We start from the raw sequence: 57,671 nt of genomic DNA, 5'->3' as shown, positions 1-57,671 counted from the left end.
ATTGAAGATGGGCATTCTCACATTAACGCTTTCCGTAGCCACTTGAAAGAGCATGTGGAAGACGCTATCATCGTACTTCATCCGCCCAATCCACTTCATGCGGCCACTTATTACCCAACGCAAGTAACTGCACTTCAATTGTATGCTGAAACGGAAAGCATTCCCTATGTGAACCACTGGGAAGGATGGCCAGATCAGACGAATGAAGAACTGTTAACCTATTTGGAGGACAAGAGTCGGCCGAATAGTGATGGTGCAGAAGTTTGGGCGAATGCATTACGTAGTTATTTCATAGCTAACTAAATGGAGGATCAGACAATGAGTCGCATTGATAAAAAAAAGAAAAAGATATGGCCATGGATTCTAGGGTTTATCGGGGTTTTGCTGTTAGGGGTTGTTGTCTACGGTTTTACAGTTTACAAAGGGTTGACCGATACAGCGAAAGAGATGCACGAACCGCTTGACCGTGAACTATCTGACAAACGTGACGCACCAGTTACTTTCGAAAAGAAAGAACCGTTTTCTGTCCTTGTTCTTGGCGTGGATGAACGTCAAGGCGATAAGGGCCGTTCGGATACGATGATTGTCCTAACTGTGAATCCCGATTCGAAATCTACTAAGATGGTCAGTATTCCGCGCGACACTTACACGGAAATGGTTGGAAGAGGCGTCCAAGATAAGATTAACCATGCCTACGCATTCGGTGGCATTGAAATGTCCATGAACAGTATGGAAGGTTTACTCGACATTCCCATTGACTATGTTGTGCAAGTCAATATGGATAGCTTTAAAGACATTGTCGATGCTGTTGGCGGCATCCAAGTAAATAATACGCTGGACTTTAAAGTCGGCGCAGATTCATTCCCGAAAGGTCAATTGTCGCTGAATGGCGAAGAAGCGCTGGCCTTCGTGCGGATGCGTTATGAAGATCCACGAGGCGACTTTGGACGTCAAGATCGACAGAAGCAAGTTATTCAAGCCGTTATCCGTGAAGGCGCATCTGTTAATAGTTTAGTCAACTACAAAAGCATTTTTGGCGCAATTGGTAAGAACATCCGGACGAATATGACGTTCGACGAAATGGTTGACGTGCAATCGAAATACCGAGACGCTTTCGGAAAAGTTGACCAGCTTTACATTAAAGAAGGTCAAGGTAAAACGATGAATGGCATTTGGTATTACATCATGAATGACACGGAGCTCCAGAATATACAAGGTGAGTTGCAAGCACATTTAGAGTTGTAGACCTGTTCGCTATTTGTACAGCATGATTATTATCCCCCGATCGCAGTAGCGGTCGGGGGATTTTTGTGTTTTCAATATTATTTATCTGTGAAGTTTCAGGTAACAGCGTCTAACACGAATTGCTATAAACCTTTAGCTGATTTGGTGGTCACTTCTTTCAAGACAAATTCTGCGAGCCCCCCTTACAATCTAATTGCAATCATTAGATATATTGCCTATTGCCTATTTCCTTCTTACTGGCTAGAATAGAGACTAACTTGTATTCTATGTACCTACTAATAAAACTATTAAAAAAAGCGCAAAATGAAGGAGAGAATTCATGAAGAAAATCGTTTTTTCAGCATTCGCTACAGGCTCATTGGCACTTTTCGTTGGTGCTGTAGATTCAGAAGCAAGTTCGTATACCGTGCAACCTGGTGACAGTCTTTGGAAAATCGCTTCAACAAACACAGTTTCTTTGGCGGATCTTAAACAATGGAATAATTTAACGTCGGATGTGATTTACCCTAATCAGTCATTGAAGCTTGTGGCTTCCGCAGTAAATGTACCTACGAAGATTAGTAAGAATCCCGTTCAAAGCGTACCTGTATCACAAACAGTTCCTGTTACATCTACAAATACATACTTGGTGACGTCTGGTGATACGTTATCTCGAATTGCTAACCAACATAAAACGACCGTAAGCGCTATCCAACAACTGAATGGGCTAGTCGGTGATATTATCTACACTGGACAAGTGTTGAAGGTAACTGGCAAAATTCAAGCGGTAAAACCGGTAACAACGGTTAAAAAGTCAGAATCAGTTGCTACAACGCCGCCTCCATCGGATATATCTACTTCCCCTAGTGCGGTTTCGACAGATGGAACAGTCCGCATTGCAGCTGGCGATACTTTATCGAGCATTGCATACCGCCAAGGGATTTCGGTTACACAACTTATGAACTGGAATAATTTGACGTCCAGTCTCATCCGTGTTGGACAAGTATTGAAGGTTGAAAATTCACTTGTTGCGACTGTTCCGAATACAAAACCCGTATCGGCACCTGTCGTAGATCCGTCTGTTTCAACTACTCCAAGTACAGTCGGCACGATTGTTTCAACAGCTACCTCATTCCTCGGTACCCCTTACATATGGGGTGGTGCTACTGCTCGTGGGTTCGACTGTAGTGGATATATTTACTACGTATATAATGCGGCAGGCATTAGCGTACCCCGGACAAACACAATAGGGTTTGATGCACGTTCGTATGAAGTGAGCAATCCTCAAATCGGCGATCTGGTGTTTTTCAAGAATACGTACCGATCAGGAATCTCCCATGTAGGCATCTATATCGGCGAAAACAAATTTATCCATGCCGGTGGCGACCGTGTCCAGATTTCAAGCGTGAACGACAGCTATTGGAGTAAACACTTTGACAGTTTTAAACGGCTTTACTCTATGAATTGAGCTTTTAAAGGTCTGCTACCATGAATGATGGTGCAGGCCTTTTTTATATAAACCTCCATTAGGAACGTATCATTAGGCAGGAAAGTAAATTCTAGTTACAGTAAAAAAACGAAAAATCAGCCGGTTCCTTATTGGCTAATTTTTCGTTTTTGTTTTTATATAGTTTATCTAATTATCGATCATTCATGAAAAATTATTGAGCAACTACGATACTAGTAGGAATGGACAGTTTATTACCTGCTTCATCCTTCACATCAAGTGTAGATAGTGCTTTTAATGAAATGCCTTTTGCTAGTTCCGCAACTGTAATCGCTGTTACTTTAATTTCTACAGTTTTAGTAGCAGTTGAACCGATTGCTGCATTCACTTCATTTTTGACTGCTCTTGACTCCCCGTCAACTAGAACTTCGAAGTCAATTTTATCAGCATCAGTAACATTTTCAGAGAATGTTAGCTTGATTGTGTCATCGGCAGTCAATTGTGCTGATGTCACAGTCGGTGCGATGTTCTCCTTCAGAGAAATAGCATTCGTCATGTAAGACAACATTGTTTTTGTAGATCCGATTGCTTTGATATTTTTAATAGCAATATTACGAACACCTGTGTATGTGTTTGAGCCTGCTTTAAGTGTAAGCTCTGCTACTTGTTTGCCATCTTTTTCAGCGTTCAAAAGGATAGATTCAACTTCAGCACCATCGATTGTATAGTTCGAAAGAGTTGTTGCAGTTGCACCATCAACTTTTTGATCGAATGTAACGTTTACTTTGTTATTGTCTTCAGCGTCTTGTGCGATGCTTGTTACTTTAACAACGTTGGTATTTTCTGGCGCACTGTCTTCACCGCGTGTAAATGTAGCCTTTGCAGTTTCTGTAGCTACGTCTGTTGCTGTTTTAACACCGGCAAGTGTGAAGTCCAATGTGTAAACTGCATCTTTCACGTCTTTGCCTTTGAGTAAATCAGCAAGTGATACGCGAACAACTTTTTTATCAGTTGCGTCTTTATATGTTACTGGTGTAGAAGCGATTGTTAGATTAGCTGTTACGAAGTCTAACACATGTTTCCCAGTTGCTGATACAGCTGCGTCAGTCGCAAGAACGACGTCTTTGTCGAATGTGAATTCAAGATATTCTTTTTTATCCATAGTGTCTGTGACGACTGTTGATGAAACTACTTTCGCGGCTACAGTGTCTTTCACAAAAGTGACGACTTTACTATATGCAGCACCTTCTTCTCCACTTAAATCTGTTGTTTTGTCAACAGCCACAGTAACTACACCATTAAGTAAAGATTTTGAAGTAACAATATATCGAGTTGGATTAGATGCATCTTTTTCTACAGTTAAATCTGGATGTCCAGTTGCACTAACTGTTGGCGCTTCAGAAAGTTCTTCAGAAAAAGCTACGACAAATTGTTTTGCACCTTTTTGAGTGATTGAAGAAACTGTAGGAGCGACACCATCTTTAGCTCCTTTTTGGAATGAAACAGTTGATGGGTTAGGTGAAATCAAGTTGCCTGCTATATCTTTCGCGCCGATGAATGTTGCTGTAATTTCTTTTTCAGCAGCTACAGTATTGTCCATCGCAAATACGGCTTCAGTTGCGCCTTTTTCGACATTACCTGTAACTCCAGTCACAGCCTTACCATCTGCCGATTTAAATGTGACAGCCGAGAATGCTTGCATTGGCTCAGAGAATTTCACTTTTACTTTTGAAACACTTACTTGTTCAGTTCCGACGATTGTCGGTGCTATGCTATCAGCTGGAACAGTAAGGAAAGCTTCGTATTTCGCAACGCTTTTACCATTTTTCGTCATTACGTTATCAATAATAACGGCATAACTTTTTTCAAGAAGGTTTGTTGACGTAATGAGTAATGTCTTGCCATCCTTGGATAATTCACCTGAAAGGGCCCCAGTTGGATTGTTATTGTTAGATGTTACTTTTACTGCGCCTGTTTTGAATGCGCCGCTAACCCCATCTTCAAAGACAGATGCAGGATCGATAGCTTGTGTGAATTTAGCTTCAAGTTGTACACCGTTCGCTGCTACTACAGAAGAAACTTTAGCTTCTTGCACATTCAAATTCTCTAGTTTGTACAAGAAAATCGCAAGTTCTCCGCGTTTAATAGAATCAGTTGTGCCAAATTTATTGCCTAGTTTACCTGTAGTAATTTCCTTGTCTACCAATGCTGCAACAGCTTCTTTGTAGCGTGGTGCCACATCAGAAAACGTTACACTAGCCGTATTTCCTGTGATGCTATACGCTTCTGCGAGCATAAGCGCTGCTTCTCCACGTGTAATTGACGCATCCGAACCAAATTTCGTTGTTGTTTTGCCATTAATGATCCCTTTTGCTTTCAATGCATCGACAGCGTCTTTCGCACGAGCAGGAACGTCAGAAAAACCGGAATCGGGAGCATCTGCCAACTCTTTATCACTTAATACGGCATTTGCTATTAGAACTGCAACGTCAACACGTTTGATCGCTTGTTCTGTTCCGAATTTTGTCGGGGAAACGCCTTTTGTGATTTTATGGTCTACTAAATATGTAACTGCCTCTTTATATCTATCGCTAACGTCTGAGAATGTGGATGCAGTTTTAACATCTGCGGATACCACAGGGACAATGGCTGATGCTACAAGTGCTGCTGTTGCAGCAGTTGTGATGAACTTTTGATATGATTTGTTTTGTATAGACATAAGATGTTTTCCTCCTAAAATGATGAATCTTCTATTCTCAATACAGTAGAATAGGATTTTAGTATATCAATATATCCACGAACACTCCACTGGAACATTTTAACTGTTCCACAAAACATTTCAACCATCATTTTACTTATACAATGGACTCCACAACAGACATAACTTCTATTTCTAATCTCTCAAGTGATTGTGCTGCCTCTAGTCGTGACTCCTTCCTAACACCAAAGTAGAATTTACATTTCGGTTCCGTCCCAGACGGACGTATGCAAATCCACGAACCATCCTCCAAATGGAGTTTAATGACATCTGCAATAGGTAAATCGATTTCAGATTGACGTCCATCTGCAGTTTTCACTGTACGAGAATAATAGTCTTCTACGGAAGATACATGGATGCCTCCTACGACTTTTGGCGGGTTATTTCTGAACGTCGCCATGATACGAATGATTCTCTCATTCCCGTCTTTCCCGGAAGCTGTTAGTGATTTCAACGACTCACGGTAATGGCCGACCTGTTCATACAATGCCAACAACGCTTCATATAACGATGAACCCAGCACTTTGTAATAAGCCGCCGCCTCTGCCGTTATAAGGGCAGCTTGAACAGCGTCTTTGTCTCTAACGAAATCGCCAATGAGGTAGCCGTAACTCTCTTCGTAACCGAAAAGGAATGTGTATTCACCTGTTTTCGAAAATGCCTCGATTTTTTCTGAGATGTACTTAAAGCCTGTTAACGTGTCTATTGTAGGTATACCGAATTCGGCCGCAACTGCCCTTCCCATTTCAGATGTCACAATTGTTTTCATTACGACTCCATTTTGGGGTAGGTTACTCTGCGCTTTTCTCTTCATGAGGATGAAATGAAGGAGCACTGCGCCTAACTGGTTGCCACTTAGCAGTTCATATTCTCCTGCAGTCGTACGTACCGCCACTCCTAATCGGTCTGCATCAGGATCTGTCGCCATGAGTAGGTCTGCATTCATTTTTTCCCCGACTTCAATTGCTAGCTCAAATGCTTCTTTCTCTTCAGGGTTCGGGTACAGAACAGTTGAAAAATCAGAATCTGGTAGTTCCTGCTCTGCTACGATATGGACATTTGCAAACCCAAACGCCTGTAACCCTTGCCGGACAGGGATGTTACCCGTTCCGTGGAGAGGTGAATAGACAATAGTCAACGCATCGCGAGATAGATCAGAAGAGCGCAATGTCAGAAGTTGTTTTTGGTAAGCTGCATCAACTTCTTCAAGTACATAGGTTAATAGACCGCTCGCAACAAGCGTTTCCTCGGTAGCTACATCGATCGTGAGGATGTCGTCGATTGTCTTCATATAAGTAAGAATGCCGGCTGCCGCGTCCGGAGGCAATTGCCCACCATCTTTGCCATATACTTTGAATCCATTATATTCTTTTGGATTGTGGCTCGCCGTGATGACTATGCCCGCAAACGCATTAAAATGCCGAATTGCAAACGACAGCTCAGGCGTTGGTCGACTCTCCTTGAACAAGTAGATATGTATGCCGTACTTCCCAAACGTCTTGGCAACTTCCATTGCAAATTCGAATGAATAATGCCGTGTATCATAAGCGATCGCGACACCGCGACGCATTGCATCTATCCCGTTTTCCTTGATATGTAACGCAAGTCCTTCTGCAGCATGCCTAATCGTAAAGATGTTCATTCTATTTGTCCCCGCGCCCAGCAAGCCCCGCATCCCGCCGGTACCAAATTCCAAATAGCGATAAAACCGGTCCTCGATTTCACTGCTGTCGAATTTGATTGTTTGCAATTCTGCGCGTAGCTCTTCGGGGACTAATCCCGAATCAAACCATTTCTTATATTCCACAGTCGTCGTATCCATCTTCATTCCTCCAATTTCCTACACTACGTTTAGTATACCCAACTAGACGCTTGAAGAACAAAAGCGAAAGCGCTTGTTCAATCTAAAGTGTACCCTTTGTAAAGGACATTTTTTAAAAACCTTATATAAGTTGAACCGAAGAATTTAACCAACCGCTGATTTCCGTTCCGAGCGGACGCTTTCCGCGGGCACGGCCTCAGCCTCCTCGTCACTGCGTTCCTGCGGGGTCTTCGGCTCGCGCTGTTCCCGCTGGAGTCGCCGCTCTCCACTTCAATCAGCTGAAGTGAGTAAGAATCATACATTCAACATATTTAGGAAACTTGAAGAAGGTGATGTCTGTATTGTGCAGGCGTCAACTTCTTTAAATTCCACTGACCTTGATAATGATTGTAATAAGTCATATAACTATTTATCTCTCGTTTTTCATAAGGATGTTTCTTCAGTATTCTTTGTTCTTGATTAGTAAATGATATCTTTGACATAAGTTCTGCTGTTGGACTTGTATTTTCCTTGTAATCTCCAGCGAAGGCGCCTTACTGGGGTAGCCGAAGCAATAAGACTGACAGTGGTCTTCTGTCTGGCTTATTGCGGGAGGCATCCCCAAGCGCCAAGCGTTGTTGGTAGGATTCTTTATGTCAACATATAATCGTTGTTATTTTCATTAGAAATAAAAGTACCCCATAAGAGAGATTTTTTTAAAGTGTCTATCTTATAGGGTACATTTTAATCCCTCCCTGCTGGAGTCTAAGACGATAAAAAAACTCCCGCAGTGTTTCTCGGGAGAAGTAATCGTACAATTGACTTAAACCTTATAAATAGCCAGGTTTTTCAAGTAACTCAAACATTTTATTTTTGTATGCTTCGACTCCGGGTTGATCAAACGGATTAACACCTGACAAATAGGCACTCATTGCACATGCTTTCATGAAGAAGTAAATCAGATACCCAAGATTGAATTCATCAAGCTTCGCTAATTCAATCTTGATAACAGGCACGCCGCCTTCCGCGTGTGCAAGTGCGGTACCTTCTTTCGACAGTGCATTAATTTCGTTCAATGATTTGGCCGCTAGATAGTTCAATTCATCCCGGTCATCCCCTTCAAAGGGAATCGCTTGATCATTTCCTACATCATGGAAATGGAGCAATGTCTCAAAAAGGACCCGTCTGCCGTCTTGTATATATTGGCCGATTGCGTGTAAATCTGTTGAATAGGATACGGCTGATGGAAAGATCCCTTGCCTTCCTTTCCCTTCACTTTCTCCAAATAGTTGCTTCCACCATTCATGGAAATATTTCAACGAAGGTTCGAACGAGGCGAGCAGTTCAATGTCATATCCCTTCGAATGAAGCAACTGACGGATTGCCGCGTAACGATAGGCAGCATTCGTTTCAACATCATCATCCTGCAACTCAAGTGCCGCGTAACGCGCACCTTCCAATAATGCTCGAACATCGTGGCCCGATGCAGCAAGTGGCAGCAAGCCGACGGGGGTCAAAACGGAATATCTGCCGCCTATATCGTCTTCGATAATGAATGTACGGTACCCATTCTCATCGGCGAGTTCTTTTAATGTCCCGTGCTTCTTGTCTGTCGTAACAATAATTCGGCGCGAAGCCTCGTCTGCGTAACGCTCTTCCATGTAATTACGCAAGATACGAAAAGCAATCGCCGGTTCAGTTGTCGTCCCCGATTTGGAAATGACATTTATATATACATCATTTTTATCTAGATAGCGTATGAGTCCGTTCAAATATGCCCCGCTCATGTTTTGCCCGGCAAAAACGACTTCCGTTCCATTATCCATATTAAAATACGGGTCTAGTGCATCTTTGACAGCTTTGGCGCCTAGGAAAGAGCCTCCAACACCGATGACCACAAGAACCGTGGCATTTTCTCGAATCTCTTTCGCAGTTTCTTCGATAGTAGTGAGAAGTGTCTCATGATTTCGAAGTGGAAAGTCGAGCCAACCGAGGAATTCCGAACCTCGCCCTATTTTAGTGTGCATCCGACTATGGATTTGTCTTATTTCTTCGCGGTACACATCAAGTTCGTCCTTCTTTGCAAAGTTGTCTAGCAATGTCGTATCTAGGGACAGGGTAGTGTTCTTCTTCAACGTACGTAGCAGAGCTGTTTCCTCCCAGAAATTCAGTTATTTTATTATGCCCAGTCAATATAGCAAACATGCAGTGTATTATACGCTGTTCGTTAATAGAGGGCAATATTTATCCTCCGATATTCATGTCGGTTTACACCGTTCTAATTGTACCAAAAGCTAGTAACGTGGTAATATCAATGTTGTATGAAAAAATACTTGTATAGTAAGTTGTGTTAGATAGTTGGTAGGTTAACCACTTCGACTCGTTCGAGGACAAGCCACACCTTCATTACTTATCAAACACTCAATCTTTACAGTTGCAAAGAGGAGTATTCAAATGGAAATCGCTATTTTAGTACCATGTTATAACGAAGAACAAACGATTGGTACAGTCATTGATGACTTCAAAAGGGAATTACCTGACGCAACAATTTATGTCTATGATAACAACTCTTCCGACCGGACATCAGAAGTTGCACGCGCACATGGTGCAATCGTTCGTTTCGAGCCCCGCCAAGGGAAAGGGAATGTTGTACGCTCGATGTTCCGTGAAATTGAAGCGGATATATATGTAATGGTGGACGGAGACGACACGTATCCAGCAGAGTTTGTCCATACAATCATGGAGCCTGTTCGCACGGGGCAAGCAAATCTTGTCATCGGCGATCGTCTATCGAACGGAACTTACTTCAACGAAAACAAACGTAAATTTCATGGCATTGGAAATAACCTCGTCAAAGGACTTATCAACAAACTTTACAAAAGTAATTTAACAGACATTATGACCGGTTATCGTGCATTCGACCGATTGTTCGTCAAATCGATGCCTATCACAAGCCCAGGGTTTGAAATTGAGACGGAAATGTCTATCCACGCACTTGATAATAAATTTCTTATCAAAGAAGTCGCCATCGATTACCGGGACCGTCCGGAAGGCAGCGAGTCGAAATTGAATACAATTACGGACGGTATCAAGGTGCTTCGCATGATTTTCACGCTTTTCAAAGACTACAAACCAATGCTGTTCTTTACGTCATGGTCTATCCTTTTCCTACTACTCGGTCTTGGTGCCGGTACACCGGTCATCATTGAGTTCTTCCAAACGAACTTCATTACGAAAGTTCCATCCGCAATTTTAGCAGTCGGTTTTGTCCTTCTTGCGATGCTGTCTTTCTCTTGCGCACTCATTCTAGATACAGTCGCGGGCACACACCGGAAACGATATGAACTGGAGTTGAATAGGATAAGAGAACGCACTTCAGGAGGTCGTTGAACCAATGAAATCAATAAGTTTACGGATCGCCGGATTACTGGGAATTAGTCTTTTTCTCAGTTTTTCGGTTTTGTTCTTTTTCACACCTATACGAAATGTACCCGTTTATATCATTTTACTTTTAGCAATTCCCTTGGGATTTTTAGTACATTATGCAATTGGATTCATTGGAATCGCAAAAGGGATGACTCGAGCAAAAAAAGTGAGTTTATGCATCTTCGGTATTTTGTATCCGTTGCTGCTTACAGTGAGCATTCGAGGCGAACAAGCCTTTTTAATGGATAATCACATTGTCCTAATTCTTGGCGTTTGGTTTGGCGTCTTTTCTACCGTTCTAATCGGAACAATGGCAATCCTACGCTTCTTCCTGTCCTTCAATCTCGACAAGGAAGAGAAATCGGTCCCCATATGGAAAATCGCACTCTATGCATTGCCATTTTTAGCTGTGTCTCTCTTCTTCCTCATAGCCTTCTATCCGGGTACGATGACTCCGGATTCGCTTGCTCAATGGGGACAGGCGAAATCGAAGCAATATACAGATTGGCATCCGGTTGTGCACACGTGGCTCATCGGTCTTTTATTGAAAATCCGAGATACGCCCGCCATTATTGCATTGTTCCAGATTTTCATGTTCAGTTTCACAACTGGACTTTTAGGCTACGTCTTAGAACGCGCGCGTATTCCGAAGGCCTTTATCTGGTTAGGTCTAATCATTTTTGCACTTAGCCCAATCCATGCCATCACTTCAATTACCATTTGGAAAGACGTTTCGTTTAGTGTGGTGTTGTTCCTTTTCACTATTCTCATCTTCCTAATTGTGAAATCGGCGGGTAAAGTCCTAAACAGTTGGCCTTTCATCACTTTATTTGTCCTTGCAAGTCTAGGTGTTGTTTTTTTCCGGCATAACGGCTTCCCTGTTTTCGTCGTTACGATGGTATTCGTCCTAATTATGTACAGAACGCAATGGAAAAGAGTTCTCCCAATCACCGTCATGCTCATTTTGACACATCAAATCGTGACAGGCCCAATCTATACAGCACTGAAGGTCCACCCTTCAGATCCGCAAGAAATGCTTAGTATTCCTACACAACAAATCGCAACGATTGTTACTGAAGAAGGGTATATGACGGATGAACAGACGGAATATATTAATCGATTGTTCCCAATCCCACTTTGGACAGAAAAATTCAATCCCTATAGCGTGGATCCCATCAAATTCTCATGGGGCGATTACGATAGATTCGTCATTTATGATGACCCCAAATTGTATGCAAAAATGTGGGGTGAATTAGTCACTCAGAACCCCTATCTCGCAGCAAAAGGATTGTTCAAACAGACTTCCCTTGTGTGGCAAATCAATGAACCCGCTGACGGCTATACGAGTCGATACGTGACAAATATCTATTTGAACAATGAATATGGATTAGTAAACAGTGTACTGAATCCGCAAGTAACAAAAACGGCTTTGAACTATATGAAGACGACTGACAAGGCGAAAGATATTATTTGGCGCCCCGCATTTTATACGTTACTTGCTCTTCTTTTCACGTATATCAGTTATTTGCGAAATAATTGGCGTTCATGGCTGATTCTATTGCCTGTTGCACTCAATACGGGTGCCGTCTTTGTCGGAATCCCCGCACAGGATTTCAGGTACTTACTATCGAACTCCTTTGTCATGTACGCACTGCTGTTCTTTAGCTTCATCAAATTCGATGAGATAGGTAAAGTGAAATGACAGAGCCTCTAAAGAAAACGTCATCCATCGGTATTGGTCTTATGTTGACCGCTGCACTCAGCACCGCACTCGGTCAACTCTTCTGGAAAATGGCCGATGGACTGTTTGACTGGCATTTATGGCTTGGTTTCTTCCTTTATGGTTGTGGCGCGGTGTTCATGACAATCGCTTTTCGATTTGGCCGATTATCGGTCTTGCATCCCCTGTTAACCGTGGGCTATGTATTCGCGATTATTTTTGGTTCTTTTTTTCTCGGAGAAGAGATTACGCGAAATATCTTGATTGGGACAACGTCTATTTTGATCGGTGTTCTGCTAATCGGGGGTGATCGCAATTAGTATGTTATTCGTTACATTGCTCATTACAATGACCTGGTGCGGTGCACTGGGCGGCTATTTCTTGAAAAAGGCTTCTGCACAAGATTTCAAAAAAAATCGACCCGCTTTGATAAAATGGCTATTTATCGGTTTGGTAAGTTACGGAACTGGCGCGATTCTTAATATCATTGCACTCCGTTTCTTGCCCTACACGGTCGTCTTTCCGCTTACGTCCATTACGTATATATGGACGATGTGTTTGTCGGCATGGCTTTTAAAAGAACCGATATCCACACGAAAAATCGCTGGTGTGGCCTTCATTTTGACTGGAACCGTGTTTTTGGTTATTTAAAAACACATAAAGAATGCCTTCGGAATTTAAAATTCCGAAGGCATTCTTTCAGGTTGTACAATATATGACGTTGGTGAAAGAAAATCCCCTTCTCCATGGAACAGGAGAAAGGGATGGAATTTCACTAATGTCATTTTTTTATAAATATCTATGAAACTAAAAAAATCCTGCTACACGCTGATTTCCGTTCCGAGCGGACGCGTTCCGTGGGGCGTGCGGTGAGCCTCCTCGTCGCGAAAACCACGCTCCTGCGGGGTCTCACCTGTCACGCTAATCCCACAGGAGTCGCCGCTCTGCACTCCAATCAGCTAAGAGAATGTAGGAAACATAAGTTTAACACAAATAGAAAAAAAGTGAGATTACCTGTAGAATAAAAGTCGGCCAACGCTTAGCGACAAGTATTGTAGATGAAATGTAAGCGTATGATCCAGTATTAAAAGCGAATTATAGGCTCTATCAAGAACTTCTAAAAGCTATTTCTGATAAGGATTTCAAGGCATTAGAGACTTGTTTAACTAGACCTGTTTCACCTTTAATTTCAAGTTATATGAGAACAAGCTTAAAAACGTTAAAAAAACATCTTCCGTAAAACAGCTTTATTTACCCTAACAATAACGGAAGAATTGAAGTATTGAATCGTATCGCTTATGGATATAGAAATTTCCAGAATTACAAAAACCGTATTATTTTACACTTTAAATTAAAACCATCTGATAAACAAAGCGAACAAAAACAATTACGCTCAAAAGCAGCATAATCCTACTTTTAAGCATTTCACCGGATCAGGCAATTTATATATTCTTATCCAACTTTAACGTGCAATATTAGTTGCTTGTAGTGGAAGATGGCGACTCCAGCGGGAACAGCTAGGAAGAGAAAGAAGTTCACTCTTCCCTAGCTGAAGACCCCGCAGGAAAAGCCGTCACGCAGAACGGCTTTTGCGACCAAAAGCGTTAGCGTTGGGAGCACGGGGCTAGAATGCCTTAATTTCTGCAAATAACGCAGAAATACGGCAAATCGAACCCTTTGCTGTTCGATTGGCTGAAGCCGTGCCCGCGGAAAGCGTCCATCTGAAACGGAAAGCAACGGGATATTTGGAAAACTACATAAAAAGGACTGCCACAAAAAATCAGTTTTACTGATTTTCTAGACAGCCCCGTGACGATTAAATAAACCAATTATAGTCAGCTAAAACTCTTCACCAACGTCATTTGACAAAGAATCTTTTTTTATGTGTTTTTGTTAGCGTCTACAAGTTTCTCCATAATAGCGAGAAGATCATCACGTAAATCTTCACGTTCGAGCGCAAACTCCAACGTCGTTTCTATAAAACCTAGCTTTTCCCCAACATCGTAACGTCTACCCTCGAACTGATAACCGTATACATCTTGAATGGTATTCAACTTTTCAATGGCATCTGTCAGTTGAATTTCTCCACCCTTGCCAATGTTTTTCTCTCCTAGAAACGAGAAAATTTCAGGCGTGAGGACATAGCGACCGACAATCGCAAAATTAGATGGCGCTTCCTCTTGAGTCGGTTTCTCGACGAAGTTTTTCACTTTCATCAAATTCGAATCCGTTGCCACAGGATCGATTACGCCATAACGATGAATCTGATCCAGTGGAACTTCTTGAACACCAATAATACTCGTGCCGGTTTCCTCATACTTGTCCATCAATTGCTTAAGTGCAGGTACTTCACTACTAATGATATCATCGCCAAGCAGGACACCGAACGGTTCATCACCGATAAAGTTCCTCGCACACCAAATGGCATGACCCAATCCAAGTGGTTCTTTTTGACGAATATAATGGATATCTACATTTGAAGAGGCATTCACTTTTTCAAGAAGTTCATATTTCTCTTTTTGAATCAAATTCTCTTCCAACTCAAATGCATGGTCGAAATGGTCTTCGATAGAGCGCTTTCCTTTTCCTGTAACAATAATAATATCCTCGATACCTGCCGCAATTGCTTCATCTACAATGTATTGAATTGTTGGCTTATCAACGATTGGCAACATTTCTTTTGGCATCGCTTTCGTAGCCGGCAAAAACCGTGTCCCTAATCCTGCCGCAGGTATGATAACTTTTTTAACTTTTTTCATAGTGACCTCCAATTAAAGCTGTGTATTCCTCCATTATAGCATATTTACGCTTTACAGCTTTATTACACCTTTATGCATAGGCTAAAATCCTTTTGCTACGACAATCGTAAACGTGTAGACTAATAAATTAGAAGGAGGCTTTCATTTTGAAAAAAACTATATCTCTACTACTCTCTATTCTCTTATTGTCTTTCGTCATTCAAGGGCCGACAACGTCCGCCGCCTTTAGTGACGTTGGTGACCGTTACAAAACTGAAGTCGACTACATCGTCGCAAATAACTATGCCAAAGGAATATCACCTACCCAGTTTGGGACACAAGTATCCATCAAAAGAATTGACGCGGCTGTCATGGTTGCGCGTGCTATGGGGTTCAATGAAAATTCAAAATCCCCAAACGCTGGTTTTACGGATGTCCCTACTAACCGTTTATGGGCTGTCAATGCACTCGCTGCAAAAGGTGTCGTTAGCGGGAAATCCCCTGGTAAATACGGTTCCAACGATACGATGACACGGTCTGAAATGGCCAAGGTGATCTCTTCTGCATATGAACTGAAGGCAAGTCAAGATCGTATTCCATTCACAGATGTCAGCCCAAGATTCCTATCATCTGTTGCGGCACTCGTGGAAAATAACATAACGCAAGGTAAATCGGCCACAAAATTTGGCGGATCCGATGATATTTTGCGCGGTGAATTCGCGATATTCATATACAAAGCTGACGGTCTATCAAAAATTGAGCCACCCGAGGTTGTAGATGTCTCTTAAAATGCTTTAGATGTAGGATATTGTTATTGTATTTTTAAAAAAATATGTTAAAATGAAGTAGTAGGAACAATCCTGTTTTATTTAATATAGTTTACCCGGTTGAAGCCGAAAAAGAACCAAAGAGACACTTCTGTCTCTTTGGTTCTTTTTTTGTTATCCCCTACCAATAGACTCGCCACCCTTCGGTATGCCCAATTTGCCTATGGTAGATTCTAGTATATTTTCGTATACTAGAGTCATTGAAATCCAAAGGAGTTTTTAAATGTACAAGAAAATCATTTTCCCGTTTACTGTTGCGTTAATGTTCCTTTTTCAAGTCAGTGTACTAGACGTTTCTGCGGCTAATGTTTCACCCGGTGTCTATCATACAAAGGAATCTATAACCACCGGTGGCTATAAACAGACCGTCAACCAGCTATCTATCAATCTTAATCAGCCCTACACTACGATTGACGTTGGTGTCTCAAATCCAATAAACAAGCTCGCCTATGTTAGAAATCTAGCAAAACTACATACCCAAAACCAGAACCATGTAGTTGGCGCGATCAATGCTTCGTTCTTCCATTTTACGAATAAGTTTCCAAGCTATTTGTTGGTGAAAGATGGCATTATACAACATCTTGGGTCTGTATCCACAAATTATAACGACTTCATGCATACGCCGGCCGCATTCGGAATGACTTCCGACAACACAGCGAAAATAGGTACGTATGATTTGTCAGTCCAAGTTGAACATGCAGGTAAAACAGCTCGGTTAACTTCTCTAAACAAGGAACGAAATGTAGATGAAAGCATCCTGTTCACATCGAGTTGGTCATATGACAGAACAAGAACGAACGGTACAGGATTAGAAGTTGTTGTCGAAACCGCAACTTCTGTCGAACAGAATATTGCACTAGGTGAAAAAGTTACCGGTAAAGTCATTGGGATTCGTCCGAATGGACAAGCGACAAGCGCTTCTATCCCTGCAAATGGCCGTGGTTTCGTACTCTCCGCACATGGAAAAGAAGTCGATAAAATTCGTAATATGAAAATTGGCGACAGCGTTTCCGTTGCATACAACGTCGATGCCAGTTGGAAAGATTCGAAGTTCATGTTGGCTTCGGGCCCGCTTCTCGTACAAAATGGTAAAGTCGCCATGACGATTGACCCTAACAGCGGACGCGCAAAAGAACGTACTGCACGCACAGCTGTAGCTACAGATGCTACCGGCAAACGCGCATTTTTTGTCACAGCAGACTCAGGTCTTAAAGGAGTCAGTACTGGCATGACGCTACAAGAATTTGCGAACCATCTCGTTAAGGTAGGCGCTTATAACGCCATCAATTTAGACGGTGGCGGATCGACAACAATGGTGACACGGAAATACGGCGATGTCTATCCTACTCTTGCAAACCGTCCAACTAGCGGCAGCGAGCGTTCAGTGAATGCCATACTTGAGGCAGTGAGTACAGCACCTTATAGTGACCCGCACTTTATAAAAGCGAGTCAAGCACAACAAAGTCCGGTCATGGTTGGTGCTGCCGCTGACTTTGTAGTAAATTCCGTTCTGGACCAATATTACAACGTTCTCCCCATCGATCAGAAAAAATTGAAACTGGTGTCCGTAACGAATGGCATCGGAAAAATTGTAAACAATCAATTTCTAGGTACGAAAGCCGGTTCGGGAGCAGTCGTTGCTTCTTACGGGGATGCATCCGTAACAATACCCGTTACTGTAACAGATTCAATCGATGATTTACTGATCACCCCTTCCGACATTCGCATAGGTGCGGGTGAAAAAATAACTGTAAACGTCCAGGGCGTTCTAAAAGGCAACAAAGTGACCCTCAATCCGGATGCAGTTACATTTTCTGTCCCCTCAAATGTGGGTACAATTGAAGGTAACTTATTCACCGCAAATGCCAACGAAGCGACAGGCTTGATGACCGCAACAGTCGGCAAGGTAAGCAAAACCATACCTGTAACCGTTTCGGACAAACCCCTCACTTTGGGCTCGTTCGAATCAGTCAACGGACTAGAGGCAACGACAGCGCGCGCTACAGCATCACTTGCGCTTGAGAATAAGATCCAAGCTCATGACCAAAACGCTTCCGTACGGCTAAATTATGATTTTACAGGATATAAAGAAGGAACTTCAGCGGCTTACATGACATGGACAAACGGCTTAAAACTAGCCTCACAGCCGAAAAAACTCGGTGTTTGGGTATACGGTGACGGCAACAACCATTGGCTCCGCGGTTCCCTGAAGGATACTAACGGAAAAGAAATCGTGGTAGACTTCACGAAAGAAAATGGTTTGAACTGGACAGGTTGGAAATACGTCGAAGCGGTTATTCCTCATACCGCCGCTGCACCACTCACGTTGAACAAAATTTATATTGCCGAACAATCATCAGCGAAAAAAGACAAAGGGTTCTTGCTGTTCGATAAACTTCAAGTACTCTATTCCGATAAATCTTACGTAGAGCAAGCTTTTGTTCCCTCCCCGTCTGCACGGGAAGTAGCAACAAATAAAAAGTTCACTGTCACATTTTCACAAGCTATGAAAAAAGATTTTTTCACAAATAAGTATATCTATGTAGAAGATCGTAACGGTGTTCGTCAACCTGTTACGGTTTCAGCAAATGCAGATTCACGCAAAGTCGATATTTCCGCTCCAGAGGGTGGTTATACATCAGGCAGTAACTACCGACTGGTTGTTACGCATTTTGCCCAAAATTCTAAAGGTACCCCTATGGTAAAAGATAACGTAACAGAATTTAAAGTGAAATAAAAAAAGGATCATGGCTGACAATTGAGTCCAGTCATGGTCCTTTTTTTTACCTAAAAAAACGATGTCTCCGCTTATACAAGAAGCCCAAGTGTTGGTTGCTCATTTCAGGGGTATTGTAAACTCGTTTCCAGAACTCATTCGTGTTAAACTGGATTATTGATGATAATACTTTTACGATTGAGGTGATTAGTTGAAATTACGTGTAAACTATAGAGCTCTTGTAACATTACTCCTGACAATCGTCTATTTCTACTTTCTACTAATCGGTATCGAAACCTTATTGAGTGGAAGTTATGAGGAAACACTCATTTGGCGCAATGAAAAAACCGAAGCTTTCTTTTTCAACTTAATGATCATCTATTTTCTTTTCATTCTATTTTTAGGGTTGTTCAATCGCTATGTAATCAGCTTTATCCTTACAAATGGAATTGTACTCTTTCTTGCAATGATGAGTTATTTTAAGTTTAGTTTTTTAAGTGAATTTTTATATCCATGGGATTTGCTGCTTTATAATAATGTTTTAAATCTGTTGCCCAACATCTATCAACAAGCTAATATAACAAAAGTCGTTCTTGTTATTATAGGCGTAGTCGTTCTTATCTCCGCGATATTCACCTATATCCTAGTAAAAAAACCGGTACGGGTCATTCGTTTAAATTGGTGGATACGTTTACTGTTTGTCGGAATGAGTGTTGTGTACATAAGTACCTTCATCTTTTACCGTTCAGTCCCGCAAGTTGAATCGTCACTCAAGCTAGCTGGGGTGACCAATCTAACCTTCGACCAAAATCGAAACTATAAAACGAACGGTTTTTTTGTAACCTTCTTATTAAATATGCAAAGTGCAATCGTATTGCCACCAAAAGGCTATAACGAAGAGAATATAAACAAAATCGTGGATAACCTGCAGAAATCAGAATCGGGACAAACGAATCCTCCAAACACGAAACCTAATATCATCTTCATCATGAGCGAGTCTTTCTGGGATCCGACACTGATGGATAAAGTTACATTCGATGCAGATCCTATGCCAACGGTGAGGGAAACTCAATCCGGTTCGATTCTGACACCGACATTTGGAGGTGGAACGAGCAACGTCGAATTCGAAGCGCTGACTGGTTTTTCAAACGTATTTCTTCCAATTGGTTCCGTTCCGTACCAACAATACATTAAAGATCCACTCCCTGCCATGCCGTCATACTTATCGAGCTTAGGCTATCAAACGACCGCAATCCACCCTTACCCTAAATGGTTCTGGAACAGGGAAGAAGTTTACAAGCATTTTGGTTTTGATCAATTCATTGACATTGATGGCTTCAAAAACCCGATTTACAAAGGGCCGTTCGTTTCAGATGAACAAGTAACGAAGACAATTATCGAGCAAACCGAAATGGCTGAGGATCCGGCATTCATTTATGCAATAACGATGCAAAACCATACCGGCTATAGCGTGGATAAATATGACGAGTTCACCGTTAATGCACAGATGCAGACGGAAGTAGATCAAATCTTTAACGACATGCTCCGATCCTATACGCAAGGGGTTGCAGATGCCGATGCAGCGTTAAAAGAACTTATGGATTACTACAAAGATTCCGACGAACCCACAATCATCGTTTTTTTCGGCGACCATTTACCAGCCATTGGCCAAGATTACCGATTATACAAACTAGCTGATTTTGTCCCTTGGACAGCCGGAGAAGACAACTGGGAATTGGAGGATTACCGAAAAACCAGGACTACACCTCTCGTTCTTTGGAATAATTATGGGGCTGTAACGCCCGAACTGGGCACAATCAGTCCAACATTCCTGGGTCCCGCTGTTTTCGATATGGCTGGAATTGATAAACCTTTGTATTATTCACTGTTGGAAAACTTCAAAGAAGTCATGCCTGGGTATACACGGGAGCTCAAGATTGACGCAAATGACAACTTGCTATTGGTTACGCCGGATAAGGCAGAGAGGGCTAAAGAGGACTACCAGCTTATCCAATATGACCTGCTGTTTGGCGACCAGTACGGACGAAGTAAATTATTTGAGCAATAGTGAGTACAAGTTTAGAAAGGAGAGAAGGTATCCGTTCTAAACTTGTTTTTTTCATTTGTTGGATACCAAAATACCCTTCACCAACAACGGTGAGGGGTACTTATCATCTAACTTTATTTACTTTAATTCCAACTTCTCCATCATCTCTTGCCACATGACTTTGTAACCTGCCGCGGTCGGATGGGGACTTCGAGTTTCCATCAAATCTTCATACGCAACTTTGGGGTTATTGACAAGATACTCATTGATGGCGTCAAAATGAGAGATGAACGTATACCCTTTTTCTTTACTGATCCTCTTCAGCACATTGTCGATACTTTGTGCTGAAAAACGATAAGCATACGTCTCGTTCGTCGAAGGTGGCGGTGACATGACAATCATATATTCTGAACGCACGTCGACAATTTCGAGCAATTCTCGGATATTCGCTTCATACTCCTTTAAACTACTGTCAATGCGGTCGTTCGTACCAATCATAACAACAACGACATCTTCTTTCTGCCTCATTAATTGATCACTATTTTTCAATGTCCATGCTGCAGATTTCCCACTAATTCCTGCATTAGTCACATCAATCGTACCAAATTCCAGGTTTTTCATATACGCTCTTAATCGATTTGCCCAAACGTCTGTCGTATGAGTCGCTTCGCGATATACTTGGCCTTTATCATCACTGAAAATAATCCGGCCATCTTTCGGAATGAAATGCCCTTGCACCCCCATCCCCTCCGTGATACTATCGCCAATCAGCTTAATAGAAGAAACTTCTTGAGACATCAGCTTCTGAGACAGCTCGCTGTAAGAATTTGGGAGTGATTTAGTCAGTTTAAGCATCTCAGCTCTATACATGAAAACTGCGAACTCACCACGTTTCAACTGATCAGCTGTACCGAAACGCTCAGCAGTTTTTCCATTTGTAATGTTGTGGTCAACCATGCCAGCAACGGCTTCCCGATAACGCAAATTTACATCCTTAAAATGAATGTTCTTCACATTCCCCTGCAAATTATAAGCCGCTGCTTGGGTGAGCATCAACGCGACTTCTCCTCGCTTTAAATTGTCTTCGAATCCAAAATAACTTGCACTTTTACCATTTATAATACCTGCTTGTTTCAAAGAATGAATTGCGGCTGCCGCTCGTTTCGGAACATCGGAAAATTTTGTATTCTCAGCCCCAGAATCCGTCAAACCAAGCGCGTTCGCCAAAATAACTGCCGCACTCCCTCGCGTGATTTGTTGGTCCGTTCCAAATTGCGTCGCAGTAACACCTTTTGAATAGTTGTTCTCAACGAGAAATTCCACTGATTCAGCATAGTTGCTCGAGACGTCCTTAAAGGATGAAGTTGAAGCAAACGAAGGAACAGCTAAAGAAATAAGCACTATCATTATGATCGCCGATGTAACAAATCCACGATATATCATTGTTTTAAACGACATGTAACCGATTCCCCTTTCTATGCGTAATCCTAGATATTAGATAGTCAACTATTTTCATTTCAACCAATTGTTATTCAAATTCCGCTACCAATGAACGGACTTCCTTCAAATGCTTTTCAATATTTTCAGTCGTCACGTAAACGCCGAAATCATCTGTAGCCGGTCTTGTCGTCCTGTTCTCAATACGATTAGCGATCAAGTCACCTATTTCAGGATAGAAGTGATGCCCGTCATAGTAGTTATTGATATCATTCGTAACAGTATTCGGATACATGAAGTTCCAGACGCCTCCATAGACTTCTACTAAATCACGGATCCATACTTCGTAGTCATCATACAAACCGGTATCCACGAGTGCTTTGAACAGTTCCGTGGAGATGGGCGTTGTAAACACAATCATTTCACCATTGGGCACCGTATTTTTCACTTTAGCCATGATTTCCGCATATTTCGGATAATACGTGTAGTGTTCTCCGTAAAAAGTATCTTCAAATCTCTTGATTTTTTCACCCGTCATTTTTTCGATTTCATTTTCAGTCAGTTTTTTTGCGAATGCTTCCCCTTGCCTATTGTAAAGCCTATCTTCAGTAATCAAATTCCCTCTTGATAGATTGAAATTACTGATGGAGTATCCCAATACTTGTAGAGATAACAGGTTTTTTGTACGATAAAAAGGTTGACTGACTTTCGTTTCGTAATTGCTCACAGACCGCGCTGCTCCTGCTTCTTCTTCACTTGACTTAAAAAAGTCTACTCCGAGTATGATTCGTTCAATATCCTTGTTTTGCGACTGCGCATATAAAATATAACTATGGTACTCACGCATAGATAGGTTCGCAACTGAGGCATTGAAGACATTCCATTTACCGAATGCAGTAGGATGAATATAAGTGGACCTGCTACTCCCAACTAAAAGTGTATCGAAATCCTTTTCTTCAAATTGCAGCTGTGCTATTTTCTGCTCCCGCTCATTAATGACTTTTTGAACGTCGTTGTAAGCATGTGCATGACTGTAATGCCAGAGAGGGTCTATCCAGAAATTGAAGCTCACAACACTTGTTATGAGCACAGCGAATAAAATGACGATTGTACCTGTAAACTTTTTATCCGACATAAGATGATCCCCTTAGAAATTGAAATATAAGAACTCGCTCACTTGTTGCAGCTGCATCGTACTATAAAATAACAGTATAGAAATAAACAGAGCCAATAACACGTTTCGTTTTTGGTTATCCATAATTTCAACCGAGTTTTTTGCAAACCACGATAGAAGTAAACCAAATATCAAATAGAGCCCGATGATCCACAGTTTTTCATTAAACATGGTATAAAGACCTGTAAGTTGAACACCATTCAACCCGAACATTGCCTTCAGCACCGTTATCGCATCCGTAAATGTAGCTGCTCGGAAAAACACCCAAGCCAGGTGAACAAAAAGGAATGTCGTCATCCATGCCAGTACTTTATTCATCTTAAAGCCGGCCAGTTTCCACCAACGGCAGATGATACTTGCAACACCGTGCAACGTTCCCCAAACGATGAACGTCCAACCGGCTCCATGCCAAATTCCGCTGACGAAAAAAATAATGAAAATATTAATATACGTCCGATATTTCCCTTTTCGGTTCCCACCGAGCGGAATGTATAAATACGTCGTTAAAAACTTCGATAATGTAATATGCCATCTACGCCAGAAGTCTTGGATATCTAGCGCTTTATAAGGTGAGTTGAAGTTGATTGGCATTTTAATATTGAATAATAATGCCAGTCCAATCGCCATATCAGAGTATCCGCTAAAGTCAAAATAGAGCTGTAGCGTATAGGATAATGAAGTAATCCAACTGTCGATAAACGTCAGTGAATCAACTGAGCCATAGCCGCTATTTGCATACTTAGCAAAAACATCAGCAATCGCTACTTTTTTAAATAGACCAATTGCAAAAATAATAAGACCTTTCGATATGTTTCCGAATTGGATTGAGTAGGTCTTTTTGTCGCTGAATTGTGGCATCATTTGACCATGATAGACGATAGGACCCGCAATGAGCTGCGGGAAGAGCATGACGAATATGCTGTAGTTCAGAAAACTGTACTTTTTTGTTTCCAATATATATGAATCGACTATATAAGCGATTTGTTGAAATGTGTAAAAACTGATCGCCAAAGGTAATAATATATTTTTCAACGGAATATTCGTATCGAAAAAGAAGTTGACATTTTCAAGGAAAAAGTCAAAGTACTTAAAGTAGCCGAGTAACAATACATTGAAAAGAATTCCGATTGTCGCGACTACCTTACGAAATTTGCCACCCTTATCCTTGCCCAAAAACGCCCCGATTGTAAAGTTCACAAGCAACGAAGTGATAATGAGCGGCAAATAAGCTGGATTCCAAAAGCCATAGAAAAATACCGAAGCTGCGAGTAACCATGCTTTTGCAAATGGGATATGAAGTCTTCCTAATATGTAATAAAGCACCCATACGATAGGTAAGAATAGAAAAATAAACTCAAATGAATTAAATATCACGATGCAAGTCACCTTTACTCTATAAAGTTAGCGTACATCTTATCTTAACAGGAATCTTCAATAATATCTTGTCGTGATTGATTGTGTTTTAGCAAAATTAAAAAAGAAAGTAAGAGGAGGTAATAGAAATAGCCCCTTGATCCACAGTTAAGGATCAAGGGGCTACTTCTCGATTCATACTAATTCGCGTCACCAGAAAAGATAGACATAATTGTTTTAGAACCTATTTTCCGTCTTACAGATTTATAGTAACTTCTGTTTATTCTTTAATGGTCACGGTGTCGATAAAATGCCCGTACAAAACCTACGACAGCATTTCGTAGAACACTGGGATCCACGTTACCCTATAGATATTGTTTTAATCCCTGGGACGCGAATTTCAATTCACTTATTTCACTTGTGATATATACTCATAATCTTTATTTCCATCATTGATTGTATACTTAACATAGTTATTATCAGTTTTCCATATGCCAATCCTAAAAGTAACAGAAATTTGAAATCGCTCGTATGAATGTATTATTGTATTGATTCCACTAGATTCTAATTGTTCCTTATTATATGAACCTCTAGATGCAGTCCCACTAAAAATCTCCACGTTCTTCACAGTTAATACATCAGAACTAAGGTTTTGAAAAGAAGTACTTAACGCATCAATTCGATTATTAATTGTAATTGATGCATATGTGTTTAGAAATATTTCAGGTTTGTATATTTCTATCATTTTAGCTTCTGCAGCTTCCAAAACGTCTAGTCCACTTATAATTGCTTGAGCATTCAGAGTATAGGCCGCATTAACGTATTCTCTGACCGTCTTCACTGCTCGAACATCATTGTTTGTTAAGTTTTCAATAGCAGGTAATGCTTCTATTGCATCTTCTGCTTTTGTAATCGCCGCTTTAATCTCTCTCTCTTTTTTAAGTTCAACTATTACCACTTCAGCTTCTTCCAATTTTTCAATACCGACGATAATTGCTTGAGCATCTAACGTATAAACTGCGCTCACAAAATCTCTAGCTTTCGTCACATCCACTTCATTTTCAAGCGTCACCTGACTTGGTTCAGGTACTGCTGCTATTGCATTTTCTGCGTTTTCAATGGCCTTTATAAGTTTTTCTTGTGCTATCAATATCTTAATCTGTTTTTCTGCAGCAATAAGCTCGGGCAAACCATTTACTTCAGCTTTACTATCTATTTCAAGAACTTTGGTTACTAGTAGCCGCGCTTTTTGAATATCATCCGAATCAGACATTTTTATAACATCAATAGAAGGTAGTTCGGATATTGCTAATTCCGCCGCTTCAATAGCAGGTGTCAATGTGTCCTCTTTTTCAACAGTGACTTTAATAATGAGATCTTCAGCCTTATTGCCAGCTTTGTCTTTTGCGCTGAAAGTAATTGTGTAAACTCCTGGCACAGAGGTATCCACTTCAGTTTGTTTCTCATTTTCAAGCATAATTACATGTGTAACTGCTACGAATTCGTCTTTATCGTCTGTTGCAGTAACATTAGGAAGTACGTATTCTTCATCAAAACGAATAGTAACTTCCGTTTCTCCAATAGTATTAAGTTTAGGCGCTACCTTATCAGACGATCTTTCATTCTTAATCAGTTCAGCTCTATAAACGAAAATGGCATATTCTCCACGTTTGATATTGTCGTTCGTTCCAAAACTTGTCGCAGACTTACCACTTGTAACTTGGTTATCAACCAAACCAGCTATTGCTTCCTGGTATCGTAAATTAACGTCAGTAAACTTAATATTTTCCGTATTTCCCTTAAGGTCATATGCAGAGGCATTCGTTAGCATCAAAGCAATTTCCCCACGTTTAAGTAAATCATTGAATCCGAACTTTGTTGCACTTTTCCCAGAAATGATACCCGCATCTTTTAACGCATTAATTGCACCAGTAGCACGTAGTGGGACATCAGTGAAACCCGCCTTAGGAGCATCAGCATTTACCATTCCTAATGCGTTTGCCAAAATGACGGCAGCATCACCACGTTTGATTTGGTTATCAATTCCGAATTTCGTTTCAGTAATCCCTAGTGAAAGGTTGTTATTGACCAGGTAATTTACAGATTCTGAGTAAATCTTTGAAACATCTGTGAAAGCGGATGTTTCACCATTCGCGGAAACTTCCGGTACTACAGCTGATGAAACAAGTACCGCCAATACTGCTGGAACAAGTAGTTTACAAAAAAGATGTGATTTTAAAGACATTTAATATATCCCCCAATTAATCGTTATATAATTCTTTTAAACTAATAAAATAATCACTCCTAATTGTACTATAATCCTAATGAATAGATCATGGTAACTTTACGTCCAAAACACCTTTAATTGGTATTATCCCAGCCGCAATTCGCCTAGAAACGTTAATTCGTCAAATTGAAATACATGCCTCAAAATTAAAAAAGGGGAAATGAGCCATTATTGAGCTCATTTCCCCTTCTCTTATTCTGTTATTTATTGTCCATAAAATAGAGTCAACTTTCTGTTTATTATTGAATGATAAGTCCGCTATGTGGATAAAAAGTGACATTGAAACTACTTTTCCCACTATCCACCTGCATCCGGTACACAAGCCGACGATAATCCTTATCCGTGTATATATCATATACATTCTCGTAATTAGAATTGAGCAACTTCACGCTTACAGGAGATGATTTATAGCGTTCGTAATCATTTTTTACGATTTGGAGTGATTCCTCTTTTGAAAGTTCAAAGCTTCCCGCCCCTACATGATTCCAGTCGTATCCTGACAGTTTCCATTTGCCCGATTGCTTTTCAAACGCATACTCCAAATAACCGGCAGCCGCAAGCGGAGCATCAAAGGAAATCGTACGAATTCGGACTAGATTTGATGTGTTTTCAAGAATTTCGAAACGATAATCTGTTTCATCCATTAAAATTGGAAAAAGACCCATATCACAGTTTGTACACATACTAGCATAATAATTTTTTAAATCAGAATCTATAAACTGCTGAGTGGCATTTTTCAATAGTTCTGTGCGAACTATGCTGAATTGGGATTTCTGATGTTTAAAACTGTTAATCGTAGCTTCGATTGTAACTGGTAACCTGTAGACTAAATTCAGTATTTCTTCTTTTCTCAAGGGTGTATTGGAATCAACTTCTGTAACCTTAGGTACATTTAATGCACGATACATAAACGCTGCATACTGAGCACGTGTCACGGAATCGTTTGGTTTAAAATACCCCTGATCACCAACTGTGATCCCGTTTGAATACAAAGCCTGAACATGCGTAAAACCCCAATAGTAATACCATATGTCCGGAATTACTGTGAAGGATTCAATATTCAAGTCAAATGCTACATCTAGCACCTTAGCCATCTGTATTCGTGTGAGCGGAGCGTCAGGATTGAAGTTTCCATTGTGATCACCGCTAAAGATACCCGCTTGGGAAACTCTTAAAATTGCATCGTAGTTGGGATGGCTCGTAGGCACATCCTTGTAACGGATATTTGTGTCCTTCTTCACTACCAATTGTAATTCATTGTTCAATAACTGGGCAACATGCTTACGTGCAACTTTTTCGTTTGGCCTGAACGTGCCATCCAGATAGCCATTAATCAGTCCTCTCTCTTGCATGCTCTGAATTACTTCCCAAAAACGGTGGTTTGGAGGAACGTCCTTAAATGACTGCGATAAAGCTTTCACCTGTATACTGAGAGACAAAACTGCTGCGACAACAATGCATCCAATCCATCGCCACATCCAACGATTTTTCAACTAATACCCCCTCCTCTTTTATGGATTATAATTACCATTATACCGAAATTAATCCAATTTAGCTACGACAATTGTTAATTTTTTCCGTGAACTCTAACAGATCTAGTTTTGGATGCTAACGTTTTTCTTATAATGTGGCGAGTACAAGCTACAATAATAGAGGTATAGAATCTAAGGCAAAAGAAACAGTCCATTGACCCATAGAGGATCAAAGGACTGTTTCCCATTCAACAACCTATCCCGTATCATCGGTAATGAATTGTCTGAGTTATATTAGAACCTGGTACCCAAAACAACAGGGCTTTAGTGTTTAAATATTAGTTAGTTTTCACATTGATAGTTGAAGTTGCTAGAGGAACTACTTCACCAGTTCCAGTTACATAAGCTACTAATGTTCCTTCTGCGTTATTAGCTACCGTCCCTTCAACCATACCTGAGGAGATAGAAGGTGCTGTTGTAAAATCAGATGCAGTTCCTGAATATTTAACAGCTAAAGTACCTAATACTTCTTCAGCATCTTTAGTCTTATCTTCATCAAGGTCTACATAGATATCGCCATTTTTATCTAGTTGAGCTCTTAATGTGTTATCGCTTAATGTGATATTAGATGGCTTTAATATAACTAAATCTGATAACGCTGCAGCTGTTGTAATATCTTTAACTTCTTCAAATTGTACTGTTTTGATAGTTGGAGTAGAATTTGAAACGGTGATTGTTACCGAAGCTCTTGTTACAGTTCCTTCTTTAATAAGGATATTTGTAGTACCTGCTTTTTTACCAGTAACCGCAATTGTCTTAGTATCAGCATCCACTACAGCATCTGCAACAGCAGCATTAGAAGAAGATACAGCGTAAGCTCCACCACTTACGGCTTCAGAACCAATTTTGAAACCATCTTTATTGTATGTGTTCCAAAGAAGATTTACTTTGTTATCATCAGAAGCAAATATCACATCTAGGTTTAAGTCTTTTCCAGAGTTAGCTATTTCAAGTTTTCTGCTAGCCACTTTAGCATCGTCAGAGATTGATACTGTAACTGTGTTTAAAACTTTCGTGCTATCTGCATTTTTAATTTCTAAAGTTGTATTTCCTTTAGCAGCAGCAACTGGTGTAACTTCAAATTCCGCTTTTCCGTTGACTACCTTTACAGCTTGGACTGATGCGTTAGTGATATCTGTATTTTTAGATACTACATTAACAGTACCTTCAAACTCGTCACCATATTGGTCAACTACAGTAGATGCAACTGTATCGCTGTTTCCATTGTAAAGTTTAACTGAAGTAGAACTTGGATCTACAGTCGTAGCAACACGAGCACCACTTGTAACAGTTAATGGCACTTCAACTTTTGCATCATCTGAAGTTATTGTAAAAACTACTGAACCCGGACTTATTGGCGTAATTTCTCCACTTCCATCAATAGTAGCTACCGAAGGATTAGAAGATTTGTAAGTTAAAGTTGGATTTGCAACAGTGGCACCACTTAGAGATGTTACTTTACCTACATCTAAAGTAGTTGCACCATCTTGAACAGAAACTTTACCACTCTTCACAGCAACGTTACCTTGGCTTACTTTCGTTTCTCCAATTGTTGATACATATGCTGCAAAATCAAGAACTTTTACTTCTTTAAGTTCAGATTCAACTTTCTTATCACCTTTAGTGATTACAACTTTATAAGCAAATTTATCACCAGTAGCAATTTTTGCTTCATCAATTTCACCTGTTGAAGCATCAACTAATACGTCAGAAGTTGCTTGAAACTCAACAGTATATCCAGCTTGCTTTAACGTTTCAACATTAGCTGAAACACTTTCGTTGTTAATCATGAATGAAAGGTACTGTTTATCTTTCTCTTCATCAAGACGAACATCTGAAGCTGAAATTGAGGCAACATCTAATGAGTAAGCGAAAGCAAATTCAGTTACTTTATCTTTCTCACCTTCAACTTTCTCTGTATATTTCACTTTTAATTCTTTATCTGGTTCAAAAGTTTTTTCAAATGTCAATGTAGCAGACAGTTTGTCTTCACTTACTTTGTAAGAAACAACCTTATTACCTTCTAAGTTGAAGTCTTCAGCTTTTACATGGTCTAATGCTGAACCAGTGACTTTTAGTTCTTTATGGTTCATCGCCGTTACCGATTCGACTTCAGGTGTAGCTGCTTCAAGAGTTTCTGCTTTATATACGAAAATAGCAAACTCTCCACGTTTAATATCAGCGCTTGTACCGAAACTAGTTGCTGTTTTACCAGAAGTGATTCCAGCTTCCACCATACCCGCTACTGCAGATTCGTAACGTGCACCAACATCAGTGAACTTCAATTTAGAAGTATCACCTTTAAGGTCGTATGCTTTAGCGTTCGCTAAAATAAGTGCAACTTCGCCACGAGTCAAGTTATCTTCGAAGCCGAATTTCGTTGTTGTTTTACCGTTAATAACGCCAGCTGCTTTCAAAGAATTGATCGCAAGAGCTGCACGTGCTGGAACGTCAGAGAATCCACTTGCAGGAGCCTTTTCGTCTTGTAGTCCGAGCGCTTTAGCGAGAATGATTGCTGCGTCTCCACGTTTGATTGTTTTTTGTACGCCGAATGATGTTTCAGTCAAACCGCTAGTCAGATTATTAGATACTAGGTATTCTACTGCAGCTTTGTAGTTACCTGTAGCGTCCGTGAAAGATGCTGTTGTTACAGAAGCTGATGCAACTGGAACGAGTGCAGATGCAACAAGTGAAGCTGTCGCGGCTGTTGCTACGAATTTTTTGTAAGATTTTAGTTGTAAAGCCATTTGTATTATTCCTCCCTATTTTAGGCAATTCTATTTTTGTTGATGTTTATCAACTAGTAAGTATTTATATCGCCTATAATTCTATTATTACCTGCGCAGTGATTTCTAAACCGAAATAGTAGAACTGTAAAGAATGTAAGGTTATTGAATTCTTTGCGTTTAACTGTAATGTATCTTTCGATTTGGGCATTGGGTACCAGTTCATAAAGGATCAAAGGACTGTTTACCATTCAACAACCTATTCCGCATTAACGTAAATGAGTTGTCTGAATTGTGTTAGAACCCGGTACCCGAAATCAATAAATTCCGTCATTGACTTCTCCTCCTCCAATTGAAAAAGGCGCGAATTCTTTGTTTCAGGATTGAAATATTTAATTGTCTTTAGACTCATTACGTAGAAACGAAAATAGACCCCACAGAGATTTCTCTCCACGAAGCCTTAAATTGTTTGAGTGCCTGTGCAAGACGCAATTGCGACAATTCATTTAATTTTATAAATATAAAGTGAAAAGCTTAACCAAAGTGAATATGGCTGAGCTTTCTTTTTTTATGCAATTGTAGTGAATTTACTGAATAGGTACCTGAAATTACAGTAGAAACATAGACTAGAAGACAAAAGAAAAAGCCCCTTGATCTATTAAAGGATGAAGTGCACCCATAATGGATCAAAGAACTGTTTCTTATTCAATAACCGATCCCGTATCAACGGAAATCAATTGTCAAAATTATGTTAGAAGCTGGTACCCGAAACTGTTTAGTTTTATTTAGCAGTAGTTGGGATTACGATTTCGTTAGATCCAATTAGTAATGAACCATCATGTGAAGCAAGGTCTCTCTTCACATTGATTACGTTACTAGCTTTGTCTAAAGATCCAGCTGGCAATGTAATAACGATAGAACTCATTCCTGCAGTTACTGCGCCAAATGGATCAGCAATTGTAAATGATGTTCCTGGAAGAAGATCTTTACCATTCAATGTGTAGTTTTCGATATCAGTAGCATCGTTTGCTCCACCTTGGTATTGAACGCCTTCAGTGAAGTCGATGATTACAGAACCGCTTCCATCAGCATTAACTGATGCAGAAGTAGCTTGAATTGCGAATGGTGTAGCATCTGGGTTAACTACAGTTTTAACTACTTTGAATGCTTGAGTTGAAGTAGTTGCAGTATTTCCTACATCATCAGTCAATTGGCTTACTACTACTGTCCAGTCTTCGCCGTATCCTGCATCAACAAGTGCTTGAATAGATTCGTTAGCAGTTACATTGAATGCTGACTCATCAGTGTTTGCATAAGAAGTTACAGAACCATTGATAGTAGCTGGTTTTCCTTTAGCGTCTTTTCCAACGAATTGTACTTTAGCTTGTGGAAGAGCTCCTTTATCATCAGCTTGTTGTTGATTTAATGTAGCACCTGCATTGTCAAGTACAACACCCGCGCCAGAAATAAGTTTAACTGGCTCGCTAGCAGTCACAAGGAATGAACTAGCAGCAGCATTATTTGCAGCGATGCTTGAAATTGCCGGGCTTACAGTATCAAGTGAATCAAGAGCAGTTACTGTAGTACCGCCATCAGCATTTTGGCTTAAGTTAACAACCAAACGCTCATTAGTTAAACCGTTGTCTGTGTTAGTTAATGCGCCTGCATTAAATACAATGCGGTAATCATCATTGTAATAGTTTTCCTCTGATGCAGATGTGTTGTAAATTTGTGTCCAGTCTTGAGTCAATTCGATTACTGCTTCTTTACTTCCAGAAACATGTGATGCAATTACTGGCACGTTAGTGATTGCAGGGAAAACACCATTTACAGCTGCTGTGCGAGTTTTTGTAGTTGCATTAGTAACATTTACCCATGTGTCATTTGCTTCATCGTAACGTTGCATTACGAAATCAGCATTTGTTACAGCATCAACTGGAGTGTTGAAAGTAACATGGAATTGCTCAGGTGATTTAACAGCTACAGTTGCTGTTGGTGTAGTTGTGTTAGCAGCTACAGTGAAGTTCAAGTTTTGAGTTGCAGCTTTGTTACCTGCAAAGTCCAAACCGTTTGAAACTTCAACTTTGTGTTGTCCAGCAGTTAAGTAGCCAGTTGTTGTGATATAAGCCATGTTGCGTGTATCTTCCAAAGTTCTTACATCAAATTCACCGTATCTTACTGCGCCAGCTAAAGGAGAAATTGCATCCACTTTAAACGTAGCTGTCTCGATAGCTTCAGAGAATTTAACTGCAACTGTTCTCATTCCTTCGTTAGATACAGCTGTAGCTTCTGGAGTACGAGCATCTGTCAAAGTGAATGAAGTTGCAGATCTAGAAACTCTTCCGAAATCTGAAACATAGCTAGCTGCAACGGTTACAGCTTTGTTGTTATCAAGATCATTTGCTTTTTCTAAGATTACTTCAAGGGATTTATTGTCTCCAGCAACTGGTTTTAGACCAAGAATAGTAATTGGAGTGTTTCCAGCTTGTGTGAATGCCAAAGCGCTTGGTTTAAGAGCATGTTTAACATCTTTTGCTGGTAGTCCTGCTACTGCTGCTTTAGTTACTGGAGCGCTCCAGCCGGTAGCTGTGCGGTGTTGATAAAGAACATCGCCAGTAACATTATCAGTTTCAACAAAGTCAGAAAGTTTTACAGCTTTGTCAAAGTGAAGTGTCGCGCGGTCAGCTTGGTTAGATTCTGCACCTGTAAGGTTAAGAACTTCAGATGAACCGTCGTTTACTGCCAAGTTAAAGAATGCTGTAGCAGAAACTTTACCGATTAGGTCTTTATGGCCTTCTCCAGCTTCTACAACTGTTGCAGTAACTTTACCTTGAACTGCTTTGTTGTTTTGTTCAGAAGTCAATACTAGTGTAGCAACTCCGTTTTGAACTGTTACAGTTTTGTTAGCGAAGCTACCGTAAGTTGCATCAAGACCAAGAACGATGTCATCAGCAGTTGCGTCAACTTTGCCGTCAGCGCCAGTTACAGTGAAAGTAACGACTGTGTTGTCTTTACCGTCAGCAGCAAGTGTTGTTTTAGCGAAAGAAACACTCAATCCTTCTGTGACTACATCAGTACCTGGAAGTACAATCTGATCTTTCAACGCGTAGATGAATTTAGCGAAGTCTCCACGTTTGATGTTGTTGTCTGTTCCGAATTGAGTAGCGTTAATACCTGTAGTAACTTTTTTTGCTAATAATGCAGCAACAGCTTCTTTGTATTTAGCAGGTACGTCAGTGAATTTCACGTCTGCAGCTGAACCTTCAGTCAAACCGAAAGCTTTAGCGAACATTACTGCCGTGTCTCCACGTTTGATAGGCTGATCCCAACCAAATTTAGTAGCTGATGTACCGTTTACAACGCCAGCAGCTTTTAATGAGTTAACTGCGATAGCGCCACGTTTTGGAACGTCAGTGAAACCAGATGCTGCAGCTTTTTCGTCCATAAGGCCTGCCGCTGAAGCAATGATGACTGCAGCGTCTCCGCGAGTGATTTGTGCAGAGATACCGAATTGCGTCCCAGAAAGACCTACTGCAAAGTTATTTTCAACAAGATACGATACTGCATCAGTGTATGATGCTGGTACGTCTGAGAATGCTGCTGTTGTTACAGATGCTGATGCCGCTGGAACAAGTGCAGATGCCACAAGTGTTGCTGTTGCAGCTGTTGTAACGAATTTTTTGTAAGAATTTGATTGTAAAGCCATGTGTAGTATTCCTCCCTGTTTTAGGTGTATCTGTTTTGTGCTGATATGTATCAGCGGTGTTCTTCCGTTTTAGTATACCATCAGTTCATTCGTTAATCTATGAGATATTACGAAACATTTCATAGATTACTAGAAATGTCATAGTACCTAAACTCTCATTCTAGTATACATCTAATTCTGTAATTATCAAGAAGAATCTGAATTAGTTTCTAAATACTTATTTCAACAAAATAATAGAGAAGTAAAATATAGGAAGACGATTATCAAGTTAATGGACTTTTATTTCAACAAGCCACTCTGCATGAACATTGGCTTTATAAAGACTTTGTTCAATTTGTCTCACTAAAAACCAATCTACTAGTTACGAATTAACACGTTCGTAATCATTTTATTTTTCATATACTTCTAAACAATTAGTTAGATTACGCATTGTTATATTGTCGTATTATCTTGAATTTACTACCGATGTATTTGGGTCAATTAGATTCCTGTCACCTAAAAAAGCCCGAATCTCATATGTTTTTAAACATTTGAGATTCGGGCTTTTTCAATTTGTCATTTGGTTATCGTATCAGTACTAATTCGTGCCTGGAAGACTAGGACCGCAAAAAGAAATGCGAGATAGATTGATACGGATGGTGCTGTCAGTACATGCCCTGCAGTATAGCTAATGCCTATTCCGATTAGGAATGCAACTCCGGTCAAGATTCCAAAGTATGTGAATCTAGTTTTGAAGTTGGTGATGAACTGCCAGACGTATTTTAGAGCGAAGTACACAATCGGTGCCATCATGTATAGGAAACCGATGATACCGAAAGAGTAAAACCAGTCGTGAAAATCCATTTCAATCATTTTAAGCGGTTTGTGCGGTTGCGGGTAGTCATAGTTACCTGCGAAGCCCATACCGAATAATTTCTGACTGATCGGCGCTTCTGCGAATTGTCTTGTATAATCGGCTGCGTATTGTTCACGACTACTGAACACTAGATTTTCAAATTGTTTACCCGTTATGAATGGGTCTTCCTCTTCTTCTTCATCAATCACAATTTCTTCCCCAAATTCATCAAATTCAACGGGTTTGTCCCCCATTGAAATGCCTAGTATGTTTAAATGAGCAAACATGTTACCGAACACTGGGGTGAATGGTGTAGTGAAACTTAGTACAATGAGCAGGATGGTAGAAACAAGCACATTCGCTGTCACCACTTGTTTGTCGGTATCCTTGTTCTTCATAAGAAGCATGATCAAACTGCCTATCAAAACGGAAAGGAGAACAATGATAATTCCTCCGTATCCCACTTTCGTCCCGAGCGCAAGCATCGATATTGAGAGCAAAATGAACGGCAACCAGTAAATGAACTTTTTCGGAGCAGTCATTTTGTTTACTGCGTATAGGGCGGTGATAGGTAATAGTATTGCCATTGTTGCACCGATTTCATTGCCCGCGTAGAACCACCCTGTCCATCCCTCTTTCGACCTTGCATAGTTTGCAAGACTTGTTCCAGTCAATTGCGCAATGATGAATACAGCACTGATCATGGCCGATGCAATAAGGAAATAGTTAACGAGCTGTTTCTTTGTATCGGTTCCATTTTTCGCTAGTGCCTCTATTAATAGAAGGAAACCGAAAAACAGTACGTGGAAATAAACGACTTTTGTATAAAATGTCAATTCTTCAGCGATGAAAAACGGTTCTTTCACAGTCATACTTGTTACAAAGTTAACAATAACGAGTCCTGCAAATCCGATTAAGTAGAGTAAATAGAGTTTTGCCCGTTTACTTTTTGTAGCGGCATAGATAATCCATCCAGCCATGACTGCTAAATAGGCTAGACGGATGATGACACCGATCGTTAGCGGAATATCTATGAATAAGATTGAAGCAGTCGTCAAGATGTCAATGATTGGTTGGATAATAATGAACGCAACGAGTGCTAGCATTATTTTATGTTGTTTAAATTCCATGGGGACTAGTTCCTCTTTCGTTTAGGTTTTCTATGTTAGTTTTTAGAATCTCCGAGGACATGGACATCAAATCCTGCCTCTTCCCACTTACGTCGATCGATGCAATTTTTCGTATCGATAACGACTTTGCAGGCCATATGCTTCGCTGCTTGATTCGGATCCATTGTTTTGAACTCCTCGTGGTTCGTTAAAATAACAATTGCTGAAGCGCCATCTAATGCTTCATCTATATTTTGCGTTTGCACGTCCATGTTGTTTGTCTTGATATGTGGATCGTATGCAACGACATTCAGATTCTTGTTCAGCATTTGTTTAACGACATCGACGGAAGGACTTTCCCGCATATCATCAATATTCCCTTTGAATGCAAGGCCAAGTGCAGCTACTTTTGGTTGTTCTACGCCTTTTTCTTTTAGTATATCCGCCGTCAATTGCGCCGTGTATTCTGGCATACCATCATTTGTCCGGCGCGATAAGTGTATGATTTGTGCAAGTTCCGGGTTTAACTCAACAAGGAACCATGGGTCGACTGCGATACAGTGTCCACCGACACCTGGACCCGGTTGGTGAATATTGACGCGCGGGTGGTAATTGGCAAGCCGTATTGCTTCCCATACGTCAACACCAATGTTGGCTGAAATTTTTGCCAGCTCATTTGCGAGTGCGATATTGACATCGCGATAGGTGTTTTCCATCACTTTGACAAGTTCTGCTGTGGTGTCATCTGTTTCATGCATTTGTCCTTTGACAAATGACCGATATAATTCAGACGTCATGCGCGCTGATGCTACATTCACACCTCCGATAATCCGGTCATTCGAAACAAGTTCTTCGAAAGCACGACCGGGGATAACCCGTTCTGGTGAATGTGAGACAAAAATTTCAGTTCCGATTTCGAGTCCTGATTGAACAAGTTCAGGAATGATGACATCTTGTACAGTCCGAGGTGGCACTGTCGATTCGAGAATGACAAGATTTCCTTTTTCGACGAACGGCGTGATTGCTTTGGCTGCGCTACGGATGTACTCAAGATTTGCCGTTTTGTCTTCCTTAATAGGTGAAGGTACAGCAATAATGAAGACGTCCGCTTTTACAGGTTCTGTCGACACTGTAAAAGCGTTCGAATCGATTGCTTTGTCTAACCGTTCTTGCAGGCCGTTCTCTTCTATATGAAGTTTTTTATTACTGATGTGTTCGACTACACTTTCGTTGACGTCGACACCATGTACGATGTGTCCGTGATTCGAAAACATGACAGCTGTTGGTAGACCGATGTAGCCCAGTCCAACTACGCAAATTGATTTTTTCATTTATATGCTCCTTTTACATTTCACTTAGTTTCTTCCATTGAATAGCAATTTTATTAAAAAGCGTGGTAAGTTGAGCTGTCGTTTAATGCGTTTCGGGTCGCTCATAAGCCTGTAAAGCCATTCGGTTCCTGTTTTCCTGAAGAAAGCTGGTGCCCGTTTGACTGTTCCGGAAAACACGTCAAAACTGCCTCCGACTCCCTGGAATACTAAGACGTTTGAAAGCTTGTCCATGTTGCGTTTAATCCATAATTCTTGTTTTGGGCTGCCAAGTGCGACAAAAATGATTTTGGCAGCACTGTCGTTTATGCGTTCGATGAGTGCATTTTCGTCTTGTTCATAGCCGTCTGTCGTACCTGCAATCACAATTCCAGGATTATCTTTTGTAATGTTTTCTGCAGCTCGTTCGACAACTTCTCTCTTTGCTCCATACAAGTAGATCGGATGGCTTTCTTCTGCTGCAAATTTTAACAGACGCGCCATCATATCGACACCTGTTACACGTGTTTTGATATTCCCATTTTTCAGCTTGGATGCGAGTAGTATACCTACCCCGTCCGCGATTTGAAATGTGGAGCCGTTAATAAGCTCTTTCACTTCGGGATTTTTTTGCGCAGCCATCACTTTTTCCGGATTGACTGCGATAATTGTCGACTTATCCCCGCGAATCATTCTCAGTTTTATAGCCTTCACAATTCCTTCATATGTAAGTGGCGATACATGTACGCCAAGGTATGCATCCTTCATAGTTGAACCCTCAATTCCATCGCTTTCAATTGTATTAGTATAGCAGAAACTCAAAGCGGTTGCATAGCTATCTGTAAGAGTGATAAAATCTGAGGAGGATGATGCTTTCACGAGTACGTGGAGGCTTTTGTTATGAGGAGGAACGGGTATTGAAAATTGTACTTTCCGGCTTTTACGGCCTTGGCAATACGGGTGACGAGGCGATTTTGAAGGCGATTGTTGATAATTTACGTGCGGAACTTGATAATCCGGACATTACGGTGTTTTCGTTGTCCCCTGAAGAGACAGCAAAAGAACATGGTGTAAAGTCGGTATATCGCGGATGGCGTCATGGTAATAAAGAAAAAGTGAAAGCATTGCGTAAGGCAGATTTGCTAATTTCTGGTGGAGGTGGCCTATTGCAGGATACATATCCTACTAAGTTTTTATTTGGTCCCCTTCCCTATTATTTGCTCATTGTGTTTTTGGCGAAGTTATGCGGAACGAAGGTCATGTTCTTCTCACAAGGTATCGGTCCTGTGACGAGTAAATGGGGCAAGTTTTTAATGCGATTGTTTGCCAATATGGCAGATTTGGTCACGGTACGTGATCAGTACTCGAAAGATTATTTGATTTCATTAGGGGTGAAACGCCCTGAAACGATTGTGACGGCAGATATTGTGTTCGCCTTTAAACCAAATGAAGATAATGTTGCGTATGTGTCGCTTGGTTTGACAGGTGATGAACGGCTTGTCGCCGTTGCACCGCGTCCCTGGTTTGAACATGAAGATATCTATATTGAAAAACTAGCATGGGTATTGGATGAATTGATCGAACAACGTGGTGTTCTGCCCGTGTTCGTCCCAATGGAACCGCCTTATGATACAAACGTTTCGAAAAAAGTGATGGCCAAGATGAAGCATGCGAAACAGACGCGTTTGCTTGGTGAATCATTTACACCCAATGAGTTTTATAATTTCATAGCTAAGACTGATTTAACAATTGCTTTGCGATTGCACGCATTGATATTCGCAGCATTATCGAATGTGCCGCATATCGGGTTAAGTTATGATCGTAAAGTGGAAAGCTTTTTGAAACGCTCAGGTATGTGGGACAAGTCGTTCCCACTCGGAGAGTTCACAAAAGAGGAACTGCTTGAAAGTTCGTTATATGCGCTTGATCACTCGGATGAGCTTAAAGCAATGATTGAACCTAATGTTGAGGTGTTGCGTTCTGAAGCACTTCGCAATGTTGACTTGTTACGGGATACGTTTTTGAATGGAGGACGATGAGTAATGAAGATTTTATTGGCAACTGCGTATGATTATCCTCATTTAGGGGGATTGTCGGTTCATTTGACGACATTGAAGTCGGGTCTTGAATCACGCGGTCATGAAGTGCGTATTGTGTCGTTTACGGATGTGCCTAAGTGGAAAAAAGAAGGTGTCGTAAGAGGCCCTGCTTTTCTATTGAATAAAGTGAAACAAGGCTCAGGTTATGTCTGGTCGTTGAAACGTCGGAAAGAAGGACTTGAGGCAATCATTAAAGCCGAAGTTGCGGATGGCTCGTATGACTTGGTCAACGCACAAGATGTCTTTACAACGTTTGCAGCTATTTCTTCTGATGTCCCTGTTGTCAGCACGGTTCACGGTTACTTGACGTTTGAAGGTATTTCCAAGGGGTCCGTTATCGATGGCTCCCCTGAAGCGAAGGAATTGATGGAAGATGAGCGGGCGTCGTATAAAGCGACGCGCGAAGTAATCACTGTCGATACGCGCATCAAGGAGTATATCGAAAAGGAAACAGGCGTAGTCGGCAATATGATTAAGAACTTCATCGATGTCGAGTCGTTTAAGCCTGAGATTGAACGTCGGGATGAATTCCGTGAAAAGTATGGACTAGAGAAAGATGACTTGATTTTCTTCGTGCCCCGCAGGTTGACGAAGAAAAATGGTGTTATTTATCCGATTCTTTCATTGCCAGCAGTACTTGAGAAATTCCCGAAAGCGCGGGTTGTGTTTGCGGGTACTGGTGAAATGATGGAGACGATGAAAGCGAAAGCAGCAGAATTAGGTATAGCTGACCGCGTGACAATGGTTGGTGCAGTTGACCATACGGATATGGTTGAGTATTATGCGGCGAGTAATGTTGCGCTTGTGCCGTCGATTTACTCTGCGGGTGTTGAGGAAGCGACTTCGATATCGGCGCTTGAAGCGATGGGTTCCGGTGTTCCATTGATCGCATGTGCGGTTGGTGGTTTGAAGGAAATTATCGAGGATGGTGTGGACGGGCTGCTTGTTGAAGAGCAGAACGTAGAAGCCTTAAGCGACGCAATGATTCGCTTGCTTGGTGATCCTGAAGAAGGTCAGCGCTTGGCAGATACGGCTCGCGCGAAGATCATCGCGGAGTATTCACATTTTGCTGCAGCTGAGAAATATGAAGCAATTTACCTAAAAGCATTGAATAAATGATTGTGAAGCTCCCTGCCCCGGCTGGGAGCTTTCTTCTATGGAGGGTATTATGAACCGATTGAAAAAGACAGCGTTATGGGCGACAGCGCTGGCGCTCGTTTTAAAAGTATCTGGATTTATCCGCGAATCAATTGTTGCAAAAGAATTCGGTGCTTCTTCCGAGACCGATGCCTATTTCCTTGCATTCGGCTTCATCACCCTAGTTGTTGCCATGATTTCGACAGGGTTCAATAATGTTTTCTTACCGATGTATGTGAAAAGTCGGGCCGCCGGTGAGCGTGGAGATCAGAATGCCAATGCACTTTTGAATTGGACGATGCTCATTTTTGTCGGCGTCAGTATCGTTGGCTGGTTTTTCGCGGATGCATTTGTACCGTTCATTTACGGCAATATGACTGAAGCGACATCTGTTCTCGCTGTTCAAATGACGCAGATTTTCTTTGCGTTTATGACGATGATTGCGCTTAGTGGTTTGCTCGATTCATATTTGCAATCGCGGCGAATTTTCGTTCCTTCGCAAGTTTCGAAATTGCTTGCGACATTAATGGCCGCCCTTTTCGCATTATTCTTCAGCGATATATGGGGTATTTTCTCTTTGATTTACGGTTTTATCGCCGGAACGGTAATGGGGGTTGTGATTCAAATATTAGCCCTTATCCGCTCGGATTATAAATGGCAGCCGGTGTTTCGAATGGAGCGCGATTTCAAGGTAGCTTTTTTGATTTTGATTGTTCCTTCCTTATTGAACTCTGTCGTTGGACAAGTGAATTTATTTGTCAACCGATTTTTCGCTTCTGGCACGGGAGATGCGTCAGTTACCTATTTGAATAACTCTTCACTCATCATCAGTATTCCGAATGCGATTTACGCAACGACTTTGGCTGCCATTATCTTTACGTTGATGAGTGAGCAGACGGAAAATGTGGCGAAATTTAGAGATACAGTGTTTCGTGGGATGGAAATTTCGTTGGTAACGCTTTTACCGGTTGCGATTGGATTGTTAGTTGTCGGGGATGCGGTTGTTGCGTTCATCTATGAACGAGGCGCGTTTACGGCAGCAGATACAACGAATACACATCTGGCTTTGTTGTTGTATTTGCCGATTATTGTATTTCAGGGAATGCAACTCATTTTGTCGAAGTCGATGTATGCACGCGGCAAGACGGCGGTTGTTTTTCGGATCAGTGTTACGACGATTGCCGTGAACTTTTTGCTGAACTGGTTGTTGGTTGATAAGTATGGGTATCCAGCGCTTGCGATTTCAGCGTCTGTTGTGAGTGTTTATTACTTTGTTGTGTCGATGGTTGTCGTGTACCGCGATTTAGGGATTGCTGAGTTTAGGCGATTTGCCCGGATGAGCTCGCGGGTTGTCGGTCCCGCTATTGTAATGGGACTTGCGGTTTGGGGATTAAAAGTTATCCTTGGGGCTAGTGAGTGGGCAGCTCTTTTACAGTTGGCTGTGCTTGTACCGGTAGGGATTGCTGTCTATGCAGGAATGCTGTTCTTGTTTTACCGTGAAGGGGTCAGACGATTTGTTGGACTTATACGGAGATGAATTCTAAGCAATTAAAGGTATTCAATTTTGGGAGTGTGTTTTCGATTGAAGAAATGGATTGTTGGTTTGATAGTATTGCTAGTTGTAATCTTGGGTGTCGCGGTTTTGTCCAATTTCATAAAAGATACGACGATTGTCTATGAAGGGGATGATTACTCTGCCTCCCTTACGACATCTTCCGCAGTGAAGACCGAGTTTTCCGGTGAGAAGACACGGAAAATGGAAAACACAGTTGACGTTATTCGGGAATTTGATGTAAAACTGTTCGGCAAAGATATAGGAACCTATTCGATCGTAGAACGAACGCTAGGTAACGGGGCCGTCTTCCTCTTTGAACGATTAGAGAATGATGGTCTGATAGGGTTTAACATGCGTACCACAATCGACTTTAAAGCCGGTGTGGATCTCAACACGAAAAACTGGAATCCCGTTACGGTTGACCACCCGCACCATAATGTTTTCGGGGAAGATCCGACGGTTAATCCTTACGGCAGGATTACGGCTACCGGTGAAGATCATAAGATTGAATTGCTTATGGGAAACCAATACGTTTCGAAAGCGATGGTGAAAACGTATGATAACGGAAATGCGAGTAAGATTCGTGAGTTGGACCGTGAATTCCAAGATATAGAAGTCAATGATGACGCGATTTCACGGTCAGCAAGGGTCGGAAGCGGAAACATTGCAGAGTCTTGGATTCTTGTAGCGGAAGAGCCTCTCTTTTCCTCTAAGGCTGAAGAGGATGACTATATCGATTTCGCGTTACATAATCAGGTTTCGCAGTTGAACTGGTTAACGATGGACGGCCCTTACACGAAGTTGCCGTTCTCAATCGAGCCATCTACTAAAATGGGCTATGGGCGTGTCATCGGCCGGATTGAAGATGACGTGGCGCTAGAGTGGTACGAGAAATCAGGTTCTGTATTTTTTGAAACGATGGTGTTGAATTCACGCATCAATCTGCTCTACTACATCGATGAGTTTGAAGGGACGCGCTGGCCTTCCGAGTATACGAGCACTTGGCTGGGTAATGCTTATGGTGTACGTGCTCCCTATGTGGATACACGCTACAATGAGTTCGTGTCGTTCTTCTTGGACAAGACCGCCGAAACGTTTAAAGGCGACGTAACAGGCGCAGAACTGTACGTACCGGTGTATGCGGATTATTTACTATCTCGCATTGAAGCTGGTGAAATCATCGAAGCCGGCGATGGCTATCTCATTGTCGATTATTTCGACGAAGATCCGAAGACGCCGGTGACGCATGCTTCCTTGAATCATGAGCTGGGTGGTTTGAAGATTTTATTGACCGCCTTTAGCGATACAGGCGAACAGAAGTATATGGACGCTGCGAAGCATGTCATAACGGGTATCGAGTCGTTTGGTCAGGCAGATGGCGGATGGATCCGAGAAACTGGGGATCTGTGGTATCAAGCGAGACCGGATGGCACGTTTTCTGGTGATGACTATCCACAGTTGACGTTATTGGATCTTCTGGAAACGCAGAAGTTGTTGGAGAAGATGAAGTTGCCACGAAATGCGTATTTCGATGAGATGATTGATGCGAAGCTTGGGTACTTGGAAAGTGAAGACGCGGAATTGATTGAGAAGGTTACGAATTTGCTAGAGGAATAGTTTGACGGGCTCCCGATACACCAGAGGTCCATTACCATATTCGAAGCAAACTTCAAACGAATTATGACCCTGAATGAAAGATTCAGGGTGAGAAAGCGTAAAAAAAGAGGCGACAATTAGTTCGATTTCGAACTAATTGTCGCCTCTTAAAATTCACTTACAAAGATAATAAGCGTACGTTTTTATGAACCAATACTTCTATTACTTTGGAATCTTTTTCACAAGTAGAAGGCTACCATCTTTTTCACTAATCCAGCCAGTCTTATGAGTTAATGAATCTGATAGAACTTCATACCAAGTACCGCCGGCACCTTCAATCTCACTGACGATTACTAATGGATATCCAAATGCATCGTTAACTCCTAAAATACGGGGCTTGTACGAGAATAGTTTAGTTGAGCTTGTGCTCGGACCACTACGTACATTGATATTTTTTCCATATACAGTAAGTGCACGTTGCAATTCGTTCTTTCCTGTGTCTTTCTTACCAAGAAACTCATCTGCACGCCACATGTGACCAGCAATTTTGGAACCCCAGTTAGGATCTGATGCATAATGGACATTTAGACCCGTTGTTTTATTCCCTGGTGCAGCACCTTTCGCATAGCCTCCTGTTAGTGGTTCTAAATAATTAGAATTGACATACCGTTTTACGAATGCATTTATACTATCCTCAGGCTTCGCAAACGTATCGCCATTTTGGGGATTGCTATCATGAACATTACTACCAAAAAGATTATTTTTGGCCTGTGCATTGTTACTCATTCCCGAATCACTCTCGTGGATTGCAGCACTCAGGATAAATAACGCATTCACATTGTACTGTGTCTCCATGTCTTTTATATATTCACCCATGCCAATCAATTTTGATGTTTTGGGTGCTGTAGCGATATATGCTTCTAGTTCTTTAGCTGTATAATTCGTTTTGGTACGAACCGACAGGAACTGGAAGTATGGGTAGTGCGTTCCTTGCAGCTTACCTTGGGCATTCGAGAAATGGACACCGTCATAACTGAAATAGTTAACGTTTGGCTTCATGAACGAAGGTGCCTCCCCAATTGAATAACTTGGCAGTTTCTTTGAATTAGCTTCGTGGTTAACCGTGCTATGGTAAAGTAGTCCATCTGTCCCTACCGTATAATATTCACGGTTAGTAATTAGATTACTTGGGATAAGATTGACTTCATCATTTTTAACATAACCGATTGTGCCGCCAGCTTGTACTTTAACAAAGTGCTCATTCGCATCAATATAACGCAGTTCACGGCCATTTTCAGTGTAAGTAAGTTGTCCGCTTGGTTTAGTACCATCGTAGCGAGAATAGATAATTGTTACTTCTGGAACTATTTTACCGTTTTGATTTACAGTTGTATTATTTCCATAGGCAATCCCTGATTTGACGCGAATCAAATCATTTCCATTATATAGACCCACGATAGAAGCTGAGCTACCGTTATAAGCCGTTACTGCCGATTCGTAATCTTTATAGGTTACACCACTTTTCCCCAATTTTCCATTCACTATAGAAGCCATCTGGAATACATTAGAAACTACGGGTGGCGTAACAGGCGGTGTTACGGGTGGCGTAACAGGCGGTGTTACCGGCGGTGTAACAGGTGGCGTTACGGGCGGTGTTACCGGGCCGCCATACGACTCCTTCGCTTTTAAAAAGCGTGAAATGAATGCTGCTGCTTGTTCGCGTGTCGCGTTGGACTTTGGTTCGAAACGAAAAGTTGTTTTAGGATCCTTTGCGTTGTTTGGGAATCCACTAATGATATTGTAATTGATGCTATAAAGTACGGCGCGGAATCCGCCGGATGAGACGAAATCTTTTCTGTCAGTGAACACGATTTGTTTTTCTACTGTAGCCATTTGACTATAGTCCAATACGTTCTTCATTGTGAGTGCAACTTGTTCACGAGTGATGAGATCATTTGGCTTGAATGTATTATCACTGGAGCCTACCATGAGTCCCGCGCCGCTCACTTTATGGATTGCTGAGGCTAATTTCGATGTAGGCGGAACATCTTTGAAACTGCCATTTGCTTCTGGTAGTTCAAGCGCTCTGGAGATGAATGCCGCAAACTGCGCGCGTGTTACGTTTTCCGTCGGTCGAAACGTTCCGTCTTCATAACCGCTCAAGTATCCTTTTTCAATCATTTCCCGCATTTCTAGTTCGAGAGAGCGTCCCGTCAATTCATCCGCATTTGCAGAAATGTTTGAAAGGCCAACCGAAAGGGTAAATATTACTAACAAGGTTGCAATTAATTTACTACTAATTCTAGTCATTTCTTTCCTCCTGTATAATTGTAGTTTTTCTCTGACTTTCTAGCTTTACTCTAAATCTATTATTATCGTATCACTATTACTATAATTGTCTATCAGTTTACCCCTTGGGTGTACGAGAAGTAAATAGAGAAAAAGAGCCGTTCGTTTATAGTAACGAGCGACTCCCTTCTATTTGTAGCTGACTTTACAACTATACCATTTCTTATTTAACGCTATAGAGTGCTGCGGAGAATTCTGCACGTGTTGTGTTGGCATCGATTGAGAAGCTTGCTGTTTGGAAAACCGTCGTCTTATCCAATAGCTTCAATGCAACAATTGAATCATATGCCCAGTACGAAGCCGGTACATCTGTATAAATTGATGCGCTTTTCACTTGACCTTCAACGGAATCTGAAATATTGAATGCACGCTCTAGTATTGCCGCTAGTTGCGCTTTCGTTAATGGGTCATTCACACCGAATTTACCATTCGAGTATCCCGCCAGTATTCCTGCCTCATTCATCGCTGCAATGTCTTTTGCAAATGAGTGTGTTGTTCCTACATCCGAGAAAATAGCGTTTCTTTTTGGTTTTAGTTCCAAAACACGATTTACCATTGCGGCAGCTTGTCCCCTACTTACTTGTGCTTCGGGACGGAATTCCTGATTTGGGAACCCACTGATGATTCCTTCTACATTAAGCTCTTTTATCGCATCATAAGCTGCATGGGCGACCTTAACGTCAGCAAAGTTGCCATCCGTGACTGGCGCTAATTCTGGTTGTGGAGCTGGTTCTTCAGGTGTAACTGGTGCAACAGGTGTATCTTTCACAGAGTCAAGACGTTTTGCGCCTGCAAATCTTGGATTCCAGTAAGGATTCGTGTCGATATTATCAATCTTAATTCCAGCGCTTGATGTTGCCGAAATCATATTCCGATTGCCTATATATATACCTACATGTGAAATTCTTCCTTTTCCACCAGTGCCGGCGAAGAAAACAAGATCGCCCGGTTGTAAATTACTTTTGCTAACCGCAGTCCCTTGACTGTATTGTTCGGCGGCTGTACGATTCAAGTTGATGCCTAACTTTTTAAATACATAACTTGTGAAACCGGAACAATCAAAGCCTGATGTTGTCGTTCCGCCATAGACATATTTGATGCCCAGGAGCTTTTTAGCTTCAGTGACAACTTCATTTGGTGTTGCTGCACTCACTTCCTGCATTTGTGTGACTGGTGCGATTGTTAGTAGTAAAGCCGTAAGGACGACAAGTATGAACTTTCTTCTCAAATTTACACCCCGCGTTAATTTTTTGTCTATTTATCTATTAGTTTGTGTTCTTATATACTATCTCATAGCTTTATAGTATCAGATTGTAGACCTTTATTAGATTACAGTTCCATTACAATCACGTAACAGAGGTTTATCGACAAAAAGGCTCAACTATCACCTTTTGAGTAATGGTTGAGCCTTTTTGTCATTCAATTGAACAAATCTGGTCTTTTTGCCCCAGCGAGAAACACACTAAATGTTGCTCTGGTCATCGGTTCTTGAGGTCTAAAGGTGCCATCCGGGTAACCTTCTATAATACCCGTTTGTGCTAATGCACGAACAGCTTCATAACTTGTTACATTCGGAGTCATATCTGTAAATTGAGAAGGCCGTGATTTATCAATGGGAAACTGGAATGCTTGTTGAAGTAATAATGCCATTTCTGCCCTTGTGACGGCATCATCAGGATGAAAAGTACCATCTGTGAAACCAGCGACAAGATCTGCTTCAACCGCAGATTGGATATAACCTGAAGCGAAGCTATTCGGATTTACATCTGTGAAAACAGATTTTCGTTTCTCACCGTTATGTCCAAGCGTCCTACCTAGCAGAACTACAGCTTCTGCACGCGTGATGCGAGCGTCAGGCCGAAATGTGTTATCTAAATAGCCGCTTATCCCTTCGTTATACGCCAAATATGCTATGTGTCCGATATACCATTTATTTTGGTTTATATCTTTGTATTGGGCAGTGTCTACATTTACATTGACCTGCTCAGTCATTTCTTTTCCTTTTACACCTTGGTAAGACAGCGTTAGCTTATGATTGCCCTTGAACCGATATAATTCCCACACTCCCGGCTCGAGTTCTTTTATATCAACGTCCCCCGCCTGTAGTTTTCGGTTCGTGGTTCGATCTGCATTTGACAGTTCCACGACGATTTTACCGCGTTCACTATAATGGGATGCGATTGGAATTTCTTCAATTGACATCGGATAACGCACAAGACCGTATCCAAATTCCTTATCGCGCCCTTTCACACCAAGATCTTCTGCTGTGTTCGCCAAAATAGCTCTCATCTTCGTATTCGAAATTCCCGGTAATCGTTCTTTTAGAAGCGCAATGACTCCTACGACATGCGGAGATGCCATTGACGTGCCCGATAACTCCATATAACCATCACGGATTCCGTCATTATCTAGTGAAATTGGGTAAGTACTTCTAATCTTGTCGCCTGGTGCAGCCATTTCTACTTCCGCGCCGATTGAGGATTGAGTAAGACGGGATTTGTTTTGCATGATAGCCGAAACAGCAATAACATTCGCGTATTTAGCAGGGAATTGGACAGAATCTATTAAATCACCAAATTCCTCATTTCCCGCAGAAGCTACTAAAATCATCCCCGACTGATAGGCTTTTTCAATCATCAGTTTCAATGCGGGATCATCCTTATCTGTCGTTATACTCATATTAAGTATATCGATGTTATTCTTAATCGCCCATTCTACACCGGCAATAATATCCGAAGTTTTCCCCCTATTTTTTTTGTCAATTATTTTTATGGAATATAGCTCTACATCAGGTGCAATCCCGATTGTTCCAATTCCATTATTTTTTGCCGCGATGATTCCCGCTACATGTGTGCCATGCCCTAAATCATCTGAATAGGGCGTTCCCTCTGCACACGCCTCTATTGGCAACGTACAAATTCCACCTGTCACTTTCAAATCACTATGACTGACATCAATCCCGCTATCTAGCACCGCTACTTTGACACCTTTTCCCGTGTAAGGCGAGGTGTTTTTAGGAAGCGCATTAATCAGTGCAAATTGTGCCGGTATGGTCTCCTTTATTTCAGCTACTTCATAGTTATTTACTGGGAAAACTTGCAGATTGGTATCATTGTTTTTTATCTTCTTAAGTTCTTTATCACTTAATGCCACTTCCACCATCGGCAGTAATTCGAATCCTCTTGTGAAATCAGGGAAAGCCTTTTTAATAATTTCAACGTCCCCATCGGGAGAATACAATAAATAATTTGTTTGCTCTTCAGCAGACGTCGAGATAGGTAATACGGTAACTAGTATTAGAAATGCCGCGGTAATGATACTTTTCAATACAATCCCTCATTTTCATATGTAATGGTATTGCGGATATAAAAAAACTCCCCCAGCTAGTCGTGGACTAAGTAGGGGGGATGATTAATGAAGTTTACCGCTCGGTTTAGCATTGACCGTATTATATAATGGTATGATATCTTGCCTATTTTCATAGTATAAGTAATAGTCTAGCGTGGCCAGGAAAAGTGCTCTAGCCATCTTTTCACGACCTGCTTCTGTATTCATTTGTTGAATATCCTTCGGACTATCGATGAATCCGATTTCCGCTAGTGCGGCTGGCATTGTATTTTCACGAAGTACCTGGAAATTTCCTGTATGGTTATTAGGATTCACGCCGCGGTTTCTAAGATTGTATGCCTCCAACATCCGATTTTGAATGTATATTGCAAGTGCACGTGATTCTTTCACATGCGGATTATTTGCAGCTGTTTTGGCATAATAAAACGTTTCTTGTCCATTTGCGCTACCATTGAAAGCGTTTGTGTGAACAGATATGAATATATCGCCCTTATTCGCCTTTGCAAAATTAGTACGGCCTGATAATTCTACAAACTTATCGGTTGTACGCGTCATTTTAGCCTGAATAGGGGTCTTATCAAAATATGTTTTCATTTTTTTTGAAATATTTAATACCATATTCTTTTCTAAATAACCAATTCCTACAGCACCTGGATCTCTTCCACCATGACCAGGATCAATAATGACGACAAGGTCTTTCAATGCTTTACCGCCCGGTAATGTTGGTGTTGGTGTTGGTGTTGGTGTTGGTGTTGGTGCTGGCGTTGGTGCTGGTGTTGGCGTTGGTGCTGGTATAACCGTCGATGGTTTGTCAATTTGAATATATGCGGTGTGGACAAATCCTTTTTTACCGTCGAACTGTACGAAAGCCCAATCCCCAACTGAATAAGCATACTTTACATTCTTTCCTGTACTCACGTTACTGATTGAAGGATAAGATGTATTCGGGCCTGACCGAACGTTTAACGTGGTAGCATTTTTCGTATTCACGAACATGTCTACATCGAATGTTTCTTTTTGCGTTGTACGGAAATCCGCATTGATGCTCCTTGTCAAGAATACGGCAAAATCTGCGCGTTTAATCGTTAAAGATTCACCAAATGAACCGTCAGCTAAACCTTCCGCAATGCCTTTGTTAAGTAGTGTAGACGTCGCTACGCTAACTGAATTCGCGTTATATTCAAATGCACGACTGATTAGGATAGCCATTTCCCCCCTACTTAGGGTGTCATTGGGATTGAAATTCCCGTTTTTGTAGCCTGATATAATTTCAAGATTCACAAGTCTATGTATGTATCCTGAAGCGGAACTGTTTAATGTTACATCTGGGAATTTTGTGTTAACTCTTTCCCCATTTAGACCAAGCGATCGTCCCAACATGATTGCTGCTTCCCCGCGTGTTACTTCCCGATTTGGGGAGAATTGTGTGGGTGTGACACCGCTTGTGATACCACCTTGAACTAAATAATATATTTCAGCCTGTGCACGATGTGACGAACCGACATCAGTGAAGTTTATTGCACTGGCTTTCCCGTGATTTATTGGAGTAAGAACAACTGCCATCAATGCGACGCATATGATGAGTAACCACTTTTTCACTCAATTTCCTCCTTTTAATACGCATTACTCTCCATAGAATACATTAAATAGTAATATTCTTCTATATAACTATCTACCTATATATTACTAGTTTAGTAATTAAACCATGCAAATCCGCCTTTACACATAGCTATTCTCCATCTATTAAACTCTCAGCTTTTTGTTATAATTATCAAATTCATAGAAAAAACCATCCGATAGCTTTACTAGCCAATCGGACAGTCTAGGTTCTACTTATTCTTTTTCAGTTGCATTAACATTGATAATACGACCTTCAACTTTAGGTTCTACCCCATTTTCAAATGTCGTCATGTATTCAATTAGGTTTTTGTAGTCTAAGAATCCAGGTTCTGATACACGGCCCTCTTCGTATGCTTTTTTGAACGTAGTGAAGCCGTCTCCCCCTTTAGCTGTGAAGATGTTTGTCGCAACTATATATTCCTTTTCATTATTTAGCGATTCGAAGTCAGTACCATTTTTGACGGAAACTTGCTGAACGCGTTCGCCGACTTTCTTAGAGCTGTCATAAGTAAATTTCATTCCTGCAACTTGAAGGAAAGCCCCATTCTCTTTAAGGCCTCCATCCCCTCTTAAATCAGCTGCAACCGAATGCTCAAGTACTTCAATAATTTCTGTACCTGTAAGTTTGACAGTCGCTAATCCGTTACCGAATGGCAATACTTTCAATACATCTCCGGTCGTAATAGCCCCTGCTTCAATAGAGGTACGAATTCCTCCACCGTTTTGAAGAGCGATAACCGCATTTTCATCAACAAGCGTTTTTGCCGAATAAAGCATGCCATCTGCAATCAGACTTCCAAGGTTCATTTCACTATGTCTGATGCTCGCCGTGCCAGAACTGTCATTATCACGACTTGCATCAAGTTTCACAAGTGCTTCCACACCGATTGACTCTTTTTTGATTTCTTCGATTTTATCAGCAAACGGTTTTAAAATTTCCATAGCTTTCGGATCGGCCTCATATTGAGTTTTATCCCTAGCTCCTTCACTCGCATCCGTGCTTAAAAGTTCACCTTGATATATTGTAATTTCTCCAAATTGGTTAAATGTTACGTCTAACGTTCCAAGGTATTTCGCGTACTCATTCGCTTGTACGATGACGGTTGGTGCATCAAATTCAGTCGAGACATATGGTTCTGAAATGCTTGAGTGAGTATGTCCTCCAACTATAATATCGATCCCTTCCACTAACTTCGCAAGCTCTTTGTCATTGTCATATACAGTTGCATCATCAAATCCGATATGAGTAAGCGCAATGATTTTATCGACACCTTGTTCTTCAAACGCTTTGACAGCAGCTTTTGCTTCTTCAATGTAATTGCTAAATGCAACAGATCCAACACTAGAAATGAAAGGCGTCTCTTCTGTAGTCAGACCAAACACGCCAACTTTTTCGCCGTTGACATCCTTAACTACACCGTTATAAATTTGACCATCTTCATACTCTTTTGAGACAGATTTTGTTTGTAATCCTTCAAATAACTTGTCTTTAGAGAAGTCGAGATTTGCTGTCAATAAAGGGAATTCCGCTGCTTTCACAAAATCCACAAGTGCTTGATGGCCTTCTCCAGAAGAACCGAGGTCAAACTCATGATTTCCGAATGTCATTGCATCAAAGCCCAGGTAGTTCATGAGTTCAACGTCCGCTTGTCCTTTGAATGTATTAAAGTACAAGTCTCCGGAGAACACGTCACCTGCATGGAGAAGAACGTTGTTTTTATTTTTTTCACGGGTTTCTTTCACTGCCGTAGCAACGTAAGGGAAGTTATCAAGGTAAGCATGTGAATCGTTCATATGCATAACCATTAGATCCATGAAGCCGAAATGCGCTTTCGCACGGTCGATGAATAGTGCAAGTTCACCACGTTTCAATGGATCTTCGGCACCAAACCTCACTTCAGACTTGCCTTGTGTGATTCCCCCTTCTATTAGTGCCGAAACGAATGGGGCAAATCGTTTATTGACATCAGTAAATTTCGTTTTCGCAACAGAACTGTCAACATCCAGCAGGCCAGCACTTGCAAGCAGTTTTGCAGCTTCGTTTCGTGTCAATTTGTCATCAGAGCCAAACTTCGTCTTTGTTTTCCCATCAACAACCCCAAGTTCCACCAATAAATTGACAGCCTGTTCCGCTCGTTTGGGAACATCTGTAAAACCTGCGTCCTTATATTTTTTAGACTCATCGTACCCGATTGTTCTTGCAATTAGAACAGCTGCATCGATACGTTTGATCGTTGTTTCCGTGCCGAACTTCGTTTCATTAGTCCCTTCCGTAATTCCATTTGATAAAAGGAATGCGACTGCCCTTTCGTACTTTTCGGATACGTCGGTGAATGTGATTTCGTCTGCAGACGCTACTGGTGCAATCATTACTGCCATTGCCGCCGCAGCCGCAGCGGTTGATAAATACAATTTTTTCGACATGTGTCGGCCCCCTGATAAAGTAGTTTGGTAGTATTATTACCTGTTTATTCTACTTTATCAGATTTATCTAAAATAGACTATGAAGTAATTGTAAATTTCAACAGTTGAATAGTAACTCTTACATAAGTGGTGGATCCGGGACGATGTGGCGTTCGTTTTTGCGCCAGTTGGTTACCCAGTTTTCTAGGCGGTCCATGGCGATTTCGAGTTGGTCAAAGGCGTATGCGTAGGAGATTCGGACGTGGCCTTCGCCGTAGGATGTGAAAGCTGTACCCGGGACGACGGCGATTCGGGCTTCGGCGAGTAGTGTTTGGGAGAATTGTTCGGAAGTTAGGTTGAACTCTTTAATAGAAGGAAATGCGTAAAAAGCGCCATTTGGTTTGACTGTTGGCAGCCCCATGTTGGTGAGCCGGTTGTAGATGTAGTCGCGTCTGCGGATGTATTCCGGGTTCATGGCCGCGGGTGTATTTTGGGAGTCCGTCAGTGCGGTGATGGCGGCGTACTGAGATGGTGTACTTGCGCAAAGAATGGTGTAGGCGTGTACTTTGACGGCTTGCTGCATCCACTCTTTCGCTGCGAGCAGGAAGCCGATGCGCCAGCCGGTCATGGAATGTGATTTTGACAGACCATGGATGAGGAATAGTTTGTTTTTCAGCTCGGGGTACTGGGCGAATGAGCGGTGCTCTCCTTCAAATATGTTTTCACTGTAGATTTCATCGGAAATGATAAAGATTTCGTGTTTGGCGAGGACTGCGGCGAGTTCGTCCATTGTTTTGCGTGGAATCGTGACGCCTGTTGGGTTGGATGGATAGTTGAAGATGATTGCTTTTGTTTTCGGTGTAATGCATTTTTCGAGTTCTTTGGGATCTGGGATGAAGCCGGTTGTTGTGGTGTCGAGAAAAACCGGAACTGCGCCGGCGAGTGTGATGAGCGGTTCGTAGCCGGTATAGATGGGTGCGGGTACGATAACCTCGTCGTTTTTTTCGAGAATGGTCTTAAATACGGTGTCCATCGCTTGGCTTGCACCGGATGTGATGATGATTTCCGTTTGCGGGTTGTAGGTAAATCCGTATTTCTGGGTGAAGAAATTGGATACCGCCGTTCGGAGTTCTAGCATGCCTGCGTTATGGGAGTAGCCGGTTTTATCATCCGTGATGGCTTGCATGGCGGCTTTTTTGACGGGTTCGGGTGTTGGAAAATCGGGTTGTCCGATGGTCAGGTTTATGGCGTCAGGGTAGTTTGGAAGTAGGTTTGAGATTTTGCGGATGCCGGAAAGTTCAATTTGCTGGACGCGCGGGTTGATGGTGAGTGCCATTCGGTTGGTTCCCCCTTCTTGGTGACGGCGTGGGTTGTGTGGGTGGCCGTCTTTTTTTAATTGGTGAGTAGAGTATATGCAGGATTAGAGGGAAACATTTCGGACGGTTAATTGGATGAAAAAGCCGCCCAGTGTGTTGGACGGCGGATTGTTTGTTGTGCGGACGTTTACTGGATATTTTCTTCAGTTTTTTTACGCCGTTTCTTCCATAGTTCTTCGGCAGCGCCGGATCCTAAAATGACGCCGGCGACGATTAAGACGAACCCTAAAAGATGGCGATAGGTAATTATTTCACCAAGGAATAGTGCCGAGCCGAGTAATGAAAATAGGGTGTTGAAGTTGATAAAGATGGCGGCTTTCGACGGACCGACTTTTCCGACTGAGTAATTGTAGAGCATGTGTCCGACGGCTGTACCAATGACAGCACTTGTCGCGAAGCCAAGCCAGAACATAGGCGGAACGCTGGCGAATGCTTTGATTTCACCGGGTTCTTGAATCAGGCTGATGATGAATAAAACGGCGCTACCGACAATCATCATATAGGCGGTCATGATGCGCGGATCGAGTGTTTTGGCCGCTTTGGCGATGACTAGGAATGACAGTACTTGTGTAGCGATGGAGACGAATATGAATACATCGCCAAGTGCAAGACTAGCGAGTCCCCCACCTGCGAGGACGACTGAACTAACGCCGCCGAGGCCGACGATGAAGCCGATCCATTGAACTTTAGATGGTGAGATACGCATGATGAGCGAAACCGATATTGCTGTTAGGACGGGGCCTAAGCCGAGTATGAGTCCAGCGTTTGTGCCAGATGTACGGACGAGGCCCATGTTTAGGAAGTAGTGATGGAGGACGACGTTGAGCATTGCGCCCCCGATGATATATTTCCATTCTTTTTTGGTTGGCAGTCGTAGCAGTTTGAATGCGCCCAAAATGATGAAGACGGATATTCCCGCTAGTAAGAGTCGGAATGTCGTCATGGTGACGGGCCCAACGTATAGCAGCAGGTACTTGAGGAGCGGTAGGTTGAATCCCCAGATTAGCATTGCGGTGGTCAGGAGTGCGTATATTTTCCACATGTTCGTGGCCTTCTTTCTTTGTTTGGTGACGGACACCTTTGTGATTTTGGTTTTTGATGTTTGTATTTGTTGTGTGTGAAGCTGTTTGTTTTAGTATAGCTGAGTTTTTGGGTTTTTGGTGGAATTTGGGGGAGTTTGTTTGGGGGGATTGGTGTGGGGTTGGGTGGGGTTTGGGCGGATGGAATACGTGAGCGGGCGCGGGCGGGTTTATTCCAATCGAGTAGGAGGGAGTGATTAACTCCCGACCTCTCACACCACCGTACGTACCGTTCGGTATACGGCGGTTCAATTAAGATTGATGACGCAAAGTTTCGTAACGTGATAGTAGACTTTTGAGCCCTTGGGAACTCCAATAGGAGTTTCCGAGGGTTCTATGTAATACAGGACTTTTAGAAATTCTCCAGTAACTTTTACGCGAGTTACCCCATTCGTATGCCTTATCTTTCGGCGCACCTAACCCAATGAGCTTCCTCACCTTCGTACTTGGTTTCTTCCAGTTTTTCCACATACACATTCGAAGTCTTCTTCTAATCCATGAATCGAAAGCTCTGAAAACGCTCGGCGTATCCGCCAATGCAAAATAACCGCACCACCCCATCAGGTATTGATTTAGTTTCTTGATTCGATAATCCATCGGATAGGGTTTCTTCCTAGAGGTTATCTCTCGGATTTTATTCTTCATCCGTTTCATACTTTCTTTGGCAATCCGAACCTTTGGTTCTTTATGTAACGTAAAGCTGAATCCTAGAAACATCCTCTTCCAAGGGCGGTCTACCGCAGATTTATTCAGATTAACTTTCAACTTAAGCCTTTCTTCAATAAATGTAGTAACAGAACCCATGACTCGATTTCCCGCTTTCTTTGTATTCACATAGATGTTGCAGTCGTCGGCGTACCGGACAAATTTATGTCCTCTTTCCTCCAATTCTTTGTCTAGTTCATCAAGGACAATATTGGAAAGTAATGGACTGAGTGG

37 protein-coding genes and 1 pseudogene (1 of these 38 running past the window's edge) are annotated in these 57,671 nt (G+C 41.6%); 15 read left to right on the top strand and 23 right to left on the bottom strand.

What is annotated here, in order from left to right; genetic code table 11:
- The 3 genes from AC25Y6_RS10125 to AC25Y6_RS10115 all read left to right on the top strand — a co-directional run.
- Positions 1–303 carry the 3' portion of an SGNH/GDSL hydrolase family protein gene (locus AC25Y6_RS10125; RefSeq protein ID WP_488142929.1) on the top strand. 510 nt of this gene lie to the left of the window's left edge, so 303 of the gene's 813 nt are visible here — the last part of the coding sequence; the start codon falls outside the window, past its left edge; it ends in the stop codon at positions 301–303.
- A 15-nt stretch (positions 304–318) separates the two neighbouring features.
- Positions 319–1,245 carry a polyisoprenyl-teichoic acid--peptidoglycan teichoic acid transferase TagU gene (gene tagU / locus AC25Y6_RS10120; protein ID WP_488142928.1) on the top strand — a complete coding sequence of 309 codons (927 nt, stop codon included), beginning with the start codon at positions 319–321 and terminating at the stop codon, positions 1,243–1,245.
- Between the two features lie 319 nt (positions 1,246–1,564).
- Entirely contained in the window at positions 1,565–2,692 is a 1,128-nt protein-coding gene (locus tag AC25Y6_RS10115) for a C40 family peptidase (RefSeq protein WP_488142927.1), read from the top strand.
- A gap of 193 nt (positions 2,693–2,885) precedes the next feature.
- Here AC25Y6_RS10115 and AC25Y6_RS10110 read toward each other — a convergent pair whose 3' ends face one another.
- The 4 genes and pseudogenes from AC25Y6_RS10110 to AC25Y6_RS10095 form a co-directional block, all read right to left on the bottom strand.
- Positions 2,886–5,390, bottom strand: a complete 2,505-nt coding sequence (locus tag AC25Y6_RS10110; RefSeq protein ID WP_488142926.1) for an S-layer homology domain-containing protein — start codon at positions 5,388–5,390, stop codon at positions 2,886–2,888.
- Positions 5,391–5,526: 136 nt separating this feature from the next.
- Positions 5,527–7,257 (bottom strand): phospho-sugar mutase, encoded by a 1,731-nt coding sequence (locus tag AC25Y6_RS10105; protein WP_488142925.1) that lies wholly within the window; start codon positions 7,255–7,257, stop codon positions 5,527–5,529.
- A gap of 305 nt (positions 7,258–7,562) precedes the next feature.
- A pseudogene (locus tag AC25Y6_RS10100) lies at positions 7,563–7,670 on the bottom strand (IS3 family transposase); the annotation flags it as partial.
- A 390-nt stretch (positions 7,671–8,060) separates the two neighbouring features.
- Positions 8,061–9,365, bottom strand: coding sequence for a glucose-6-phosphate isomerase (locus AC25Y6_RS10095; protein WP_488142924.1), 1,305 nt, complete (start codon positions 9,363–9,365; stop codon positions 8,061–8,063).
- A 319-nt stretch (positions 9,366–9,684) separates the two neighbouring features.
- Between AC25Y6_RS10095 and AC25Y6_RS10090 the strand changes: the two genes are divergently transcribed.
- From AC25Y6_RS10090 to AC25Y6_RS10070, 5 genes are all read left to right on the top strand, one after another.
- Positions 9,685–10,620, top strand: a complete 936-nt coding sequence (locus tag AC25Y6_RS10090; protein ID WP_488142923.1) for a glycosyltransferase family 2 protein — start codon at positions 9,685–9,687, stop codon at positions 10,618–10,620.
- Between the two features lie 4 nt (positions 10,621–10,624).
- Positions 10,625–12,358 (top strand): DUF6020 family protein, encoded by a 1,734-nt coding sequence (locus tag AC25Y6_RS10085; RefSeq protein ID WP_488142922.1) that lies wholly within the window; start codon positions 10,625–10,627, stop codon positions 12,356–12,358.
- Complete coding sequence (locus AC25Y6_RS10080) at positions 12,355–12,696, top strand: EamA/RhaT family transporter (protein WP_488142921.1); 342 nt, start codon at positions 12,355–12,357, stop codon at positions 12,694–12,696. The genes AC25Y6_RS10085 and AC25Y6_RS10080 overlap by 4 nt, the downstream gene beginning before the upstream one ends.
- 1 nt (position 12,697) lies before the next feature.
- On the top strand, positions 12,698–13,027 hold the full coding sequence (locus AC25Y6_RS10075; protein ID WP_488142920.1) for an EamA family transporter: 330 nt from the start codon (positions 12,698–12,700) through the stop codon (positions 13,025–13,027).
- A gap of 598 nt (positions 13,028–13,625) precedes the next feature.
- A complete protein-coding gene (locus AC25Y6_RS10070; RefSeq protein WP_488142971.1) occupies positions 13,626–13,784 on the top strand; it encodes a hypothetical protein in 159 nt (52 codons plus the stop codon).
- A 472-nt stretch (positions 13,785–14,256) separates the two neighbouring features.
- On the opposite strand, the gene galU is transcribed toward AC25Y6_RS10070, so the two are convergent.
- Positions 14,257–15,135, bottom strand: a complete 879-nt coding sequence (galU, locus tag AC25Y6_RS10065) for a UTP--glucose-1-phosphate uridylyltransferase GalU (protein ID WP_488142919.1) — start codon at positions 15,133–15,135, stop codon at positions 14,257–14,259.
- Between the two features lie 146 nt (positions 15,136–15,281).
- Here galU and AC25Y6_RS10060 point away from each other — a divergent pair, with 146 nt between their 5' ends.
- The 3 genes from AC25Y6_RS10060 (at position 15,282) to AC25Y6_RS10050 (ending at position 20,725) form a co-directional block, all read left to right on the top strand.
- A complete protein-coding gene (locus AC25Y6_RS10060; RefSeq protein ID WP_488142918.1) occupies positions 15,282–15,902 on the top strand; it encodes an S-layer homology domain-containing protein in 621 nt (206 codons plus the stop codon).
- Between the two features lie 262 nt (positions 15,903–16,164).
- Positions 16,165–18,678: a phosphodiester glycosidase family protein gene (locus AC25Y6_RS10055; protein ID WP_488142917.1), complete on the top strand. Its 2,514-nt coding sequence runs from the start codon at positions 16,165–16,167 to the stop codon at positions 18,676–18,678.
- Between the two features lie 190 nt (positions 18,679–18,868).
- Entirely contained in the window at positions 18,869–20,725 is a 1,857-nt protein-coding gene (locus tag AC25Y6_RS10050; RefSeq protein WP_488142916.1) for an LTA synthase family protein, read from the top strand.
- A 117-nt stretch (positions 20,726–20,842) separates the two neighbouring features.
- Here AC25Y6_RS10050 and AC25Y6_RS10045 read toward each other — a convergent pair whose 3' ends face one another.
- The 10 genes from AC25Y6_RS10045 to AC25Y6_RS10000 all read right to left on the bottom strand — a co-directional run bounded on the left by AC25Y6_RS10045 (position 20,843) and on the right by AC25Y6_RS10000 (position 38,938).
- Entirely contained in the window at positions 20,843–22,162 is a 1,320-nt protein-coding gene (locus AC25Y6_RS10045; protein ID WP_488142915.1) for an S-layer homology domain-containing protein, read from the bottom strand.
- A gap of 70 nt (positions 22,163–22,232) precedes the next feature.
- Positions 22,233–23,276, bottom strand: coding sequence for a hypothetical protein (locus AC25Y6_RS10040; protein WP_488142914.1), 1,044 nt, complete (start codon positions 23,274–23,276; stop codon positions 22,233–22,235).
- Between the two features lie 12 nt (positions 23,277–23,288).
- On the bottom strand, positions 23,289–24,689 hold the full coding sequence (locus AC25Y6_RS10035; RefSeq protein ID WP_488142913.1) for an MBOAT family O-acyltransferase: 1,401 nt from the start codon (positions 24,687–24,689) through the stop codon (positions 23,289–23,291).
- Positions 24,690–25,077: 388 nt separating this feature from the next.
- The gene (locus AC25Y6_RS10030; RefSeq protein ID WP_488142912.1) at positions 25,078–26,913 is read right to left on the bottom strand and encodes an S-layer homology domain-containing protein; all 1,836 of its coding nucleotides are present in this window, start codon (positions 26,911–26,913) and stop codon (positions 25,078–25,080) included.
- Between the two features lie 281 nt (positions 26,914–27,194).
- Positions 27,195–28,448, bottom strand: coding sequence for an S-layer homology domain-containing protein (locus AC25Y6_RS10025; protein WP_488142911.1), 1,254 nt, complete (start codon positions 28,446–28,448; stop codon positions 27,195–27,197).
- Positions 28,449–28,765: 317 nt separating this feature from the next.
- Positions 28,766–31,234, bottom strand: a complete 2,469-nt coding sequence (locus AC25Y6_RS10020) for an Ig-like domain-containing protein (protein WP_488142910.1) — start codon at positions 31,232–31,234, stop codon at positions 28,766–28,768.
- A 760-nt stretch (positions 31,235–31,994) separates the two neighbouring features.
- Entirely contained in the window at positions 31,995–34,919 is a 2,925-nt protein-coding gene (locus AC25Y6_RS10015; RefSeq protein WP_488142909.1) for an S-layer homology domain-containing protein, read from the bottom strand.
- A gap of 555 nt (positions 34,920–35,474) precedes the next feature.
- Positions 35,475–36,884, bottom strand: coding sequence for an O-antigen ligase family protein (locus tag AC25Y6_RS10010; protein ID WP_488142908.1), 1,410 nt, complete (start codon positions 36,882–36,884; stop codon positions 35,475–35,477).
- Positions 36,885–36,919: 35 nt separating this feature from the next.
- On the bottom strand, positions 36,920–38,194 hold the full coding sequence (locus AC25Y6_RS10005; RefSeq protein WP_488142907.1) for a nucleotide sugar dehydrogenase: 1,275 nt from the start codon (positions 38,192–38,194) through the stop codon (positions 36,920–36,922).
- 24 nt (positions 38,195–38,218) lie between these two features.
- Positions 38,219–38,938: a WecB/TagA/CpsF family glycosyltransferase gene (locus AC25Y6_RS10000; RefSeq protein WP_488142906.1), complete on the bottom strand. Its 720-nt coding sequence runs from the start codon at positions 38,936–38,938 to the stop codon at positions 38,219–38,221.
- A gap of 149 nt (positions 38,939–39,087) precedes the next feature.
- On the opposite strand from AC25Y6_RS10000, the gene csaB reads away from it, so the two are divergent.
- From csaB to AC25Y6_RS09980, 4 genes are read left to right on the top strand one after another with little or no spacing between them, the layout of a single operon-like run.
- Entirely contained in the window at positions 39,088–40,209 is a 1,122-nt protein-coding gene (gene csaB, locus AC25Y6_RS09995; protein WP_488142905.1) for a polysaccharide pyruvyl transferase CsaB, read from the top strand.
- 3 nt (positions 40,210–40,212) lie between these two features.
- Positions 40,213–41,388: a glycosyltransferase family 4 protein gene (locus tag AC25Y6_RS09990; RefSeq protein WP_488142904.1), complete on the top strand. Its 1,176-nt coding sequence runs from the start codon at positions 40,213–40,215 to the stop codon at positions 41,386–41,388.
- 37 nt (positions 41,389–41,425) lie between these two features.
- The gene (gene murJ, locus AC25Y6_RS09985) at positions 41,426–42,943 is read left to right on the top strand and encodes a murein biosynthesis integral membrane protein MurJ (RefSeq protein WP_488142903.1); all 1,518 of its coding nucleotides are present in this window, start codon (positions 41,426–41,428) and stop codon (positions 42,941–42,943) included.
- Positions 42,944–42,988: 45 nt separating this feature from the next.
- Complete coding sequence (locus AC25Y6_RS09980; protein ID WP_488142902.1) at positions 42,989–44,578, top strand: hypothetical protein; 1,590 nt, start codon at positions 42,989–42,991, stop codon at positions 44,576–44,578.
- A 201-nt stretch (positions 44,579–44,779) separates the two neighbouring features.
- On the opposite strand, the gene AC25Y6_RS09975 is transcribed toward AC25Y6_RS09980, so the two are convergent.
- The 8 genes from AC25Y6_RS09975 to AC25Y6_RS09940 form a co-directional block, all read right to left on the bottom strand.
- The gene (locus AC25Y6_RS09975; RefSeq protein ID WP_488142901.1) at positions 44,780–46,867 is read right to left on the bottom strand and encodes an S-layer homology domain-containing protein; all 2,088 of its coding nucleotides are present in this window, start codon (positions 46,865–46,867) and stop codon (positions 44,780–44,782) included.
- A 202-nt stretch (positions 46,868–47,069) separates the two neighbouring features.
- Complete coding sequence (locus tag AC25Y6_RS09970; protein ID WP_488142900.1) at positions 47,070–48,134, bottom strand: C40 family peptidase; 1,065 nt, start codon at positions 48,132–48,134, stop codon at positions 47,070–47,072.
- A gap of 191 nt (positions 48,135–48,325) precedes the next feature.
- Positions 48,326–50,233 (bottom strand): S8 family peptidase, encoded by a 1,908-nt coding sequence (locus AC25Y6_RS09965; RefSeq protein WP_488142899.1) that lies wholly within the window; start codon positions 50,231–50,233, stop codon positions 48,326–48,328.
- Between the two features lie 84 nt (positions 50,234–50,317).
- Positions 50,318–51,853 (bottom strand): N-acetylmuramoyl-L-alanine amidase, encoded by a 1,536-nt coding sequence (locus AC25Y6_RS09960; RefSeq protein ID WP_488142898.1) that lies wholly within the window; start codon positions 51,851–51,853, stop codon positions 50,318–50,320.
- 234 nt (positions 51,854–52,087) lie between these two features.
- A complete protein-coding gene (locus tag AC25Y6_RS09955) occupies positions 52,088–54,298 on the bottom strand; it encodes a 5'-nucleotidase C-terminal domain-containing protein (RefSeq protein ID WP_488142897.1) in 2,211 nt (736 codons plus the stop codon).
- Positions 54,299–54,416: 118 nt separating this feature from the next.
- The gene (locus tag AC25Y6_RS09950) at positions 54,417–55,613 is read right to left on the bottom strand and encodes an aminotransferase class I/II-fold pyridoxal phosphate-dependent enzyme (RefSeq protein ID WP_488142896.1); all 1,197 of its coding nucleotides are present in this window, start codon (positions 55,611–55,613) and stop codon (positions 54,417–54,419) included.
- 167 nt (positions 55,614–55,780) lie between these two features.
- On the bottom strand, positions 55,781–56,695 hold the full coding sequence (locus AC25Y6_RS09945; protein WP_482101089.1) for a DMT family transporter: 915 nt from the start codon (positions 56,693–56,695) through the stop codon (positions 55,781–55,783).
- A 289-nt stretch (positions 56,696–56,984) separates the two neighbouring features.
- The coding region (locus tag AC25Y6_RS09940; RefSeq protein ID WP_488142895.1) for a group II intron maturase-specific domain-containing protein at positions 56,985–57,671 on the bottom strand (687 nt) is incomplete at its 5' end.

The organism is Sporosarcina sp. Y1004 (assembly GCF_057669665.1).
The sequence above is the reverse complement of the archived record's forward strand: the minus strand, read 5'-3'. Positions and strand labels throughout refer to the sequence as shown.

Coding starts and splice junctions, on each gene's coding strand:
- tagU (WP_488142928.1), top strand. CDS start 319: ATGAGTCGCATTGATAAAAAAAAGAAAAAGATATGGCCATGGATTCTA.
- AC25Y6_RS10115 (WP_488142927.1), top strand. CDS start 1,565: ATGAAGAAAATCGTTTTTTCAGCATTCGCTACAGGCTCATTGGCACTT.
- AC25Y6_RS10110 (WP_488142926.1), bottom strand. CDS start 5,390: ATGTCTATACAAAACAAATCATATCAAAAGTTCATCACAACTGCTGCA.
- AC25Y6_RS10105 (WP_488142925.1), bottom strand. CDS start 7,257: ATGAAGATGGATACGACGACTGTGGAATATAAGAAATGGTTTGATTCG.
- AC25Y6_RS10090 (WP_488142923.1), top strand. CDS start 9,685: ATGGAAATCGCTATTTTAGTACCATGTTATAACGAAGAACAAACGATT.
- AC25Y6_RS10085 (WP_488142922.1), top strand. CDS start 10,625: ATGAAATCAATAAGTTTACGGATCGCCGGATTACTGGGAATTAGTCTT.
- AC25Y6_RS10080 (WP_488142921.1), top strand. CDS start 12,355: ATGACAGAGCCTCTAAAGAAAACGTCATCCATCGGTATTGGTCTTATG.
- AC25Y6_RS10075 (WP_488142920.1), top strand. CDS start 12,698: ATGTTATTCGTTACATTGCTCATTACAATGACCTGGTGCGGTGCACTG.
- galU (WP_488142919.1), bottom strand. CDS start 15,135: ATGAAAAAAGTTAAAAAAGTTATCATACCTGCGGCAGGATTAGGGACA.
- AC25Y6_RS10055 (WP_488142917.1), top strand. CDS start 16,165: ATGTACAAGAAAATCATTTTCCCGTTTACTGTTGCGTTAATGTTCCTT.
- AC25Y6_RS10045 (WP_488142915.1), bottom strand. CDS start 22,162: ATGTCGTTTAAAACAATGATATATCGTGGATTTGTTACATCGGCGATC.
- AC25Y6_RS10040 (WP_488142914.1), bottom strand. CDS start 23,276: ATGTCGGATAAAAAGTTTACAGGTACAATCGTCATTTTATTCGCTGTG.
- AC25Y6_RS10030 (WP_488142912.1), bottom strand. CDS start 26,913: ATGTCTTTAAAATCACATCTTTTTTGTAAACTACTTGTTCCAGCAGTA.
- AC25Y6_RS10020 (WP_488142910.1), bottom strand. CDS start 31,234: ATGGCTTTACAACTAAAATCTTACAAAAAATTCGTAGCAACAGCCGCG.
- AC25Y6_RS10015 (WP_488142909.1), bottom strand. CDS start 34,919: ATGGCTTTACAATCAAATTCTTACAAAAAATTCGTTACAACAGCTGCA.
- AC25Y6_RS10010 (WP_488142908.1), bottom strand. CDS start 36,884: ATGGAATTTAAACAACATAAAATAATGCTAGCACTCGTTGCGTTCATT.
- AC25Y6_RS10005 (WP_488142907.1), bottom strand. CDS start 38,194: ATGAAAAAATCAATTTGCGTAGTTGGACTGGGCTACATCGGTCTACCA.
- AC25Y6_RS10000 (WP_488142906.1), bottom strand. CDS start 38,938: ATGAAGGATGCATACCTTGGCGTACATGTATCGCCACTTACATATGAA.
- AC25Y6_RS09990 (WP_488142904.1), top strand. CDS start 40,213: ATGAAGATTTTATTGGCAACTGCGTATGATTATCCTCATTTAGGGGGA.
- murJ (WP_488142903.1), top strand. CDS start 41,426: ATGGAGGGTATTATGAACCGATTGAAAAAGACAGCGTTATGGGCGACA.
- AC25Y6_RS09975 (WP_488142901.1), bottom strand. CDS start 46,867: ATGACTAGAATTAGTAGTAAATTAATTGCAACCTTGTTAGTAATATTT.
- AC25Y6_RS09955 (WP_488142897.1), bottom strand. CDS start 54,298: ATGTCGAAAAAATTGTATTTATCAACCGCTGCGGCTGCGGCGGCAATG.
- AC25Y6_RS09950 (WP_488142896.1), bottom strand. CDS start 55,613: ATGGCACTCACCATCAACCCGCGCGTCCAGCAAATTGAACTTTCCGGC.
- AC25Y6_RS09945 (WP_482101089.1), bottom strand. CDS start 56,695: ATGTGGAAAATATACGCACTCCTGACCACCGCAATGCTAATCTGGGGA.